The organism is Stenotrophomonas sp. 80084_Sma (assembly GCF_056481995.1).
Map to the genome: position 1 here is coordinate 3,782,631 of NZ_CM151177.1, position 57,671 is coordinate 3,840,301.

Below are 57,671 nucleotides of genomic sequence, written 5' to 3' on the forward strand. Positions count from 1 at the left end.
CTACTTCCGGCCGTGCCCCAATGCTACCGACGGGAGGGCAGCTGGGCCACGAAGTAATCAGGCCTCCCCGCCGCCGCCCATTGACGGACCGCCTTGCAAACGAACTCTTTTGCGTCCATGGCATCCACCGGGGAGGTGTCGCTGTGAACCTAGTAGTCCACCCATCCGTATTCGTCCACCGGTTCCACATCACAGGATAGGTGTAGCAGGAACTTTGCATCCTCCTGCTCGTCATCAACAGGCTCGATCCCGAGCTCTTCCCGCAACTCCTGGGCTAGCCGCTTGGCATGCGACCTGACAGTGTCAACGACGACAATCCCATGAGCCATTACGTCCTCAGCAATCAAGGACGTTGAACGCGAGGCGCTAATAACAGGGATTCTCATGCGACCGCCAGTGCTGGAGATGAGGATGGATCGTGCCGCGATCCTATCGCACCCACTGAGACACAGCAGGCAGGCGTCATCAGGGCCGTCCCGACAGGATTAATCGCCCCGAGTCGAGTCTTAGTCGACCCTGAGCCGGCGCGGCGCTATTCGGCTCTTAGCCAGCTGCTGATTTCGCCTAGGTATCCCGTGATAGCATCTTTGAAATCAGGCACAGCTGGGGAAGGCGATGTCTCAAGGAAGAATCGTAGCGTGGCTTTCTATAGCCGCAATCGCCGGAATAACGGCTTGGTATGGGATCACCGCTGTCCGAAATGACACAGTGTCCAACAGCTCAAATGCAGAGCCCCTTGGCCCACAGCACCTACCGATCTCGCCAGTAGCGAGAGAAAGTACACCCGGTGCACTTGACTCGCAGCTTTGGAGCAATGCCGACTCTCAATCGGTGGCGGCACATTTCAACACCCTGCGCTCACGTGCAGAAGTCGGCGATATGGTGGCGCAACGAGAACTGGCAAAGCTGTACCAACAGTGCTCGGTATTCAGTCTATCTCCAGCGAATATGTATTCGACCTTGGATGCATATGCGGCTGTTCGTGGCGTCCCTCAAAGCACCTACGACGGAATCAAGAAGCGCTTCTCGACCATTTGTTCCGCAGTAGATGGTGGCCAAGTAATACCGCAAGATGCATACACCAACTGGTTCGAGCGAGCTGCGAACCAAGGTGACGCGTACTCCAAGGTTGCGGTGGCGTCCAAGAACTGGGCAGCGCTAAAAGCAGATGACTATCTATCGCTAGCGCGCGACGTGATCCACTCGGGTGACCCGGAAGCCATCTTCTCCCTCGGTGATCTTCTTGCGCTCGCTCCAGATTCTGGAGATTTCGCAGAGTTCAAGCGCGCCACAACAGGACCATATGCCAATTACGCCTGGGGCATAGTGGCATGCCGATTGGGCGCAGATTGCGGCTCCGGATCCTATCGATTGGATTCGCTCTGCATCAATACAGGCATATGTGGAGCAGGAGATTTTGAAGACGCCATTAGGAACAATGTGGTTCCTGCTGGACAGCAAGAATCGCTGGACAGAGCGATAGTAGAAGTAGAGAGAGCAGTTGGGAAGAAGCCATCTTAAAAAGGACAACTTCGTGAATCGAATTTCCAGAAAGATGAAGTGGAGCACCGCCGGGCTGGTTTTCTTGGCGTTTGCCGCCATCGCTGCAACAGTATCGATCAATGCCAGCTCGTATCCGTACAACCAAGTTGTGGCAGCGCAAAACATGTCGGCCTACGAAATGGCGGAGCTACGAATCGCCGGCCTTGCCGGTTTGGCGGGCATGTACCGAGTCACGCATGGCATTGCTTCTTTGCCTGTCGGCAGCAGGATCAAGGTGACTTGGGGTGATGGGTCGGTCGAAGAAGCCGCTGTTACTTGCCTCAGTGGAATTCCCTGCGTCCAGCCTCTGCCGGGAACTCAGAAACCGCCGAGTGGCGGCGGTGGTGGTGGTGGTGGCATGGAGGACGGCGGGCCGGGTGGTGGGTTTGGTGGGCCTGATTGTTCTGTCAGGCCCCGTACCGGGACTGCATGTACTGAGGCTAACGGCATCCGCAGATGCGAGACCTTCGACGACACGATGGTGGACTGCGGATTCGGCTGATCCATAGCTCCCACCGACAGCAGTTTTGCCCCCTTGGTTCAAGGGGGCATTTTCTTGCCTGTCGCTCTTGGCGTCCCAGCTTCTCATAGGCGGCGGTGATCTGGGCGGAATAGCACATGGCGCGATCTGACACGCCCCGCCGTTCATTCGCCGTGACGCCGCAGCTTAGTGGCCGGTCACGTCGATCAGCGCGAAATGGCCAGATGCGCTGAACTGCATCGCATTGTCGGACTGGGGGATCAAAGCGGCAGCGCCGGCATAGTAGAAGCGCCCCGAACCCGCTTCACCCGTCCCATCCCCCTGCGGCCCGGTCAGGCGGGTGTCCACACCACGCTCAATCCACTGGCACGAACGAGACGAGATAACCGCGTAGCGCCGACCGGCCGGCACCTGCATATAGGCGCCCTCTGCCGCCCCGAACGGGGCAGTCGTTACGCCCATGATGCGTAGGGGCTTCGCCCAGGAGGCGAATGCCAGCTCGCCGGTGTGCTCTCGGTAGATCTCGATTCCGGTCTTGCCCGGCGTTCCAGTCACAACCGAGTCGTATACCCACACCGTACCGAAAACAAGCGACGAGCCCGTGTAGGCTGACACCCGCCAGTTGTTGCCGCCGAGATTGGTCAGAATAACGCTGAGTCCGAAGTTGTTGTTCGGACCGGTGACCGCTACCTCGGGGCTTTTGGCCTGGAAGTCACGCGTGACGTATCGCCCGGGCAGCGCTCCGCTACAGGTTCGACAAGGCCAGAGAGGCGGCCGGTATTGCAAAGAGGGAATTCCAGTTCCGAGACCTCCGCGCCAAGGCTGGTACGGACAAGGCCGATTCGGCAAAGGACATTCGCGAAGCGCAGGCGCAGTTGGGGCATTCGTCGGTCATTACAACCGAGGTCTACCTGCGGGAAAAGAGAGGATCGAAGGCAACCCCGACTCGATAGCCCCTTAGATTACGGCTGTACCCGGCGCCTGACACATTGCAGAATCGCCGGCGTTTTTACAGAATGCGGCCGCCACATCTACTGAACGGAATGAGCAAAGACGCTACCGAGGGAGTACCGCCCGAGGACCGACGAACTTCTCTACCACTATTGTTCGCCGGAAACATTCTTGGCGATCTGCAGTGGCAAGAATATTCGTTTTTGCGACATATTCTCGATGAACGACTATCTCGAGATGCATTGGGGTTACAGCATGTGGCAGGAAGCCGCTACTCAGCTCGCAGACAGCTTAGGACAGGAATTTCTAGATCGAGTGGACGCCGTCATAAGTGGCTCAGGATTTGCCGCCCTTCCACTTGCCTCCTGCTTTTCCACCAATGGCGACACGCTCAGCCAATGGAGAGCATACGCAAGCGATGGCCTCGGCTTCTCTATTGGCTTTGATGCAAGGCGGATTCTTGGGCTACCTGCAAATCCTCTCGCGGTCAGCTACAGCGAAGAGCAACAGGTCTTCGAGATCGCTCAGTACGTCAAAGTCGCTCACTTGGTGATGCAGAAAGAACCAGAGAACGATATAAAGCTGTTCGAGCTTGCGTTCCGGCTGGCAATGGATCTGAGCTCCTACAAAAACCCCGCTTTCGCCGAGGAGAGCGAGGTGCGTCTGGTCCACTTGGCCCGATATGAAGAATCGGCAAACGGCCGAAAATTGATCGATTTCCAGGGAACAGCATTCGGCGAGGAGTACGCTCCGCAGCCGATCAAATTCTTCATGAAACAAGGATCGCCAGTGGCATACATCGACTTAGACTTCATTGGACCGGATGGCGAGAACCCCATCCGCAGCGTCATAGTCGGCCCCAAGAATCAAAGCCTGACCACTTCAATTTCTGTCATGCTGGAGACGCTTGGACTGCCTGGAGTAGATGTGGTGAAGTCCAAGGCGTCTCATCGATGACGCCCTCGCCCGCGCGAATTGCGGAGCGGCCAAGATATTGCGGAGCGCTTACATATGCCGCAAACCCTTGGGAGACATGGAGCGGGCGATGGGAATCGAACCCACGTCAGTAGCTTGGGAAGCTACAGCTCTACCATTGAGCTACGCCCGCATTGCGGGTGAAAGTCTATGCGGAGCGGCCGGTGTTGCGCAATGGTGGCCGCCGCAATGGTGGCCGCCGCACCCGCCGGGCATGGCCCGGCGCTGCCGTGCAGGCATCCCAGGCACCTTGCGGTGCCCGGGATGTTGCATTCATCAGAAGCTGCCACCCACGGTGGCGAAGATCGTCGCGTCACGGGCACGCTTCTGCGCGGCCGTGGTGCTCAGGCCAACGTTGCCCTGCAGGCCGAACAGGTCCATGCGCGCACCCAGAACAGCGGTGGCGTAGTTCTTGTCGAAGTCCAGGCCCGGCACGCGGTAGCTGCCCAGTTCCGGCAGGGTCTGCAGCCACGCGCTGGCCTGCTTGGTGTCCTCGAACTCGTGGTCGTAGGTCACCTGCACGTACGGCTTGACGGTGCCGCCATCGAAGCGGGCCTGCCAGCCGACGCGGCCGACGGTCGAGTCGACGTTCTGGCGGTCGTAGCCCAGCGCGGTGGCCAGCGTGCCCGCAGCAGCGCTTTCGCTGTAACCATCGATCTTCACCTTCTGCCAGATCACCGCAGCGATCGGGCCGTGGCGGAAGCCGCCTTCGGTGCCGAACTCGTAACCGGCATTCAGTGCAGCGGTCAGGTTGCTGCCGTCCGGCGAGCCACCGTGTTCGCGGGTGGCCGGGCCCAGCTGGACCTTGCGGTTCACGTCATACGACAACCAGGTGTAGCTGACCTGGCCGTTGACCCAGACGCGGTCGCCATACCAGGCAGCGAACAGGCCGGCGGTGGTGTCCTTCTGGGTGAAGTCGCCACGGCTGTTGCCGAAGTCGGCACTCATGCGACCGAAGCCGGCGAAGCCGCCGACCACCACGCCGTTGCGTGCCCAGTCGACACCGAACAGGCCGGCCGGCGCCACGCCGTCGTACAGGTCGGCGTGGTCATAGCGCTGCAGGTCACCGCGCACGCCACCCCACCACGACAGGCCATCGGCCGGACGGGCGCCCAGGTGGTTGCTGACCTGGTCGGCACGCGAACGGCCGACGGTCTGTGCCGAGTGGCTCAGCACCTGCTGCAGGCGCGGAGCCTCCAGCACCGAGACGGCGTACTGGCCCAGCAGCTGGTGACCGGTAACGGTGGGATGCACGCCATCGGCGAACAGATAGGTCTGGTACGCATCGGGGCTGACGTAGGTGGTCGGGTTGCAGCCGATGATGCTGCCCGTGGTGTTGGCCGGGTTGATCTTGCAGGCGGTGCCGGTGACGTTGGTGAAGCCGTACATGCCCGGGTTGGCGGTCACTTCACGCAGGATGCTGAAGGTATCGAGCGGAATGAACTCGATGCCCGCCTGCTTCAGGCCGCCATACAGCGCCTTGTTGTAGCCGACCGACATGGCGGTGGCAGCCGCCGCGTTCGGGCCGCGGAACTGCGGGGTGATGCCCACGTCCGGCAGGTTCGGCACCAGCACGTACTGGGCACCGGCCTGCTTCAGGGCACCGACCAGCGCGATCTGGTCGGTAACCGCCGCACCGATGATGCCCTGCACCTGGGCCGGCGGCGCACCCGCACCGGCAGCGCCGGCGGCGGCAAACAGGTCGTTTGCGCCACCCCAGACGGTATACAGGGCGTTGCGGTCAGCCTTGCCACCGTTTGCCGCCAGGTAGCGGGCCGCCTGCGACTTCAGAGACGGGATCGCGCCGAGGGCACCGCTGCCTTCGACCGACACGCGGGCGCCGCCGACAGCGTAGTTGTCGCCGTTCTGGCCGTTGCCGTTGGGGTCCTTGTTGAGGCCGTAGTAATTGGCGACCTGCTGCGACCACACCCAGCCCGGGTTGGTGGTGAACTGGCCGGAGAGCCCCTGCGTGGCCTCGGGCAGCAGCGGGCGGAAGTAGCCGGCGTCGGTGAGGCTGTCACCGAAGAACACCGCCTTGGAGTACGGATTTTCGCCTGCCATGGCCGGCAGCGCGGCCAGTGCGATCGCAGCCGCCATGAGGGAGCGGATCGGGTGTTTGCTGAGCTGCATCTAGGAACTCCTGTGGGGTAAACAAGTTGGAATCCGGCGCACGTACGCCGGCGCACGGTCAATGGTTTCACCGCGCCGCCGTTTGCTCACGCTGCGCCGCCGCATGGATTGTCGCCTGACCACGCCGAAACCTGCTGTGCCGGAGCTGGCGCCCGGTTCAAATTACAAACGTTCCGATCCCGACGGGCTATCAGCGACAATGCAGGGATGAACATCCAGCTCAACGGCGAACCCCGCACCCTGCCCGCCTCGGCGACCCTCCACGACCTGCTTGAGGCCGAGCAGCTGCTGCAGCGCCGGGTGGCGGTGGAGGTCAACGGCGAGATCGTCAGCCGCAGCCGCCATGGCGAGCATGTCCTGGCCGAAGGCGACGTGGTGGAGATCGTGCACGCGCTGGGTGGGGGCTGAGGCCGTCCCGCGTAGTGCCGGCCGCTGGCCGGCAATCCGACGCTGTCAGGCACCCTGCATCTGCCGGCCAGCGGCCGACACTAACCCTACCCATCCACGGCCTGCACGCCATTGCGTGATCCCATCTTCAGGCGGATAAGCGATAATCGCGCCATGAACGTTCATGTCTCCCCCGATTCGCTGGTGATCGCCGGCAAGACCTATGGCTCGCGGCTGCTCACCGGCACCGGCAAGTTCAAGGATCTGGAAGAAACCCGCCTGGCCACCGAGGCTGCAGGCGCCCAGATCGTCACCGTGGCCATCCGCCGCACCAACATCGGGCAGAACCCGGGCGAGCCGAACCTGCTCGACGTGCTGCCGCCGGAGCGCTACACCATCCTGCCCAACACCGCCGGCTGCTACACCGCCGAAGACGCGGTGCGCACCTGCCGGCTGGCGCGCGAACTGCTGGACGGCCACAACCTGACCAAGCTGGAAGTGCTGGGCGACCAGAAGTCGCTGTACCCGGACGTGGTGCAGACCCTCAAGGCCGCCGAACAGCTGGTCAAGGACGGCTTCGAAGTGATGGTCTACACCTCCGACGACCCGATCCTGGCCAAGCGCCTGGAAGAGATCGGCTGCGCTGCGGTGATGCCGCTGGCCGCGCCGATCGGTTCGGGCCTGGGCATCCAGAACAAGTACAACCTGCTGCAGATCATCGAAGACGCCAAGGTGCCGATCATCGTCGACGCCGGCGTGGGCACCGCGTCGGATGCGGCGATCGCGATGGAGCTGGGCTGTGATGGCGTGCTGATGAACACCGCCATTGCCGGTGCGCGCAGCCCGGTGCTGATGGCCAGTGCGATGCGCAAGGCGGTCGAGGCCGGCCGCGAGGCCTTCCTGGCCGGGCGCATCCCACGCAAGCGCTACGCCAGCGCCTCCTCCCCGGTGGATGGGTTGATCGGCTGATGACCAATCCCTTCGACAGCGCCGGTTCCAAGGCCCCGCCCAAGCCCTTCACCGTGAGCGAGGGCCGCCGCGAGGTACGCAGCTTCGTGTTGCGCCAGGGCCGCTTCACGCCTGCCCAGCAGCGCGCGTTCGACGAACGCTGGCCGCGCTTCGGCATTGACTACAACGGCCAGCCGCGTGATCTGGACGCCACCTTCGGCCGCCCGGCGCACAAGGTGCTGGAAATCGGCTTCGGCAACGGTGCCGCGCTGCGCTTCGCCGCCCAGCATGATCCGTCGCGTGACTACATCGGCATCGAAGTGCATGCGCCCGGCGTGGGCCGGCTGCTGAACGCGCTGGCCGACGACAACGCCGACCATGTGCGCCTGTACCACCACGATGCGGTGGAAGTGCTGCAGAACGAGATTGCCGATGGCGCGCTGGATGAAGTGCGCATCTACTTCCCGGACCCGTGGCACAAGAAGCGCCACAACAAGCGCCGCCTGCTGCAGCCTGCATTTGCCGAGCTGCTGGTGCGCAAGCTGCGCCCGGGCGGCCGCCTGCACTGCGCCACCGACTGGGAAGACTACGCCGAGCAGATGTGGGACGTGCTCGACGCCACCGCTGGCCTGGTCAACCGCGCCGGCCCGCGTGGCAGCGTGCCGCGCCCGGACTGGCGGCCGCAGACGCACTTCGAGACCCGCGGCCAGAAGCTCGGCCACGGCGTCTGGGACCTGCTGTACGACCGCACCTGACGATCGCCTGAGGACACCGCGCCCCACATGGATACCGCGCTGACGCTGACCAACGACATGAAGCTCGTGCTCGGGCTGGTCGGCTTCACGATGGCGATGTTCCTGTTCGAGCGCATCCGCGCCGACGTGGTCGCGCTGGTGGTCTTGGTGGTGCTCGGTGTCACCGGGCTGATCGCGCCGGAGGAAATCTTCGGCGGCTTCTCCGGTAACGCGGTGATGAGCATCATCGCCACCACCATCCTCGGTGCGGGCCTGGACCGCACCGGGGCGCTGAACCGGCTGGCCGCCTGGCTGTTGCGACGCGGCCATGGTGTCGAGCAGCGGCTGCTGATGATGACCACGGCCATTGCCGGCCTGAATTCCTCTTTCATGCAGAACCCGTCGGTGATGGCGCTGTACCTGCCCGTTGCCTCGCGACTGGCCGCGCGCACCGGGTTGACCCTGCAGCGCCTGCTGCTGCCCATTTCGGCGGCAATCGTGATGGGTGGTGCGCTGACCATGGTCGGCAATTCACCGTTGATCCTGCTGAACGATCTGCTGGCCTCGGCCAACAACAACCTGCCTTCCGGCCTGGCCACGATCGAGCCGCTGCGCATGTTCGCGCCGCTGCCGATCGGCGTGGCGCTGCTGATCGCTTCGCTGCTGTATTTCCGCTACTACGGCGACCGCAAGCTGATCGAGGAAGAGAACCTGGTCAACGACGGGGTCACGCCCGCGCGCACCGAGAGCTACTTCGCCAAGACCTATGGCATCGAAGGCGATGTGTTCGAGCTGGTGGTCAGTGCCGAAAGCCCGCTGGTGGGCATGACCCTGGGCGAGGCCGAGAACCTGCACGATGCCCCGCTGCTGCTGGCCCTGAAAACCGGCAATGACACCCGCCTGGCGCCACCGGCGGAGATGCGCATCTGGGTCGGCAGCGTGCTCGGCGCGATGGGCCCGCGTGAGCAGATCAACGATTTCGCGCAGAACCAGTTCCTGCGCATGTCTTCGCGGCTGAAGCATCTGGGCGACCTGTTCAACCCCAGCCGCGCCGGCATTTCCGAGGCCGTGGTGCCACCGACCTCGAACGTGATCGGCAAGAGCGCGGCCGATCTGCGCCTGCGCAAGGAGCGCGGCATCAGCCTGCTGGCGATCAACCGCGACAAGCAGGTGATCCGCGAGGACGTGCGCGACGTGCAGCTGCGCGCCGGCGATATGCTGGTCTTCCACAGCATCTGGACCGACCTGGCGCAGGCCGCCCGCAGCCGTGACTTCGTGGTGGTGACCGACTACCCGACCGGCGAGCAGCGCCCGCACAAGTTCAAGATCGCGATGGCGATCTTCGCCTTGACCATCCTGATCGCGCTGACCAGCAAGCTGCCGGTGGCACTGACGCTGATGACCGGCGTGGCCGGCATGCTGCTGACCGGCGTGCTGCGCATGGACGAAGCCTACGCCTCGATCAACTGGAAAACGGTGTTCATGATGGCCGGGCTGATCCCGCTCGGCTGGGCGATGGATTCCAGTGGCGCGGCGGCATGGGTGGCCGGCCATACCATCGACAAGCTACCCACCGGTATTCCGGTGTGGGTGCTGGAGGTGGCACTGGCGCTGCTGACCACGGCGTTCTCGCTGGTGATCAGCCATGTGGGCGCCACCATCGTGATGGTGCCCATTGCGGTGAACCTTGCGCTGGCGGCGGGCGGCAACCCGACGGCGTTCGCGCTGATCGTGGCGCTGTCGGCGTCCAACAATCTGATGACGGCCTCCAACCCGGTGATTTCGATGATTACCGGCCCGGCCAACTACACCCCGCGCGAGATGTGGCGGGTCGGCGGCCCGCTGTCGCTGATCTACACCTGCGTGGTGGTGCTGATGATCAACCTGATGTTCTGAGGGTTGGGTTTTGTTGGCAGGGCTGCGCCCTGCACCCGCAGAGGCAACGGCAACGGCCGAAGCAACAGCAACAGCGGGCTATCCGTGGGATGGCGGGGTGGGTCCGGTTGCGGGGGACGCTGCAAGTACGTCCCTGTAAGCTCGGTCGCCGCATCCATGCGGCTCACGCCCCCGCAACCGGACCCACCCCGCCTTCGACAGATTGCCGCGAGCTGTCGAAACGGCATTCTGTGCTGCGGTTGGTAGATGTCGACCTTGGTCGACACGGTAGATCCACGCCATGTGTGGATGGATCTCTGGATATCTGTTGATCCGGTGGGTGCGGACCGTTGGTCCGCACACCGATAGGTCAGGCCAGGTAGATTTGCCCGTCGCGCACATCCACCGGCACGGCGCGCAGGCGGTCGCCCTTGCAGGGGCCGGCGATGCAGTCGCCGCTGTCCAGCGCGAACGAGGCGCCGTGGGCGGCGCACACCAGGTAGCCTTCGCGGCTCTTCAGGAACTGGCCCGGGGCCCAGTCCAGGCGACGGCCGGCGTGCGGGCAGATGTTCAGGAACGCGCGCACCTGCGCGCCGTCGCGGTACAGCACCAGCGATTCGGCATCGCCATCAACCACCGCTTCGACCTCGGCAAACGCGCCATCGGCAATGGCATCAAGGGCGATCAGGGCAGCGGCGGCAGTCATGGCGAAGGCTCGGACAGTAAACGCGCATTGTCGCACGCCCGCTCAGGTGACTGGCTGCAACATGAACACAAGTCATTGATTCGTAATAAGCACAGGCTATATTTAACGAGTTTTTCACTCAATGACAGTGGCACCTCCCGATACTCTGGTTTCGCTGATCCCAGCCTATCGAGCCGCCATGTTCAATCGCGCATCCGCCTTCAACCAGTTCCGCACCCTGTTCGCGCCGCGCAAGCCGCGTCACCCGCTGGTGCGTGTTGCCGTGGGCCTGCTCGGCCTGGCGATCCTGGCCGCGATGGTGTTCATCGGCGTGTTCGTCGGTGCGGCGATGATCCTGGTCGGCCTGGCGTGGAAGCTGCTGGCTTCGCGCAAGCCGGGCGTTGCCCGTCCGGTCGATCCGACCGTGGTCGAGGGTGAGTTCCGCGTGGTGCGCAAGCCGGTGCTGCCGGCCTCGCGTTGATCCACGCCCTACGCGCCCGCTGACGGCGGGCGCCATGCGTTCTAGACTGCGGGCACGCCCTTCCTGGATGCCCGCATGTCCGATGTCTCCGATGTGATCCTTGCCGTAGCCCTGCCGCGTGTGCCGGTAGCCGGTGGCGGCAGCTTCCCCGTGCACCGTATCTACTGCGTCGGCCGCAACTTCGCCGACCATGCCCGCGAAATGGGCGCAGCAGTGCCGGCGGCCGACGATCGCGGCCGTCCGATGTTCTTCAGCAAGCCGGCCGATGCGATCGTGGTCGGCCACGACGATGCCATTCCCTATCCACCGGCAACCGCCAACCTGCACCACGAAGTGGAGCTGGTGGTGGCGATTGGCCGTGACGCGCCCGTGGGCGAGCTGGCCATGGCCGACGCCGACGCGCTGGTCTACGGCTATGCCGTGGGACTGGACCTGACCCGCCGCGACCTGCAGGCCGCCGCCAAGGACAAGGGCCACCCGTGGGATGCGGCCAAGGGCTTCGATGCTTCCGCGCCGATCAGTGAAATCGTCCACGCCGAGGAAGTCGGCGACCTGGCCGCGCTGAACCTGTCGCTGGAGGTCAACGGCGAAGTGCGCCAGCAGGCGCTGCTGGACCAGATGATCTGGAACGTGCCGGAGATTCTGCATGAGCTGTCCAAGCTGTGGCAGCTGCGTGCCGGCGACCTGGTGTTCATGGGTACCCCGTCCGGAGTGGCCGCGCTGAAGCCCGGCGACCGCTTCAGTGCCCGCCTGGAAAACGTGGCCGAGCGCCACGGCGTGATCGCCGGCTGACATCACCTGCGCTACCCTGCGCGCTGTCCACTTCCCCCACCGGAGAAAAACAACAATGGGAATGCTCACCGAGTTCAAGGAATTCGCGATGCGCGGCAACGTCATCGACCTCGCCGTCGGCGTGGTGATCGGCGCGGCCTTCGGCAAGATCGTGACCGCACTGGTCGAGAAGATCATCATGCCGCCGCTGGGCATGCTGATCGGCAAGGTGGATTTCTCGCAGTTGGCGTGGACGTTGTCACCGGCCAGCATCGGTGCCGACGGCAAGGAAATCCCGGCCGTGGTGATCGGCTACGGCGACTTCATCAATACGCTGATCCAGTTCGTGATCGTGGCTTTCGCCATCTTCCTGGTGGTCAAGACGATCAACCGCCTGTCGCGCAAGCAGGAAGCCGCCCCGGCCGCACCGGCCGAGGAAGTGGTGCTGCTGCGCGAGATCCGCGACAGCCTGAAGAAGTAAGGCCGCCTACCGGTAGTGCCGGCCGCTGGCCGGCAACATCGGAACATGCGGGAGCCGGCCAGCGGCCGGCACTACCGCGACTGCACGAAAGCCCCGCCCCGGCGGGGCTTTCGCTTTGCCGGTCATGGCGGAAAACAGCGTTCGCGCCAGCCATGACCTCCCGCCCATGCGCCGGGCTGAACGACTGTTAAGCTCCAAGGCTTGGTCCCTTCCCGGAGCTGTCCATGCGTCGCCGCGTCCTTGCCATCGCATCCTCCCTCGCCCTGCTGGCCGCCCCGGCCTTCGCGGCGCCGCACACCACCACCCTGCCCCCGGCGTCGCTGTCCACCGCTGCGCAGCTTCGCGACCAGGCGCTGGCCGATGACACCGGCTGGAAAGTGGTTGAATCGCTCACCACCGAAATCGGCCCGCGCATCGCCGGCAGCGAGGCCGACGCCCGCGCCGTGGCCTGGGCCGAAGCCAAGTTCAAGGCCCTCGGCTTCGACAAGGTGTGGAAGGAACCGGTGACGTTCCCGAAGTGGGAGCGCCGCAGTGAACACGCCGCGGTGACCGGCAGGAACCCGCAGCCGCTGCAGATCACGGCGCTGGGTGGCAGCCCGGGCGGCACCGTTGAAGCCGAAGTGGTCCGCTTCGCCGACCTGGCCGCACTGCAGGCCGCACCGGCCGGTTCGCTGAAGGGCAAGATCGCGTTCGTCGATTACCAGATGCTGCCGTTCCGCGATGGCCGCGACTATGGCCGTGGTGGCGCGATCCGCAGCAAGGGCCCGTCCGAAGCGATCCGCAAGGGCGCGGTCGGTTTCCTGATGCGCTCGGCCGGTACCGACTCGCATCGCGTGCCGCACACCGGCATCACCCGCTTCGACGACGGCCTGACCCCGGTGCCGTCTGCAGCACTGTCGGTGCCCGACGCCGACCAGCTGGCCCGCCTGCTGGCACGTGGCAGCACCACGGTGAAGGTGGCGCTGGACTGCGGTTGGGATGGCACCGCCACCTCGTACAACGTGATCGGTGAGATCACCGGCCGCAGCCTGCCGAAGGAAGTGGTGGTGATCGGCGGCCACCTGGATTCCTGGGATCTGGGCACCGGCGCGGTGGATGACGGCGCGGGCGTGGGCATCACCATGGCCGCCGGCCACCTGATCGGCCAGCTGAAGCAGGCGCCGAAGCGCACCATCCGTGTGATCGCGTTCGCCAACGAGGAGCAGGGTCTCTACGGCGGCAAGGCCTACGCCGAGGCGCATGCCAAGGACGTGGCCCTGCACCAGCTGGCGGCCGAGAGTGACTTCGGTGCCGGCCGCATCTATGCCTTCAATACCGGTTCGCCGAACCCGGAAGGCTCGCGCGAAGCGACGAAGCAGATTGCCGAAGTGATGAAGCCGCTGGGCATCGAGTACCAGGCCGACAAGGGTGGCCCGGGCCCGGACGTCGGCCCGTTGGCCGCCAAGGGTGGCGCGTGGGCATGGCTGGCGCAGGACGGCTCGGACTACTTCCACCTGCACCACACCGCCGACGACACGCTGGACAAGATCGACCCGAAGGCGCTGGCGCAGAACGTGGCCGCGTACACCGTGTTCGCGTACCTGGCCGCGGAAGCCGATGGCAGCTTCGGCAGCGAGGCCAAGGCGACCACGCCGCCGAACGAGTGATGCGGTAGCGCCGGGCCGCGCCCCATGACCTGTGGGCGCCATTGCAATGAGCGCATCGCAATGCGCGCGGAACCTCCCGCTCGGCATTGAAAAGGGTTCATGCCCGGCGAGCGCAGCGGCGAGAGCGGTGCGAACCAAGGTTCGCACCCACCGGGTAAGGGCGCACCCACCGAGTAATGGCGCATCCACCGGGCGATGGTGTGGGTCAGAGCCCTCGCCGTGGCGAGGGATCTGACCCGATCCTGTCAGCCCTCCCACACGCTGGTGTTGCGCACCCCCAGCAGCTTCGGGTTGAACAGCGGATCCTTGCCCGCCTGGCGATGCTGTTCGTAGTCGCGCAGCGCCGCCAGCGCTGGCTTCTGCAGCAGCAGGATGGCGATGATGTTCAGCCAGCTCATCAGGCCGACGCCGATGTCGCCCAGCGACCACGCGATCGTTGCACTGTTCACCGCTGAGTAGCCGGTCGCGGCCAGGAACAGCAGCTGGAACCCGCCCATCACCCACGGCGCGGGACGATCACGGCACAGGTAGCTGATATTGGTCTCGGCCATGTAGTACAGCGCCAGGATGGTGGTGAACGCGAACGGCAGGATCGCCAGCGCCACGAACGAGCGGCCGAAGCCCGGCAGCGCGGACTCCACCGCGTGCTGCACGAAGCGCGGCCCGGCTTCGACGCCAGGCAGATTGCCCAGCAGCAGGCGCGCCTCATCCGGAATGCCGTTCACAGCCGGGTCGTAGACGTTGTACAGGCCCGTGGACAGGATCAGGAAGGCGGTAGCACTGCACACCACCATCGTGTCGATGTAGACCGAAAATGACTGCACCAGGCCCTGCTTGACCGGATGGGTGACTTCGGCGGCGGCGGCTGGATGCGCACCGCTGCCCATGCCGGCCTCGTTGGACAACACGCCACGGCGCACGCCCCACTGGATGGCGGTGCCGATCATTGCACCGAACGCTGCATCCACACCGAATGCACTGCGCAGCACCAGCATGATCACCTCCGGCACTTTCTCTGCATTGAGCACCATCACCAGTGCCGCCACCAGCAGATACGCCACGGCCATCAACGGCACCACCCACTCGGCAACCCGCGCGATGCGGCGCACACCGCCGATCAGGATCGCGCCCAGCACCACCAGCAGAACCGCCGTGGTGGTCATCACCGGCACGTCCCAGGCTTCGTTCACCGCACTGGTGATCGCATTGGACTGGGTGCCGGCCAGCATCGCACCGGCCAGCACGGTGACCAGCGCAAACAGCACTGCATACCAGCGCTGGCCCAGGCCCTTTTCGATGTAGTACGCGGGGCCACCGCGGTACTGGCCCTTGGCATCGCGGTCCTTGTAGATCTGTGCCAGCGTGGATTCGATGAAGGCGCTGGAGGCGCCGAGGAAGGCGACGATCCACATCCAGAAGATCGCGCCCGGGCCACCAAAGGCGATGGCCATGGCAACGCCGGCGATGTTGCCGACGCCGACGCGGCTGGACAACGACAGCGACAGGGCCTGGAACGGTGACACACCGGCTTCGGAGCGCTCGTGCCGGAACATCAGGCGCAGCATCTCCGGCAGCGCGCGCAACTGGATGAAGCGGGTACGCACGCTGAAGTACAGGCCGGCGAGCAGGCAGAGCACCACCAGGTACGGGCTCCAGACGATGCCGAGGATGGTGTTGACGATGGATTCGATGTTCATCGGCAGCCCCTCAGAAGAACATGCCCAGGGCGACCTGGGGGCTGATGATGCGGCCGGTGTTGCGCCCGGCCACGGTGAATTCGACGCCGGCGATCAGGCCCAGCGACGGGCTGAAGTGATACTCCACAGCCGGCGCCAGGCTGACGTTGCGGCTGGCCGGACGGTGCTCTTCAATCCGCTCGATCGCACCACTGCCGTTGCGTGCGAAGCCGCTCAGACGCTGGCCGGTCTCGCGGCTGGCGGCCATTTCCATCACGCCCACCCAGCGCGAATTGAAGCTGTACTCGGCGCCTACCGACAGGCCCAGTACCGAGCCGCGCGAAATGTGCCCCTGGAAGCTGTCATCGGTGCCGTACACGCTGGTGCCGGAAATGGCCGTGCGCGACGGTGCCGGCCCGGCGCTGAGCTGTGCGCGCCAGCGCACGGGGCGGTCATTGCCCAGCCACACCACCTGCTGCACGCCCAGCGCTGCGGTGGTGCGCTGCACGCCGTCACCCTGCGCGTCCAACGGATTGCCGGTGATGCGGTCGTGGCTGCCGGTACTGAAGCGCTGCACAAGCGCGACCGAGATGGCCGGCCGGGTGCCATCGGCATTCGGCGCCTGCAGCAGGTACTGCAGGCGCGCGGTGGTGTCACCGGCGCGGAAGCCGCTGCTGCGCGCACTGCCGGATTCGGAGCGCGAGGCGCTGAGATTGACCTGGCCCATCACCCGGTCACTGAAACCATAGATGATCGGCACCACCGTGGCCCAGGCGCCACTGTGCTCGGCACTGCGGCGACGATCACCGTTGTTGTCGTAGTGGTCGCGGCTGTCGACCCGCACCAGATAGGGCTCGATGTACCAGTTGCCCTGCGGCAGGCCGGCGGGATTGGGAGTGATCAGCGGTCCCGTGAAATTGACGCCATCCAGACTGCGTTCCGCGGCCTGTAGCGATGGTGCGGCAAGCGCAGCGAGTGCCAGCACCAGGCAAGTGCGACGTGTGCGGCGTTGGATTCGATGCATGGAACCACTCCTGTACGACGTTGGAAGGAACTCCACCGTGCGGCGCGGGAAACGGCCCAGCAATGAGACAAATACTAAAATCGCTTGCGTACCCATCAAGCGTGTTTGAAGCAACGTAAGCTGACGCAGATGACCCAGTTTGCTGCGCGTGCATTGTTTGCGCTCTTGCGCCGCGCAAAAGAAAACCCGGCCGCGAGGGCCGGGTCAGGAGATCAACACAGCATCAGCACGACGGGATCAGCCGTGGCGGCGGCTCGCCCACTGCGCCAGCAACACGGCCGTGGCCGAGGCCACGTTCAGGCTTTCCACCGCGCCGCTGCCGGGAATCGACAGCTGCTGGTCACACTGACTGGCCAGGCCGCGGTCCATGCCCTCGCCTTCGGCGCCCATCACGTACACCAACCGTTCCGGCAGCGACGCACGGAACACGTCGTCGCCACCATCAACGAGGGTCGCAGCCAGCCCGAAGCCGGCCGCACGCAGCTGCGCCATCGCCTGGGCGGTCTCCGGCAACTGCACCAGCGGCACCGACTCCGCACCACCTTCGGCCACGCGCGCAGCGGCACCGGACAGCGCCAGCGTGCTGCCAGCCGGCAGCAGCAGCGCCTTGACGCCGAAGTGCGCGGCCGAGCGCAGGATCGCACCGAAGTTGTGCGGATTGCCGACACCGTCCAGCCACAGCGCCAACGCCGGGCCTTCGCCCAGATCCTCCAGCCACTGCGCCAGCGGTACGACAGGCGCGCGCAGCACGTCGGCCACCAGGCCTTCGTGGTGCGTGGTAGCGGCCAGTTTGTTGAGGTCGCCCTCCTCCACCACGCGGTAGCCCACACGGTTGGCCACGCACCACTTCAACACCGGCTGCATGCGCGGAATCAGCGCGTCCACCAGGTACAGCTTGCGCAGCGCCTGCGGGCGCTTGGCGAACAGGGCCTGCACGGCGTTCCAGCCATACAGGCGCAGTTCGTCATTGCCACGCCCCGGCGGTGGCGGGGTGCCGCCCTCACGCGGTGGCAGCGGGGTGGCCCGCGGCGGTCGCGACGACGGACGGCGGGCGTTCTTCCAGGGATCATTCACTACGGGACAACTCCAGCTTGCGTTGACGCCAGAAATCGGCGTTCTTGATGCCCAGGGCATCGGGATCGAAGATCGGATCGAGGCCGAGCTTCTTCTGTCGTTCGTAATCACGCAGGGCCAGCATGGCCGGCTTCTGGATGATGAGGATGGCAATGATGTTCAGCCAGGCCATCAGGCCCACGCCGATGTCACCCAGCGCCCAGGCCAGGGTTGCATTATGGAACGCGCCGAACACCACCATGCCGATGATGCCCAGACGCAGCACCAGCACGGTCAGCGGACGCTTCTTGTTGTGGTTCACATAGCTGAGATTGGTCTCGGCCATGTAGTAGTACGCCATGATGGTGGTGAAGGCGAAGAAGAAGATGGCGATGGACACGAACGCCGAACCCCAGCCCGGCAGCACGGCTTCCACACCCGCCTGGGCGTAGCCCGCGCCTTCCGGAATGCCGGCCAGGCCCTGGAAGATCGGCGGGGCGCCGGCACCTGCCGGCGAGTACACGTTGTAGGTGCCGCTGGCCAGGATCAGGAACGCGGTGGCGGTGCACACCATCATGGTGTCGAAGTAGATGGCGAAGGCCTGCACGTAGCCCTGCTTGGCCGGGTGCGAGACCTCGGATGCGGCGGCCGCGTGCGGGCCCGAGCCCTGGCCGGCTTCGTTGGCGTAGATGCCGCGCTTGATGCCCCACTCCACCGCCAGGCCCATCATCGCGCCGAACGCGGCGTGGGTGCCGAAGGCGCTGCTGAAGATGATGCCGAACATCTCCGGCACGCGATCGTAGTTGATGATCATGATGACGATGGCGGTCAGGATGAAGGCTGCCGCCATGAACGGCACCACCACTTCGGCGAAGTTGGCGATGCGCTTGACGCCGCCGAAGATCACCACGCCCAGCAGCAGCGCCACCACGATGCCGATGCCCAGCTTCAGCGCCTGCACCGACTCCATGCCCATCGTCTGGCCATCCAGCGGACCACACAGCGCGGTGCCACGGCAGGCGTTGATGATGCTGTCGGCGATGGCATTGGCCTGCACGCCGGGCATCAGGAAGCCGGCGGCAATGATCGTGGCGATGGCGAAGGCCAGCGCGTACCACTTCAGGCCCATGGCCTTTTCGATGTAGTACGCCGGGCCACCACGGTAACGGCCTTCGGCGTCCTTGGTCTTGTAGATCTGTGCCAGCGTACATTCCACGTACGAGGTGGATGCGCCGAGGAAGCCCATCACCCACATCCAGAAGATCGCACCGGGGCCGCCGAAGGCGATGGCGGTGGCCACGCCGGCGATGTTGCCGATACCCATGCGCCCGGCCATCGACATGGCCAGGGCCTGGAAGGACGACACACCGGCGTCTGATTTCTCACCCTTGACGGTGAGGCGGCACATCTCGAGGAAGCCGCGGATCTGCATGAAGCGCGTGCGCAGGCTGAAGAACAGGCCGGCGCCCAGGCACACGAAGATCAGTGCCTTGCTCCAGATGATGCTGTTGATGAAATGTACAGTAGCTTCCACGCGCGCTCTCTCCAGTCGGCGGGTTGTAAGGACGTCCCGTCGGCTGGAAGGGACCGGTCGATTCTCCCTGATCGAAGGCCGCTGCGGTAGCGCTGTGTTGTAGAGCCGAGCCCATGCTCGGCGTGGTCATGACGGCGGCCGGGCACGGCCTCGGCTCTACCGCGGCCGGCCCGCGTGTTCAGGGCAGCTGCGTGCGCACCCGGGCGAAGCGGCGCAGGTCGTGCAGCACGCCGCGCTTGTAGACCGCGCAGCGGTCCACGCCTTCTTCCTGGAAGCCGTTCTTTTCCAGCACCCGGGCCGAGCCGAGGTTGAAATCGACCACCCCGGCCTGCAGCCTGAACAGGCGCAGCTCGTCCATCACCCAGGGTGCGAACAGGCCGACCACCCGGGTCATCAGCCCCTGGCCCCAGTAGGCCTGGCCCAGCCAGTAGCCCAGTTCCGCCATGTGCCCGCGCTCGGCACTGCCCTGCTGGGCCCCGACGCTGCCGCAGGCCTGGCCGTCGATCTCGATGGCCAGGTTCAGGGTGCCAGGGGCCAGCACGCGACCGGCGAGGAAGGCCTCGCCATCCTCGCGCGTGTACGGGTACGGGAAGCGATCGCGCAGGCCCCGCGATACCTCGGCGTCGTTGGCATGGCGCAGCAGCGATTCCAGATCATCCGGGCGCCAGGGGCGCAGTTGGAAGCCGTCGCCTCGCAGCACGGTGGTCGGATCAGGCATGACCACCCACCGACGGCGACTCCGCCTCCTGCTTCTCCAGCTCGCGCTTCACCGCTTCCGGCGAGCGGGTGTAGGGCGCCAGCCGCGCGTAGAACGCCGGCACCACGAACAGCGACAGGAACGTCGAGAGGGTCACACCGAAGATGATCACGATGCCGATGGTGCCACGGCTGGCCGAACCGGGGCCACCGGCCACCACCAGCGGAATCGCACCGACCACGGTGGCGATCGAGGTCATCAGGATCGGGCGCAGGCGCACCATCGCCGATTCGATGATCGCCTCGCGCACGGTTCTTCCGTCGTCACGCAGCTGGTTGGCGAATTCAACAATGAGGATGCCGTTCTTCGCGGCCAGGCCGACCAGCATGACGATGCCGATCTGGCTGAACAGGTTCACCGTGCCACCGCTGACCCACAACCCGACCAGCGCACCGAGCACGCCCAGCGGCACGGTCAGCATGATGGTGAGCGGGTGGATGAAGCTCTCGAACTGCGCGGCCAGCACCAGGTAGACCACCAGCAGCGCCATGGCGAAGGTCAGCAGCACCGCGCCACCGGCACTCTGGTATTCGCGCGATTCGCCCTTCCAGTTCACCTGTGCGTACTGCGGCAGCTCCTCGCGCGTGACCTGCTGCGCCCAGGCAATGGCTTCACCCAGCGGATAGCCCGGCGCCAGGCCCGCATTGATGGTGATCGAGCGCAGGCGGTTGAAGCGGTTCAGGGTGCCGGCCTCGGCCACCTCACTCAGCGTGACCAGGTTGGACAGCGGCACCAGTTCGCCGGACGTCGCGCGCACGCGGATGGCGGCCAGGTCGGCCGGGCTGGCACGGCCATCGCGACCGGCCTGCACCAGCACGTCGTACTCTTCGCCGTTGTCGACGAAGGTGGTGACGCGGCGCGAGCCCATCATGGTTTCCAGTGCCGAACCGATCGCGGTGACCGGCACGCCGAGGTCGGCCGCACGCTGGCGGTCGATGTTGACCCGCATCTGCGGCCGCGTTTCCTTGTAATCCGAGTCCGGGCCGACCAGGCCGGGGTTGTCGGCCATGCGCAGCAGGATACGGTCGCGCCACTGCGCGATCTCGGCATATTCCGGGCCGCCCAGCACGATCTGGAACGGCTGCCCGCCGCTGCGCACCAGGCCACCGCCCACCTGCGTACGCACGCGCACGCCGCGGATGGTGTCCAGTTCCTTCTGCAGTTCGTTGGCCACTTCCGGCGTGCCTTCGCTGCGCTGGCGCCACGGCTGCAGGAAGATGCTGACGCGGCCGGTGTGCATTTCCTCGCTGGCACCCCAACCACCGGGCACGCGTGGATTGGCGCGCACGATCGGTTTGTCCGGGCCAACATGCGGTGCCAGCATCGATTCCACCTGCTGCACCTGCTGCACGGTGTAGTCGTAGCCGGCGCCTTCCGGGCCATCGATCATGATCTGGAACGAACCGCGGTCTTCGGCCGGCGCCAGTTCCGACGGCAGCAGCTTGAGCAGGCCCCAGCTGGCGGCCAGTGCGGCCACCATCACCAGCAGGTAGATCCAGGTGCGGTCCACGTGGTGGTCGAGCACCCGCCCATAGGCCCCGGCCAGGCGTTCCAGGTTGCGGTTGATGAAGCCATGCAGGCCACGCGGTGCCTGCCCGGTATGCGGCTTGAGCAATTTGGAGGCCATCATCGGCGTCAGCGTCAGCGCCACAAAGGCGGACAACGCCACCGCCGCCGCCAGCGCCACTGCCAGTTCGCGGAACAGGCGCCCGGTATTGCCTTCCAGGAACCCGACCGGCAGGAACACCGCCACCAGCACCGCGGTGGTGGCGATCACTGCGAAGGCGACCTGCGCAGTACCGCGCTTGGACGCCACCAGCGGGGGTTCGCCCAGGTCGATGCGGCGCTGCACGTTCTCCACCACCACGATCGCATCGTCCACCACCAGGCCGATGCACAGCACCAGCGCAAGCAGGGTCAGCAGGTTGATCGAGAAGTCGAACGCGTACAGTGCGATGAACGCTGCGACCAGGCAGACCGGCACCGTCACCGCCGGAATCAACGCAGCGCGGAAGCTGCCGAGGAACAGCCAGATCACTGCCAGCACCAGGATCATCGCCTCCACCAGCGTGGCGTAGACGCGGTCCACCGCGGCTTCGATGAAGGTGGTGTTGTCGAAGGCAACGAAGATCTGCGTGCCCTTGGGCAGGGTCAGCGCGACCCGTTCGGCTTCAGCGCGCGCAGTACGCGCCACGTCCAGCGAGTTGGCGGTGGAGGTCTTGACGATGCCCAGGCCGATGCCCGGCTCGCCGTTGCTGCGGTAGTACGCGCGGCGCTCGGCCGAGGCCAGCTCGATCTTCGCCACATCGCCCATGCGCACCACGTAACCATCGCGACCCTTGCCCAGCGGGATGGTCGCGAAGTCTTCGGGCTTGATGTAGTTGCGCTCCACGCGCAGGGTGAAATCGCGGTCGGTCGACTCGATGCGGCCGGCCGGCAGTTCCACGTTCTCGTTGCGCAGCGCGGTTTCCACGTCGCCGGTGGTCAGTCCGCGCGCCGCCAGCTGGTCACGGTCCAGCCAGATCCGCATCGCATAGCGCTGGCGGCCGCCGATGCGGACCTGGGCCACGCCATCGAGACTGGAGAAACGATCGACCACGTAGCGGTCGGCGTAGTCGCTCAGCTCCAGCGTGTCCATGGTCGAGGAGACCATGTTGAACCAGATGATCGGGTCGGCATCGCTCTCGACCTTGGCGATCTCCGGCGGACGCGCTTCCTCCGGCATGCGGTCGGCGACGCGGCTGACCGCATCGCGCACATCGTTGGCCGCCGCTTCGATATCGCGGTTGGAGGTGAATTCGATGCTGACCTGCGAGCGGCCGTTGGTGCTGCGCGCGTTGATCGTATCGATGCCTTCGATGCCGGCCAGCGCATCTTCCAGCACCTGGGTAATGCGGCTTTCGATGACCGCGGCCGAAGCGCCGGTGTAATCCACCGATACCGAAACGATCGGCGGATCGATGGCGGGCAGTTCGCGCAGGGTCAGGCGGGTGAAGGACATCACGCCCAGCACCAGCAGCAACAGGCTCATCACCACGGCGAACACCGGTCGCTGGATGGAGATGTCGGACAGCTTCATCCGCCGTGGCCCTCGGCCGCGACCGGCGCCGGTGCATCAGCCGGCTTGGCACCCGTGGCCGGTGCCGCGTCCTTGGCTGCGACCTTCAGGCCCGGGCGCAGCTTGCCGGTGCCATCGACCACGATGCGCTGGCCCGCTTCCAGGCCCTGCCTGATCTCGACCACGCCGGCACGGCGCGCGCCGGTGACCACATCCACGCGTTCGACACTGTCGTCGGCGGTGATGCGGTACACGAAGGTATCGCGACCGACCTGGACCACGGCGATTTCCGGAATCACCAGCGCCGGGCGCTCGGGGTGGAACAGGCGCACGTCCAGCAGCATGCCCGGGCGCAGGGCATGGTCGCCGTTGGCGAAGTCGGCACGTACGGTCACCGCACGGGTAGCCGGATCGATGCGTGCGTCGACGGTGCTGACCACGCCCTCGAAGGTACGGCCTGGCCACGCCACGCTGGTGGCACTGACCTTGTCACCGACGCCGAGCGCGGCCAGTTCCACTTCCGGCACCTGGAAATCGATGTGCATGTGTTCGATGTCGTCGAGCGTGGCGATCACCGTGGTCGGCGTCAGCAACGTGCCCGGGCTGACCTGGCGGATGCCGAGCACACCGGCGAACGGTGCACGCACGCGGCGGTCACCGATGTCCGACTGCATCTGCGCCACACGCGCCTCGGCGGCATCGCGGATCGACTTCTGCGTATCCAGCGTGGCGCTGGACACCAGCCGCTGCGTGGCCAGCTCGCGCTGGCGCCTGTACAGCTGGTCGGCCTCATGGAAGGTGGCCTGCGCCTGCACCAGCGCGGCCTCCTGGGCCTGCCCGCGCAGGGTCACGATCGGCGCACCGGCGGCAACATGCTGGCCGCTTTCGAAGTGCACCTTCTCGACGATCTCGCTGACCTTGGCCGTGACGCTGATCGATTCGCGCGCCTTGGCCGTACCCAGTGCCTGCAGCGTGTCGTTCCACTGCGTGGACTGCACGACCTGCGCGGTGACCGGCACCGCTTCTCCCTGCCGACGGGCGGCGGCCTCCTGTTTGCCCGCGCACCCGGCCAGCACGGCCAGGCTGAGGCCAAGGGCCAGGGTCGAAGCGATGCGAGCCAACATGAACGGTCCTGAGTGATCCACGGCCGCCGAGTGTAGGCAAGCGCCCACAGAAGCGATATGTGCCAAGCGTTTACTGGCGTGGAACCGGCGTCGCGATAGCGCCGTGAACCCGTTCCGTGCAAGGCTGACCGCAGCGGTGTCGGCATGTGTCGAGGTGTATCCAGCCGTGCACCGCAGGCGTTGCCATCGTAGAGTCGAAGCTGCCCGGCAGAGGGCGTCGGGCGGGGGCGGATCCTGGCGGGGATCCGGCCCCGGTTTTTTTTTACACCCGGCGGATCAATACCGGTAGTTCACCTTCATCCACAGGCTGCGGCCCGGCTCGTTGATGCGCACCGGGTCAGCCGGAAAACCGAAGTCGGCGCTGCCGGCCAGATTCAGGTGCTCGCTGTAGGCACGGTCGAACAGGTTGTCGACGCCCGCGCTGAGCTGCAGCTGCGAACTGAAGCGGTAAGCAGCGTTGAGCGCGAAGGTGGCGAAGCCGGCACTCGGCCCCAGGTCCTGCGCGACCACATTGCCTTGGCCATTTGCGACACGATGCTGGTGGGTCACCGCGCGCAGCAGCGCACCGGCACTCCAGCGCTGGCCTTCCCAGTTCGCGCTCAGGCGTGCTTCCAGTGGTGGCATCTGCGGCAGCGGGCGATGCTGGTCGCGGTTCTCGCCCCAGGCATAGGCCAGCGTGCCGCCCAGCTTCCACTGCTCGGCCACGCTCACTTCCAGGCCCGCCTCGGCACCGGCAATGCGGGCATCGACGTTGCGGGCCTGGCTCATGCCCATCATGCCGCTGCCGTGGTAGGTGAACAGGATGTAGTCCTGGATCTGCCCGGCGTACGCCGACACCCACGCCTGCACACGGGGCCCCTTGTATTGCATGCCCACATCAAGCTGGGTGGTGCGCTCGGGCTGCACGCCGGTGAACGCGTTCACCGCACCGGCCGGGCCGTGGTTGGGCGAGAACAGCTCCCAGTAGTCGGGCATGCGTTCACTGTGGCCGAGGCCGGCGTACCAGGTCAGGCCATCGGCCAGGTCCTGCTCGTAGCGCAGGAAGCCGCTGCCAAGCCATTCCTTGCGCTGCAGGCCAGCGGTCGGGTTCGGCCGGTTGCCCATCATCCCGCGCACCGACTGCCGCTCATCGCGGACGCTGGCGCGGTCGATGCGCAGGCCGCTGATCCAGCGCTGGTCGGTGCCCGCACCCAGGGTCAACTCGGTGAACACGCCATAGCGGCGGAGGTTGGCATCGGTTTCCCAGGCGGCCTGGCGGTAGGTGTCGCGGCCCATGCCCATGCGGCCACGATGGCGGCTGTCTTCGCCATCCATACCCGCCACCAGCTGCACATCCTGCCAGCGCCACTCGGAACTGACCCGGCCGCCCTGGGTACGGCGATCCACGTTCGACGCCATCGGCATCGGCATCATGCTGTTCGGGTTCGGCGTGCGCAGCGTGTAGTTGTCCATCACGTGATCGGCCTCGTTGTAGTACACATTGGCCTGCAGCGTGTCCCATGCCCCCGGCAGGTTGCGCTTCTCGAAACGCGCCGCGTAACTGGTGCGTTCGAACGCGGCACCGTCCATGCCACGGCCCGCGTAACGCGCGATCGCATCACCGGCACCGGCGGAAATTTCCAGCAGCGTGTCGGCATCCGGCGTCCAGCCGATGGCTACGTCACCGTTCCACTTGCGCCACTTCGACGGCACCACGTCACCGTGGCCGTCCTTGTAGTCATCGGCTTCGGAACGGTTGCCGCTGGCGCGTACGTAGCCTGTCGGGTTACCCAAGGTCAGGTCCAGCACCTGGTCGTTGCGGTTGCGCGAACCGACCAGCGCACTGGCATCGGCACGCAGGCCCGGCTCCTCGAAGCGCGGCGTATCGCGCTCGAAACGCACGGTGCCGGCCGACGCGCCCGCCCCCCAGCGCACGCTCTGCGGGCCCTTGATGATGGTCAGCCGGTCGAAGCTTTCCGGCGCGATGTAGGACAGCGGATTGTCCATGCGCGACGGGCAGGCACCGATAAGGTTGCCATCGTTGCTGAGGATGTTCAGGCGCGAACCGAACATGCCGCGCAGCACCGGGTCGCCGTTGGTGCCGCCGTTGCGGATGGCGGAGAAGCCGGGGACGGTCTTCAGGTAATCGGCACCGTCGCTGGCCGGCACCGGCTGCCGCGGCAGGCGCGGGTCGGTCACCCAGTGCAGCGGGGACGACGGTGCGGCGGCGGTGACCACCATCGTGTCGAGGGTACGTGCCTCTTCGGCAGGCGCAGCGTGGGCCAGTGACGCGGCCACGGCCAGGCCAAGGGCAACCGGCAGGCGCGCGCAGGCGCCCGCGGGGCGGGAAGTCATTTTCATCGGAACAGCTCCAAAGTACGCACGCGCGCACGGCGCCCGGTCAGGCGTCGTGCGGCAGATTCGATAGGGATATCAGCGGACGAAGGAGAGGCGCGGCGGCCCGCGCGCGGCATGCGCCGGCCAACGCAGCGCCGGCAGCACCTGCTGCGACCACGGGAACACCAGCCGCGGCCGCCACAGCAGCGGCAACAGCAGCACCAGCACCGCCAGCCACGGCAGCAGGCGCATGGCCAGCACACAGTATTCGCAGGCTTCGCCGTGCATGGCGTGGGGGTCGGGCGGGCGGCTGGGCGCGGCCGGCGCGGCGCCGTGCTGATCGTGCCCGGCCATGGCCATGCCGTGCATGTCATGGCCCATGGCGGCGTGGTCCATGCCTGCCATCGCGGCATGCTCCATCGGCTGCGCCTGCAGCGCGCGGCTGACCAGCGGCGCAAGCACCATCAACAGCGTCGCCAGGACGGCGAGCTGGAGCAGGAGGCGCTGCGGGCGGGACAGGCGGGTCACCCCGCTAGTGTAGAGCCGGGTCCAGGGTTGCCCGTGCGACGAACCGTCGCAGGAGGGGTTTTCGGCAGGGCTGCGCCCTGCACCCGCAGAGGCCACGGCAGGTGCCGAAGCAACAGCAGAAGCTGGTTTCCTGAGGGATGGCGGGGTGGGTCCAGTTGCGGGGGACGCCGTAAATCCGTCCATGGAGGCTCGGTCGCGCCATCCATGGCGCTCACGCCCCCGCAACCGGACCCACCCCGCCTTCGACAGATTTCTGCGATCTGCAGTAGATCCACGCCATGCGTGGATGAATCTCCATCGGAATCGAATATTTCGAATTGGAATCGAAATGCATCCACGCATGGCGTGGATCTACCGTGTCGACCAAGGTCGACACCTACCAACAGCCGCCGGAATCTGTCAGAGGTGGGGCGGTGTGGGCAGGCAGGACCGTTGGCGCCATGGATGGCGCCATCGAGCCCCCATGGATGGGTTTACGGCGTGTCCTGCCTGCCCACACCGCCCCGCCATCCCACAGGAAACCCGCATTTGATGTTGATGTTGCTTCTGAGGTTGCCGGCCAGCGGCCGGCACTACCGCGGGTGCAGGGCTGCACGCCCTGCTCGACCCACCTCACACCGTGATGGTCTGGGTCAGTGACTCCCACGTCGGTGGCACCGGCCACGCCGCCGCCTGGTTGCCATCCAGCACCCTGCGCAGATCACGCGGATCGATCTGCGGTGCCAGCACGTGCACCAGCTCCAGCGCGTAATCACGCAGCACGCGATCGCGAGGCAGCACCGCCCAGGCAATGCACTCAGTGATCGGCTCCGGGGCCGGCCACGACCTCAGGTCTTCGTCGTTGGAACTGACCGCCATCTCCGCCAGCAGGCCCACGCCCAGACCGGTACGCACGTAGGTCTTGATCAGGTCGGCATCGAGCGCGGTCAGCGCCAGATCCGGCACCAGGCCGTTCGCAGCGAAGGCGCGCTGCAACGAGGAATTCGGCCGGGTCGAGGATTCGTAGCTGATCAATGGCTGCCGGGCCAGCGCGGCCAGGTCTGGGGCGCGGCCGGCGCGGTCCAGCGGGTGGCCCTTGGGTACCACCACCAGACGTCGCCAGCGGAACAGCGGCACCGCGATGCCATCAGTGGGCTCACCGCCAGCGGTGCTGATGATCGCAATATCGGCATCCCCCTGGTTCAGGCGGTCCAGCGCGTCGGCTTCACCGGCCTGCTGCAGATGCACGCTCACCTGGGGATAGGCCTGCTTGATCGCTGCCACCGCCGGCGGCAGCACGAAGCGCGCCTGGGTGTGGGTGGTGGTCAGGATCAGCTGGCCCTGGCTCTCGCGGCGCTGGTTGGCCGCGTAGGTGCGGATGTTGTTGGCCTCGGCCAGCACCGCACGAGCGCGGGCGATGACCTCGGTGCCGGCCGGGGTGACCGACTCCAGGCTGCGGCCCTTGCGCACGAACAACAGGAAACCCAGCTCGTCCTCCAGCTGCTTGAGCTGCTTGGACAGGCCGGGCTGGGTGGCGTGCACGCGCGAGGCGGCCAGCGTGATGTTCAGCTCGGCGTCGGCGATGGCAACCAGGTAGCGCAGCTGGGTCAGCGTCATGGGAGGCAGGCGGCGTGGGGCGGAGGTCCACTCTAGGGTCAATTGCCGTCACCAGCTTATAACCAAAGGTTGTTTAAGAAAGGTATCTGGTCATTTCCGGGCGTCATATGCCGGCGCTACGGTCAGCCGGCAGCCGCTGGCCTGAACAGCCAGCCCTCCCCTTCGCCCGCCGAAGCCCGGCGCGGCCCCGTTTCTTCCGGAGCGCTTCCATGGCCCTGTACGACTCCATCCTCGATACCGTCGGCAACACCCCCATCGTCAGGCTGCAGCGCCTGGCGCCCGCGCAGGTCAGCGTCTACGCCAAGGTCGAGTCGTTCAACCCGGGCGGTTCAGTGAAGGACCGTCTGGCGCTGGCGATCATCCTCGACGCCGAGGCACGCGGCCTGCTCAAGCCGGGCGACACCATTGTCGAAGCCACTTCAGGCAACACTGGCGTGGCACTGGCGATGGTCGCCGCCGCGCGCGGCTACAAGTTCGTGGCCACCATGGTCGAGACCTTCTCGGTGGAGCGCCGCAAGCTGATGCGCGCTTACGGTGCCAAGGTGATCCTGACCCCGGCCGCCGAGCGCGGCAGCGGCATGGTGCGCAAGGCGGCCGAGCTGGCCGAGCAGCACGGCTGGTTCCTGGCCAGCCAGTTCGCCAACCCGGCCAACCCGGCCTACCACCGCAACACCACCGCCGCCGAGATCCTGCGCGACTTCGCCGGCAAGCGGCTGGACTACTTCGTCAGCGGCTGGGGCACGGGCGGCACGCTTACCGGCGTGGGCGAAGTGCTGAAGGTCGCGCGCCCGCAGACCCGCATCATCGCCACCGAACCGGCCGGTGCCGCGCTGCTGAAGGGCGATGACTGGAAGCCGCACAAGATCCAGGGCTGGACCCCGGACTTCGTGCCGGACGTGCTCAACCGCGATGTGGTGGACGAACTGGTCTCGGTCGAAGATGACCGCGCGATCGCCACCGCGCGTCGCCTGGCTGCGGAGGAAGGCATCTTCGTCGGCATCTCCGCCGGCGCCACCGTGGCCAGCGCGCTGGACGTGGCCGCTCGCGCTGAACCGGGCTCGGTGATCCTGGCAATGCTGCCCGATACCGGCGAGCGCTATTTCTCCACACCGCTGTTCGCCGATGTGAATGAGGGTTCCGACGACGACTGGCTGGCCGGCCTGCCGTGATGCATCGGGTCGGATCCCTTTCCTGCAGGGAAAGGGCTCTGACCCGGTTTGCCAGAACCATGGATCGCAGGGGTCAGAGCCTTTTCCGTGCGGAAAAAAGCTCTGAGCCCTTTCTGCTTCAGCCTGCGTGAAGGCGTCGCCCGCCATCGTGCGTGAAGGCCGTCGGATCGCAGCGCGTGAGACGGTCATGACGCAGTATCGATGCCCTGTCCCCTACCGTGGGAACAGCCGGCGCAGATGCTGCGCGGAACACCTCACAGGCAGGAGACGGACGCATGAAGATCGAAGTTTGGCAGGGCGACATCACGACCCTGGCGGTGGATGCGATCGTCAACGCGGCCAATGAAACACTGCTCGGTGGCGGCGGTGTCGACGGTGCGATCCATCGTGCCGCGGGCCCTGCGCTGCTGGCCGAGTGCGAGCAGTTGCCGGAACTGCGCGCGGGCGTGCGCTGCCCGACCGGCGAAGTGCGCGCCACCGACGCTTATGCATTGCCGGCGCGGCATGTACTGCACACGGTGGGCCCGGTCTGGCATGACGGTCAGCGTGACGAACCGGCGCTGCTGGCCAACTGCTACTGGAAATCGCTGCAACTGGCCGAATCGTTGGGCGTGCAGTCGATCGCATTCCCGGCGATCAGCTGCGGTGTGTATGGCTATCCGCTGTACCAGGCCGCGCAGATCGCGGTGACCGAAACACTGGCGTGGCAGCGCAGCCATGCACAGCCGATGCGCATCGTGCTGGTGGCGTTCAATACTGCCACGGCAAAGGCCTACCAGCAGGCATTGAGCGCCGCGGGACAAAGCACGGACAACGAACCGCGTGGATCGATGCTGCCGCCTCTGGGTGATGCGGGCTTCGCCGCTGCGCACTGAACCCCAGCGCTTCCGGTAAAAGGAAAGGCCGGGCATTGCCCGGCCTTTCCCGTTGCGACCTTGAGGTCATCCACGCTACGTGTGGATCACCTCAACGGCTGGCTGATTCCACCGCAGCAGCGGCGTCATCGGCCACGGCAGCAGCTGCATCCGCAGCGGCGCGTGCGGCCGAGGCGGCAGCACCGTCGGCGCTGGCACCTTCGACCTGCACGCGCACTTCCACCAGGCCCGCACCGTTGTTCAGGCTGGACACGTCGACGGTGTAGTGACCGGCCGGCAGCGTCTCTTCCAGGCGTGCATTGGTGCCATTGCCACCGTCGTCGTCGGTCAGCTCAACGTCGCCGCCGACCACGCGCAGCACGGTATCGACCTGGCTGGAAATCGCGTCCAGGCGCACATCGGCCGGACGATCCAGGGTCAGCAGGAAGCGGCGGCGGCCTTCGTTATCGAGCATGGTGTACGCGCTGCCCGACTTCGGCAGTGCCGTGCCATCGCGATCCACCAGGTTGCCTGGCAGTTCAATGCGGGTGGCCGACAGGGTGAACATGCCATTGACGCCGTCGCCGAGGCCGCGTGCAGTCAGGGTGTACTTGCCCGGCTTCAGCGAGAGGTTCAGGCGCGAGTTGGTGCTGTCGCCGCCGTCATCGTTCTCGGCATCCACGCCCTGGCCGGACAGCTTCAGCACCGGATCGAAGACATCCGAGACCAGGCGGATCTCGTACAGGCCTGCCTTCTCCACCTGCAGGGTGTAGTCCTGCGAGTTGCTGGCCAGCATGTCGACGATCTCACCACTGCCCACCAGCGGCTTGCCGTCGTACGGCTTCAGCTTCTCGGCGCGCAGGCGGTACGGGCCAAAGGCGCTGGGACCGTTGGCGTTGACCGCCACCTGGTAGGTGCCGCCACCGTTGGCACGGAAGGCCAGCGAGACATCGCCTTCGCGTTCGTAACCGGTATTGCTGGTGGACACCAGGCTGCCGTTGTTGAATACGGCAATCGAGCCGGTCAGTGCGCCGGTGAGCTTCAGGCCGACCAGTTCCCTGTCTTCCAGCTTGATCTGGTACAGCTGGTGATGGCTGCCGTCGTTGAAGTTGATGCCGCTGCGCGAGGTGATCTCGCCGGACACCGGCTTGTCGAAATCGAGCGACGCGGCCTTGCCTGCGTCACCACCGCCACCGATGCGGTTGCAACCGCCGGCGATCAGGACCGTGGCGACGGCCAGTGTGATTACTGCCAAACGCATGTTTTTTCTCCTTGGCCTTCCATGTATGTCCCGCACACCGGCCCGGTGCGTGGGGGCGGAAAAGATACCCGCAAAAGCAAACGCCGGCGTGATGCCGGCGTTGCCCTGTTCATCCTGCGATGGGACGGATCAACCGTTCCACTTGCCCAGCGCGGCCAGGCCGTTGTCCTTGGCGCGCTCGTACACGGTCTTCTGGGCGGCAGCGTAGTTGCCCTTCATGTCCTTGGCCCACAGCTTCAGCGCGGCCTGCTGCATGGCGCGGCCGTAGGAGAAGCTCAGCGGCCACGGCAGGTTGCCCAGCTGGTTCATCGCGTTCAGATGCTCGGTGGACTGCTCGTCGCTCTGGCCACCGGACAGGAACACCACGCCCGGCAGGATGGCCGGCACAGTGCTCTTCAGGCACATCACGGTCGACTCGGCCACTTCCTCGACGTCGGCCTGCTCATCGCAGCCCTTGCCGGAGATGACCATCGAGGCCTTCAGGATGGTGCCTTCCAGCAGCACGTTCTGCTGGTACAGGGCATCGAACAGCGAACGCAGGGTGGCTTCGGTGACTTCGTAGCAGGTCTCGATGTCGTGGTCGCCGTCCATGATCACTTCCGGCTCGACCATCGGCACCAGGCCGCATTCCTGGCACAGGGCGGCATAGCGGGCCAGCGCGTGGGCGTTGGACTCGATGCAGGTGCCCGACGGAATGCTCTCGCCGATGTTGATCACCGCGCGCCACTTGGCGAAGCGCGCACCCAGCTTGTAGTACTCCTGCAGGCGCTCGCGCAGGCCGTCCAGGCCTTCGGTCACCAGCTCGCCCGGGCAGCCGGCCAGCGGGTGCGCACCCTTGTCCACCTTGATGCCCGGAATCATGCCGTGGTCGGCCATGTACTTGGCGAACGGCACGCCGTCCCTGGTCGACTGACGGATGGTTTCGTCAAACAGGATGGCGCCGGAAATGTGCTCGTTGAGCTTCGGCGTGGTCAGCAGCAGTTCGCGGTAGGCACGACGGTTCTCCTCGGTGTTCTCGATACCGACGCCTGCGAAACGCTTGGCGATGGTAGCGGTGGATTCGTCGATCGCGATGATGCCCTTGCCCGGGGCAACCATGGCCTGGGCGGTTTCAGCCAGCTGTTCGATGCTCATGTACTTCCTGTGGCGGGTGCGGGAAAAACGTAAGTATAGCCCCGCCGCCCGTTGCACCGACGTGCAGGGCAGTCTGGAAACGATTCCAATGTCCGCACCGGACAGACGATGTCCTGTTGCGCCGGGTCACGACCCCTTCAGGGATCTGACCCCGGGTCGGACCCGCGCAGCGGCTCCGACCCGGGGCCGCCTGGGTTTACAGATCGCCCAGGCCGCTGGCGCGGCCGTCTTCGCCCACTTCCAGCAGGCGCAGGGTGTTGGTCGCGCCCAGGGTTTCCATGTGCTCACCGCTGGTGAACACGACGCGGTCACCGGCCTGCAGCAGTTCGGCTTCCACCAGCAGGCGGATGCTGCCGCGTGCGGCTTCACGCGGGGTCAGGCCACGGCTGTCGAAGTTGATCGGGTAGACATCGCGCATCAGCGCCATCTGGCGGCGCGCACCGTCGTGGCGGGTGACCGCGAACACCGGCGCCTTGGCGCGGAAACGCGACAGGTAGCGGGCGGTGCCACCGGATTCGGTCATCGCCACGATCGCGCGCACGCCCACGTGCTGCGACAGGAACATGGTGGCCATGGCAATGGCCTGGTCGGCACGTTCCAGGTTGCGCGGCGAAGCGTTGAAGTCGGTCTCGGTCTGGAACTGGCGCTCTGCACCCAGGCAGATGCGCGCCATCGCTTCCACGGCCTTGACCGGGTAGGCACCGGCAGCAGTTTCGGCCGACAGCATCACCGCGTCGGTACCGTCGATGACCGAGTTGGCCACGTCCAGCACTTCGGCGCGGGTCGGAATCGGGCTTTCGACCATCGACTGCAGCATCTGCGTAGCGGTGATGACCACCTTGTTCTGCGCCAGCGAGGCCTTGATGATCTTCTTCTGCAGGCCCGGCAGTTCGGCATCGCCGATTTCCACGCCAAGGTCGCCACGGGCCACCATCACCACGTCGCTGGCCTCGACGATCTCTTCCAGGTTCTCGATCGCCTCGGTGCGCTCGATCTTCGACACCAGCGCGGCATCGCAGCCGTGCGAGCGGGCGATCTCACGCGCGTCGTTCATGTCCTGCGCATTGCGGCAGAACGACACGGCAATGAAGTCGACACCGATCTTGGCGACGATGCCGATCAGTTCCTTGTCGCGCTCGGTCAGCGCGCCCAGCGACAAGCCACCGCCCTGCTTGTTCAGGCCCTTGCGGTCGGACAGCACACCGTCGTTCAGTACGGTGTTGATGATGCGTTCGCCCTGCACTTCCACCACCTGCAGCTGCATCAGGCCGTCGTCGAGCAGCAGCACATCGCCCGGACCCACGTCCTGCGGCAGGCCGAGGTAACTCACGCCCACCTGGGTGGCGTCACCCGGGCCGGCGCTGGTGCTGGCGATCAGGTCGAAGCGGTTGCCCGCCTTCAGCTGTACCTTGCCTTCGGCGAAGCGCTCGATACGGATCTTCGGGCCCGGCAGGTCGGCCAGGATGCCGACTTCCACGCCCACGCGGGCCGCGGCAGCGCGCACTTCGGCAGCACGCTTGGCCTGGCCGGAGGGATCGCCATGGCTGAAGTTCAGGCGCACCACGTTGACGCCGGCGCGGAACAGATCCTCCAGCACGCCCGGCGGATCAGTGGCCGGACCGAGGGTGGCAAGGATCTTGGTGCGACGCTGACGCTCGAACATGGTGGATGGGCCTCTCCCGTTAAAGAACGGAAATTAGCACATCCTTCACGCCGCATGTATACGGTTACAGCCTTGTGCTGCCTGACTTCGCGGGTCATCGAACGGACATCGGCCGGACATACGCTGGCGCAGGGTGGTGGTGGCGCCGGGCGTGGCCCGGCGCTACCGATCAACGGCGCATCACGCCAGCAGCGTTTCCAGCTGCGCCGGTTCACGGGCCAGCTGCCCGGCACCGGCTTCGGTGAGTTCGGCCTCATCGCCAAAGCCCCACAACACACCGACGCTGCGCAGGCCATGGTGACGCGCGCCTTCAATGTCCATGCGGCGGTCGCCGATCATCCAGCACTGCGCGGGCTGCACCTGCAGCCGACGCAGCGCCTCACCGACCAGTTCCGGCTTGTGGCTACGCGAGCCATCGAGGGTTGAACCGACGATCTCCTCGAACAGCCCACCGAACGGCAGGTGGGCAAGGATGCGGCGCGCGTGCGGCTCGTTCTTGGCAGTGACCACCGCCAGGCGATGGCCACGACCATGCAGCGTGCGAAGGGTGTCTTCCACCTGCGGGTACACCGTGTGCTCGCGCCAGCCCTCGACGTCGAAGCGCTCACGGTAGTAGCCCACCGCCTGTTCCACCCGCGCCGGTTCACCGAACAGCGGCGCGAAGGTGGTGCGCAGCGACGGACCGATCCAGCCCAGCAGGGTCTCCTGCGGTGGCACCGGATGGTCCATCTTCTGCAGCGCATAGGCGATGCAGGCGGTGATACCCACCTGCGAATCGATCAGCGTACCGTCCAGGTCGAAGAACAGGACATCCTTGCTGCGATCGGCACTCATGCGCCGCGCGCGTCGAGTGCGGCCACCGCCGGCAGGGTCTTGCCTTCCAGGAATTCCAGGAACGCACCGCCACCGGTGGAGATGTAGCTGACCTGCTGGGCGATATCGAACTTGTCGACCGCGGCCAGGGTGTCGCCGCCACCGGCGATGGAGAACGCCGGCGAACTGGCGATGGCACGGGCCAGCGCTTCGGTGCCCTTGCTGAAGGCCTCGAATTCGAACACACCGACCGGACCGTTCCAGACCACGGTACCGGCCTTCCCGATCAGCTGCGCGTACTGCGCCGCGGTCTGCGGGCCGATGTCCAGGATCAGGTCGTCTTCGGCAACGGCGTCGACCGCCTTCACTTCGGCAACCGCGTCCGGCATGAACTGCTTGGCGGTGACCACGTCCACCGGCAGCGGGATATCGGCGCCACGCGCCTTGGCATCGGCCACGATCTTCTTCGCGGTGTCCAGCAGGTCCGGCTCGTACAGCGACTTGCCGACGTTGTAGCCGGCGGCAGCGATGAAGGTGTTGGCGATGCCACCACCGACGATCAGCTGATCGACCTTGCCGACCAGGTTGGCCAGCAGTTCCAGCTTGGTGCTGACCTTGCTGCCGGCGACGATGGCCAGCAGCGGCTTGGCCGGTGCATCCAGCGCCTGCGCCAGCGCGTCCAGTTCGGCCATCAGCAGCGGGCCACCGGCAGCGACCGGGGCGAAGCGGATGACGCCATGGGTCGAGGCCTGCGCACGGTGCGCAGTGCCGAAGGCATCCATCACGAACACATCGCACAGGGCGGCGTACTTCTTCGACAGGGCTTCATCGTCCTTGCCCTCGCCGACGTTCATGCGGCAGTTTTCCAGCAGCACCAGCTGGCCCGGCTGCACGTCGACACCGTCGACCCAGTCGCGCACCAGCGGAACCTCGCGACCGAGCAGCTCGGACAGGCGCTGGGCCACCGGCGCCAGCGAATCGGCTTCGCTCCACACACCTTCCTTCGGGCGCCCCAGGTGTGAGGTGACCATCACCGCCGCGCCCTGCTCCAGCGCGCGCTTGAGCGTCGGCAGCGAAGCGGTGATGCGCTGTTCGGAGGTGATGCGGCCATTCTCGATCGGCACGTTCAGATCCTGGCGGATCAGCACGCGCTTGCCGGAGAGGTCGAGGTCGGTCATGCGGACGATGGACATGGGCAACTCTTTGGCTCAGGGACGGGATGCCGGGCTACGGCAGACGGCCATTGTATCGGGTGCGGGTGGTGGGAGGGCCGATGCCTGCGGCAGGCAGAGGCGCACAGCAACTGCAACAGCTACGGCAACGGCCAAAGCGCTGGCGCTTCGTGATGCTGGGGCTGGGCCGGGGTAGTGTGGGCTGGCAGGGGACGCCGTGAATCCGTCCCTGGAGGCTTAGCCGCGCCATCCATGGCGCGGATACCCCTGCCAGCCCACACTACCCCGGCCTCGAAAGGTTCATGAGGCGGAGCGGATGGCAAAGGCACAAGCAGTGTGTGGTGTCGGATGAAGAACGAAGAGGTCAGATCCGTTTTCCTGCGGAAAACGGATCTGACCCCGATGGCCGTCGAGCGAAGCGACCCGCTTCCGCTCTTGCTCTTCTTCTTTCTCTTCCGTGGGTGGACGCACACGGAAACTGTCAGAGGCCGGGCGGGGTGGGTTCGCGGGGGTGTCAGCCGCATGGATGCGGCTGCCAAGCCTACAAGGACGTACTTGCGGCGTCCCCCGCGAACCCACCCCGCCCGGCCAAGCGCGGCTTTTGCTTTTGCTTTGCACGACAAACCCCACCCACGAGGGGCTGCGCCGTTCGCCGGAACCTACGCCGAAGGCGCCGGCTTCTGCCGAAGCAGGCTGACCGCCAGGCCGCCAACAACCAACACACCCAGCCCCAGCAACGCCCACAGCAGCCACGACTTCCAGTCGTGCTGCGGCTTCAGTGCCGACTCACCGGCCAGCGGCTCCGGGCTGCCCTCCAGGCGCGCCAGCGTCGGCTGCCACGACGGATCATTGCGCTGCCGCAGCTCCTCGATCAGCACACCGATCGGCGCCTCCATCCGGCGCGCAGTCGAGCTGCCCACCGCCAGCGCATACGGCGCCGCGCCCTGGCTCAGGAACACCAGCACTTCCGGCTGATAACCCAGACGCAGGGTTGGAGCCGTTGCCGTTTCAGCCGGATTCGCTACCAGCTTCCAGTAACGATCCCGATGCACGCCGCCCAGCGGCTGCGCGGCCGATTGCTGACGCTGGCCCTGCGCGCCCTGCTGCAGCTGATAGGCAATCCACGGTGCACTACGGCGCTGCCATTCCGCGCTCTCGTCATCGCGGCTGAACAATGTCCACTGCACCAGGCTGTTGTCGGTGCTGGCCACGTCAGCGCGCGCCGCCGGGAAGCGGCCATCCATCTCGAAGGTGTATTCGCCCTTGCGCTTCGAGGTCGGTTCCAGCGACAACCACTCCCACGGCAGTGTGGCCGGTGCCGGTGGCAGCTCGGCCAGTACGCTGCGCAACGTTGGCAGACGGGCATCGCCCTGCGCCAGCACACGCAGATAGCGCGCTTCACCATCCACCTGCAGACGGCGCTGCAGCAGGCGCTTGCCGGCGCGCTGCAGATCCACCAGCGGAATGTCGCGGCCAATCGCACGCCAGTGCTGCAGGTCGTCGCTGACGTCCAGCTGCACCTGTGCCTGCAACGGCTGGCCACTGTCCGCCCAATCCAGCACCAGTGCCGCCAATGGTTGCTGGCCGAGCACGCTGGCATCGATCAGCCAACCGCCCTGCCCGTTCGCTACCGCACCACCACCCACACGCGCCTCGACCCGGCGTACGCGGCCATCGGTATCGCGCTCGGTCAGCAACTGCAGGTCGTTGCGCTGCGCTTCGGCCAGCGGCGGCAACGCGAACCACGGCAGCTCACGCTGCACCGGCGGCTTTGCCAGCGGCTGGTCCGGCGCCAGCAATGCCGACGGCAACGATTGGCCGGCGGCATTGAACACCTGCACATCGCCCAGGTCCGCACTACCGGCGCGACGGTAGATCGCCGGTTCCAGCACGACACGGTAGGCACCCGATTGTGCGCTGGACAACGTCAGCGGCCACTGCTCGGCGTACTGGGTACGGTAATCGGCGGCCTGTGCGGTGACGGCGGCCAGCATGCCGAACATCGCCGGCAGCAGCGCCCTGCTCCACGTCTTCATTGTTTTTCCTCCACGGTCGGCGCCGCGCTCGGCGGTGCCGGTGCCAGATAACCCACGACCGTGCACAGCAGGCCGTAGGCGATGAACGATGCGATGCCCAGCAGGTTGCCCAGGTGCTGGCGATCGACGATGACCAGCTTGGCCAGCACCACGCCCATCAGCACCGCACCGACCATCCACAACACGCGCTGGCCGCGGCGCGAGCCCCACACCCAGGCAATCACGCCGAGCACGCTCCACAGCACGGTCAGGCTGGTCTGCGCCAGGCTGAAGCGCATCATCGACGCGTTCCACGACAGGCCGCCCCACTGATGCACGCCATGCAGCACAACGCTGGTCAACGCGACGAAGGTTGCCAATGACAGCAGCGGCATGCGGATACCCAACAGCGCCTGCGGCGCCTGATCGCTGTACAGCCAACGCGCCAGCAGCAGCAGGCTCAGCCACTGCCCGATCTCCGCCGGATTCAACACCGGCAGCCACAGCAGCGGCGCGGCATCGCCCGGCAGCAGCTGGCCGGACAGCCAGCCGATCGACAACAGGCCGAACAGCACGCACTGCAGCGGCTGGCGCACGCGATCGAACGCTTCACCCAGCGGCCAGCGCAGCGCATTCCAGCGCCACAGCGACAGCGCCGCCATCAGCAGCCACGGCAGGGTCACCAGCAGCGTCGTCCAGCCCTGTGCCAGATCGGCCTCGCCACCGCCCCACAGAGCCAGCAGCGAAAGCAGCGACGGCCACAGCAGCCACCACAGGAACTGCGCGATGCGTGCCACGGTATTGCCGCCTTGGCGCAGGCACAGCAGCGTGCGCACGCCCAGCACCGCGAACACTGCCCAGGCCAGCGCGCCGTAGCCGGCGAACGGCTGATGGTGCGCGTCGCTCTGTATCAGCGCCAGTGGGAAGCCCAGCGCCAGCATCGCGAGTGCGGTCACCCCCAGCGCACGCGCCGGCTGGCGCCGCTGTACTTCGGCGGCCAGCCATGCGGTAACGGCAGCCAGCACCAGCAGTGCATCCACTTCGGTGCGGTACGGGAAGAACCGGGTGATCTCGTGCACCAGGCCACCCAGCCACCACAGCAGGCCCCACAGGTAGTAGACCAGGGCAATCTCGTGGCGCTGCCAGCGCTGGTAGCTCCAGGCCGACGCGAAGCCGGCAACGGCCAGCAGCAGTGCACCGATCGCGGTCGGGTTGAGCAGGAAGCGCAGGTCCTCATGCCAGTGATCGCCACCGGCCACGAAAGCGAACGCTGCGCCCATCTGCAACAACGCACCGGACACCTGCGGCAGCCAACGTTTCTGGCGCAGGCCCAGCCAGGCCAGGCCTGCACCTTCCAGCGCGAACACCGCGCCGGTGGCACGCGCCGACAAGGCCAGCGGCACCGCCAGCGTGGCGAAGCCCACCGCCAGCACCGCATGCGACTGCGCCAGCACGGTGTACGACGCGCGCGCAATCAGTGCCCGCGCCAGTACGGCGTAGATCGCCGCCAGACCCAGTGCGCACAGCGCCAGCGTCATCGGCTGCTCGTGCAGCATGCCGGCCTGCAGCGAGAAGGCGACCAAGGGAGTACCGAACACCAGGCTGCCGTCGACCAGGTCACGCCGCCCGGCGGGCTGCCGGCGTGCGTACAGCAGCGGGATCAGCAGGTAGAAGGCGAAGAACAGCAGCAGGAACGGCTCGGTGCTGCTGAACTTGTCCGGCGCGTACTGCAGCACGCCCCAGAACGTACCGATACCGAAGGTGAAGGCGAAGCCCAGCAGGTTCAGCGCGCGCCACGGCCGGAACCAGGCAATGGCGAAGATGCCGGCGTTGAGCAGCGCGTAGTAGCTGAACAACCCCACGTGGTTGCCGCTGCCGGTGGACAGCCACAGCGGTGCCATGAAGCCTGCGAGGATGCCCAGCACCGCCAGCGTGCGCGAGTTCTGCACCACCGCCAGCACGCACAGCCCGGCCACCAGCGCGATCGAACTGGCGAAGGCAAACCCGGGGTTGAGCAGCTCGAACCGCTTGAACGCGGCGAAGATGGTCAGCAGCAGCACGCCGATGGCACCGCCCTGCAGCGCCAGTGCGAACAAGCGCCGGCGCTCGCGCTGATGCCAACCGAACGCCAGCAGGCCCAGCGCACCCACGGTGACACCGGCCAGGCGCAGCTCGATCGGCAGCACCAGCCAGCCCTGGTCACTGACGTACTTCAACAGCGCGGCAACACCGGCCAGCAGCACCAGCATGCCGATCTTGACCGGCACGTTGCCCTCGGTGAACCAGCGCTTGACCGCTCCGATGCCGCGCTCGATGAAGTTCGGCAGCGTCGGTTCGGAAGGCAACGGCGGCTGCACTGGCACGGGTGGCACCGGCGGTGGCGTGACCGGGCGCGGCGCCTCCACTGCCGCAGGCACCGGTTCGTGCACCGGCGGCGGCATTGGCTGGGGGGAGGCGGCGCGGCAGCCGCCACCGGCCGCAGGAACGGCGGATCGGCGCCAGCCGCAGGCATGGGCGCAGCCCGTTCCGGCGCAGGCTCGGCTGCAGCCGGGCGGGCGGCCGGCGCGGCGGCCAAGGCACCTTCCAGCGCGGCCACTCGGCGGCGCAGGCCGGCAATCATCACCAGCGCCACCACCAGCAGCAGCGGGATGGCCAGCAGAACCAGTACCACCAGGGCTATCAATGCTTCCATTGCATGCTTCCATTGCAATCCCGCGCCCCAGCGGCAGCGGTCGACCGCCCCATGCTACGACAGGGCTGGCCCCATAAACGACGAACCCCGGCCAGGCCGGGGTCCGTGCGCGATCTTGGCCGGCCTTACTTGGCGGCGACGACCTTGGCCATTTCCAGGCACTTGTTCGAGTAGCCCCACTCGTTGTCGTACCAGGTGACCAGCTTGACGAAGGTGCCGTCCAGGGCGATGCCGGCTTCGGCGTCGAACACCGAGGTGCAGGTCTCGCCGCGGAAATCGGTGGCCACGACCTTGTCTTCGGTGTAGCCCAGGATGCCCTTCAGCGGGCCTTCGCTCTGTGCCTTCACTTCCGCGCAGATCTCGGCGTAGGTGGCTTCCTTTTCCAGCTCGACGGTCAGGTCGACCACCGACACGTCCGAGGTCGGGACACGGAAGCTCATGCCGGTCAGCTTCTTGTTCAGTTCCGGGATGACCACGCCGACGGCCTTGGCCGCACCGGTGGACGACGGAATGATGTTCTCCAGGATGCCGCGGCCACCACGCCAATCCTTGTTGGACGGGCCATCGACGGTCTTCTGGGTAGCGGTAGCCGCATGCACGGTGGTCATCAGGCCACGCTTGATGCCCCACTTGTCGTTGATGACCTTGGCCAGCGGGGCCAGGCAGTTGGTGGTGCACGACGCGTTGGAGACGATTGCCTGGCCGGCGTAGGTCTTGTCGTTCACGCCGTAGACGAACATCGGCGTGTCGTCCTTCGACGGGGCCGACATGATGACCTTCTTGGCGCCGGCATCGATGTGCTTCTGCGCGGTTTCCTTGGTCAGGAACAGGCCGGTGGATTCGATCACCACGTCCACGTCCACTTCGTTCCACTTCAGGTTGGCCGGGTCGCGTTCCTGGGTCAGGCGGATCTTCTTGCCGTTGACCAGCAGGTCGTTGCCCTGCACCGCCACGTCAGCCTTGAAACGGCCGTGCACGGAGTCGTACTTGAGCATGTACGCCAGATAGTCCGGCTCCAGCAGATCGTTGATGGCCACGATTTCGATGTCGTCGCCGAAGTTCAGCACCGCCGAGCGCAGGACGTTACGCCCGATGCGACCGAAACCGTTGATACCAACCTTGATTGCCATGTTCTCAAGCTCCTGCGGCCGCGACGGGTGCGGCGGGATGGATAGGGCCCACAAGTCTAGCAAACCGGGGCTGGCCACCGCCGGCCAGCCCCGGCAGGCAGCAGGCCGGCGGACAGGATTTGATCCGGATCAAAGCGTTAGCGCGATGTGAGGCCGAGACTGGCTGCATCCACCCAGCAATGAGATCACCCCCATGCGCAAGACCTCCCCCCTGATCGTGGCCAGCCTGGCCGCCGCCCTGTCCCTCGCCGCCGCCCCGGCCATGGCCCAGTCCAAGGGCGACTGGACCCTCTCCGCCGGCGTGCACCAGGTGGCCCCGAAGTCGAACAACGGCTGGCTGGCCAACCACACCCTGAAGGTCGACGTCGACAACGACGTCAAGCCGACCATCACCGGTGAGTACTTCATCGCTGACAACCTGGGCATCGAAGTGCTGGCCGCGCTGCCGTTCAAGCACGACATCAACATCAACGGCCTGGGCCGCGTGGGCAGCACCAAGCAGCTGCCGCCGGTGGTGACCGTGCAGTACCACTTCAACAGCAAGGGCAAGGTGTCGCCGTTCATCGGTGCGGGCGTGAACTACACGACCTTCTTCAGCGAAGACACCACCGGTGCGCTGAAGGACAGCCGCCTGAAGCTGCAGGATTCGTGGGGCCTGGCCGCGCATGCGGGCGTGGACTTCGCGATCGGCGAGAAGGGCGCACTGCGCGTGGACATGCGCTGGATCGACATCGACAGCAAGGTGAAGTTGAATGGCGAGAAGATCGGCACGGTCAACATCGATCCGCTGGTCTACGGCGCTTCGTACGTCTTCAAGTTCTAAAGCGGTGTGTTGAGCGCGGGGGCTTCGCCCCCGCTCCCCCGCTACACGCAAAACCCTCGCAGCATGTTGCCCCGGTGATTGCCGGGGCTTTTTTTGTTTGCGCGAAAAGCACCGGCATCTGGAATTGGGCGGAGAGGGTGGGGTGATCGGGACACGCCGTAAATACGTCCCTGTAGGCTCGATCGCCGCATCCATGCGGCGAACGGTCCCGATCACCCCACCCTCTCCACCCTTCCCATCTGCGCGCGCGTGCCAGCTCAAGCAAAGGCAAGAGCAGAAGCAGAACCTGAACATCCGAGGCGTAGTGGTTGCCTGTAATTGCAGGAGGCCGATTTTGATCCTGCATTTGTTTTTGATGTTGCCTTTGACGTTTGCATCCGCCTCCGCGGCCATGTTTGGAGGGGAGCGCAGCGGGAGGGGCGGCGGGACCGTTGGTGCCATGGATGGCGCCATCGAGCCCCCATGGTGAAGTGACCCCCGGGAGTTGGACACCAGATCCAACCCCGAGGGATACATGAACAAATACGACGCGCGTTTCAAACTGCAGGTCGCCAAAGAGGCCTGCAAGACCTCCACATCGGTCAAAGCCATTGCCCGTCGCCACGGCCTGGAGTTCTCCACGGTCAGGCGCTGGGTGGCGACCTATCGGCTGCATGGTAGGCGGGGATTTCATCGCCAGGCCCGGTCCTATGACCTCCCGTTCAAACTGGCTGTCCTGGAGAAGATGAGCCAGGACGGCTTGTCCGGGCGGGAGGCCACCACCTACTTTCAAATTGGCGATGAAAAAGACCCGTTCGTCCAAGCCACCTGAGGATATGAGCCGCGATGAGCTGCTCAAGGAAGTCGCCTATCTGCGTGCGGAGACCGACTACCTAAAAAAACTCGATGCCTTGATCCGGGAAGAGCAGGCGGCGCAGGACGCAAAGCGCAAGCCGTCCAAGGATTGAGGCAGGTTCATACGCTGTCGCTTCTGCTCGAAGCAGCTGAGCTGTCACGCAGTACGTTCTATTACCAGAACCATGTCCTGGCCCATCCGGATCAGGATGAGGCAGCCCTGTGCGAGCGCATCCGTGCAATCTACGATCAAAGCCAAGGGCGCTATGGCTATCGCACGGTGACGCTGGAATTAGCCAATCAGGGTCATCGGACCAATCACAAGCGGGTTCAGCGCCTGATGGGGGAGATGGGACTGAAATCGCGGGTGCGTGTGAAGCGCTACCAGGCCTTCAAGGGGGCGGCCAATGTTGTGGTTGGCAATGACCTCAATCGCCAGTTCCATGCCGAGCGGCCCAACCAGAAGTGGGTGACTGACGTGACCGAGTTCAAGGTGCAGGGCATGAAGCTGTACCTGTCGCCGATCATGGACCTCTACAACGGCGAAATCGTGGCTTATCAGATCAAGCGTCGGCCCGTATTTGATCTGGTGGGTCAAATGCTGGAGGAGGCCATCAAGAAGCTTTCCCCGGATGAGCGCCCGATGATCCACTCCGACCAGGGCTGGCAGTACCAGCATGAAAACTACCGGCATATGCTGGAAAAGCACTCGTTGAAGCAAAGCATGTCCCGGCGCGGCAACTGCCTGGACAATGCGGCGATGGAGAGCTTCTTTGGAACGCTGAAGTCGGAGTTCTTCTACCTGAACAGCTTTGACAGCCTCGAGAGTCTGGAGGCTGGGCTGGTGGAATACATCCAGTACTACAACGAAGAGCGCATCAAACTGAAACTGAAAGGTCTGAGCCCGATAAAGTACCGGGAGCAGGCCCAATCGGCCGCCTGACCCTGTCCAAGTCTCGGGGGTCACTTCATGGATGGGTTTACGGCGTGTCCCGCCGCCCCTCCCGCTGCGCTCCCACTTCGGAACAGGAACGCGCCGCTCTTCAATCCACCTGCCCCCGCTAGAATGTGCGCATGAAAGCCCTGCACTCCTTCTTCCTCGCCGCCGCCCTGGCGCCGGCCCTGCTGTCCGTCTCCGCCCCCGCCCATGCCTGGGGCGCGCAAGGCCACCGTCTGGTCGCCGAAGTCGCCGACGCCCGCCTCAACCCCACCGCCCGCGCCGAAGTGGACCGCCTGCTGGCCACCGAACCGGATGCCACGCTGGCCAGCATCGCGCCGTGGGCCGACCAGCTGCGCGCCAAAGACCCGGGCCTGGGCCGTCGCTCGGCCGGCTGGCACTACGTCAACATCGCCGAAGACAACTGCCACTACGAAGCACCGAAGCACTGCAAGAACGGCAACTGCATCGTCGAGGCCCTGAAGGCACAGAGCGCCATCCTCGGCGACCGAAGCCTGACCGACGGCGAGCGCCTGCAGGCGCTGAAGTTCGTCGTGCACCTGGTCGGCGACATCCATCAGCCGATGCATGCCGGTTACGCCCACGACAAGGGCGGCAACGACTTCCAGCTGCAGTTCGGCAACCGCGGTACCAACCTGCACTCGCTGTGGGACAGCGGCATGCTCAACACCCGCAAGCTGGACGACGCCGGCTATCTCCCGCTGCTGCAGAGCCAGCGCGCGCCGAAGCTGGCGCGCCAGTCCAACCCGCAGCGCGACCCGCAGACGTGGGCCGAAGCCAGCTGCCGCATCTCCATGCAAGCTGGCGTTTATCCGGCCTCGCGTAAAATCGGTGACGAATACACCGAGCGCTACCGGCCGCTGGCCGAAGCGCAGCTGCGACTGGCCGGTGAGAACCTGGCGCAGTTGCTGAACCGCGTGCTCGGCACGCGCTGAGGAGCGTTCCAATGTCAGTCCAGGTGCAGTCGTTCTTCCACCGTGACAGCAATACCTTCAGCTATCTGGTCAGTGATCCGGCCAGCGGCGAGGCAGCGCTGATCGACCCGGTCCTGGACTACGACCCGGATACCGATGCCAGCAGTGAAGCGCCGCTGCATGCCGCGTTGCAGGCCATCGAACAACAGGGCCTGCAGCTGCGCTGGCTGCTGGAAACCCATGCCCACGCCGACCATGTGTCAGCTGGGCGCCGCCTGAAGGAGCGCTTCCCGCAGGCCACGCTGGCCATCGGCGAAGGCATCCGCGCGGTGCAGGCCACCTTCGCACCGCGCTACGGCCTGCAGCTTCCTGCGGCCGATGACATCTTCGATCACCTGTTCAGCGATGGCGAAACCTTTGCTCTGGGCGAACTGCGCTGTCAGGTGATCGCCGTGCCCGGCCATACCAGCGACAGCATCGCCTACCTGATCGACGATGCGCTGTTCACCGGTGACTCGCTGTTCATGCCCGACGGCGGTACCGCCCGCTGCGACTTCCCGGGTGGCGATGCCGCGCAGTTGTACCGTTCAATCCAGCGCCTGCTGGCGCTGCCCGATGCGACGCGCGTGTTCGTCTGCCACGACTACGGTCCGGGTGGTCGTGCATTCGCCAACGAAACCACCATCGGCGAACAGCGCGCACACAACATCCACGTGCATGACGGCGTGGCCGAGGCGGTGTTCGTCAGCGTGCGCCAGGCACGCGATGCGACGCTGGAAGAACCCAAGCTGATGCAGCCCGCGGTGAAGGCCAACATCCAGGGCGGGGCCTGACCCACGCCGCTGCGCTCGCCGGGCATGGCCCGGCGCTGCCCCGGTCATCGCAAGCGGTCATTTTCCCTGCGTACGCACCACGTGCTGTCCCTTCACGATCTCGAAGGTGAAGGCATACTGCAGGGTGACCGCCACCGGCTCGATGCGCTCGGCGCCGCGACAGTCGCCACGGTCGGCAGGCACCTTGCCAGCCGCGAAGTGGCAGACCGCTGCGGACGAGTACTTCCACATCGCCACGGCTTCCTGCGCCGCCTGCAGCAGGGGCGCATTCTCGCCTGCAGCACCTGCCGCGCACTCCGGGCGATCGTTCAGCGGCACGCTGCGTTCGACACTGCCCTGTGCATCAACCACCACCTGCAGGCAGATGGTGGTCGGTGCCAGCTCCGCACGCGGGTCACGATCACCGACCTCCGGATCCGGCGCCGCGTACAACTGCGGCATCCGGTAGCCCTCGCTCGCGCCCAGCGAATAGGCCTGCAGCTGCCCACTGCCGCCACCGGTCTGCGGCTGCAGGCGCTGATGGCCGACATTCTCGCTGCGGGTATCAACGGTGGTCAGGCGATCCTGGGTCGCGCACCCTGCCAACAGCGCCGCCATCATCAACAGCGGCGCGGACTTCACTGGGAGTCCTCGGTGTTGTCCATGGCATAGGTGATCGGAATCTTCACAGCCCCTGCAACGGGCTTTCCGTTCTTTATCGCCGGACGATAGGTCCAGCTCCGCGCAGCGGCGATCGACACCGCATCGAACACACCCGGATTGCTTGCACTGAGCACCTGGACGTCAGTCGGATGGCCGTTGGCATCCACGTCCACGCGCAGGTTCACCACGCCCACCTGGCGCTGTTCGATGGCGGACTTCGGATAGGACGGTGGCGGCATCTTGTCGACCTCTATCTCCCGATCCATGGCGGCCCCTGTCTGGCCGTCTGCGGCTGCACCGCCCTGGCTGGCCCACGCCACCGCTCCCATTCCCAGACACAACCCGACCACCAGAACTTGCCCCGACACCCACGGCAATGCCTTCCGCTTGGACTGCTTCAACATGGCGATACGCTCCTTCAACACGGGTTGGCTGCGCCAATGGCAGACCGCTGGCGCAACCGGATGGACCAGCTGCGCCTTCAGCAGCGTGCTGGCGTAGAGACCGCGCAGCGCAGGCTGCGGGGCAATGGTGCGGGCATCGCAGGCCAGTTCCTGGTCCCGCAGGAAGCGGCGTGCAGCCCATGGCAGAAGCGGATGGAACCAGAACACCGCGCGTGCCATCAGCAGCGCCCCATTGGCCCAGTGATCGCCATTGCGACGGTGGCTGCGCTCGTGCTGCAGGATCAGGCCCTGCTCCTGTGCGGTGAACTGCTGGTCGAAGTCCGGGCCTACCACGATGCGCGGACGCCACAGGCCGACCAGCGCGGGCAGGCCCGGGTCGGCGCTGGCCTGCCAGCTGCCATCGGCGCGTGCACACAGTTGGCCCATGCCACGTTCAAAGCGCCGCTGCGCACGTAGATCGCGTAGCAGACAAAGGACCGCCCCCAGCATCCATGCCAGCAGCAACAGCCCGGCCCACGGCAACGACTGCCCTGCCATGCCTTCGACGGCGCCGGGTACCACTTTCAGCGGCAGCGTCGGCACATGCTCCAGAAGTGCCACCTGTGGCAGCGGCAGCAGCAGGGCCAGCAGCAGCAGCGGCAGCAGCCACCAGCTGCGGTAGGCCAGCCCAGCGCCCCCCAACCGCACGAGCAGCGGTCGCAGCACCGCCAGCAGGACCACGCCCACTGCCAGCCACAGGCTGGCCTGCCACAGTCCGTCGAGCAGCTCAGTCATGGTCCAGCTCCTGGATCAGCTTCTTCAGTTCGGCGATGTCCTGCGCACTCAGCTGGCCCCGTTCGCTGAAGTGCGCGACCAGCGGCGCCACACGCCCTTCGAAGACACGGCCGATGAAGTCCTGGCTCTGCGCCTCCACCCACGCCTGTCGCTGCAGCAGCGGCCGGTACAGGTAGCGCCGTCCATCGCGCTCGGCGGCGATCGCCCCCTTGGTCAGCAGGCGGTTGAGCAGGGTCTTGATGGTCGGCTCGGCCCAGTCACGATGGGCCAGCGCGGCCACCACGTCATCGGCGCTACGCGGTGCCTGCTGCCACAGCACCTCCATCACGACGGCTTCGGCTTCGCTGATCGGGGTCATGGTTTACATCCGTAATCGACGATTTGATTACGCGCGTAATCGAACCTCATGTCAAGCCCCTCGACTCCAGGTTCATCCCGGCTGCGCCAGCATCGGTTCCTCCCGCCCCTGGCCCCGGATGAAAGCGCTGCCCAAGAAGGATTTCCCGGTCGAGCAGGCCCGCCGCTTCCTCGAACCCGGCCCGATCGTGCTGGTCAGCACGGCGTGGCGCGGCCAGCGCAACCTGATGACGATGGGCTGGCACATGGTGATGGGCTTCTCGCCCTCGCTGGTCGCCACCTACCTGTGGCACGAGAACCACAGCCATGCACTGGCGCGCGGCAGCGGCGAGTGCGTGATCAACGTGCCGGGGGTGGAACTGCTCGATACCGTGGTGGACATCGGCAACTGCAGCGGCCGCGAGGTCGACAAGTTCGCCCGTTTCGAGCTTGATGCGCTGCCGGCGCGCGAGGTCGGTGCACCGCTGGTCGGGCAATGCCATTCGTGCTTCGAATGCCGCCTCTACGACGATAGCCAAGTGGAATCGAGCAACCTGTTCATCTGGGAAATCGTGCGGGCCCATGTTGCACCACGCCCAAAGCTGCCGCGCACGGTGCATTACCGGGGCGATGGGCAGTTCATGGTGTGTGGCGCTGAAGTCTCGCGTCGACGGCGGTTCAAGCCCGACATGCTGTAATGCCCGCACTCCCCCACACGCAGGACCACCGCGCATGACCGAACACCTCACCGACCTGGACGCCGCCGTCGACTGGTTGTTTGCGCGCGTGGACGGGCCGCTGCGGATCGGGGCACCGCTGGCACTGGGCAAGCCGCATCGGCTGCTCAATGCCCTTTACGCACGCGTCGAGCACGATCCGTCGCGGCCACTGCAGCTGTATACCGCGCTGTCGCTGAACCCGCCGAAGGCGCGCGGCAACGGCCTGGAAGCGCGCTTCATGGCGCCGTTTGCGCAGCGCCATTTCGGCGACGATTTCCCGCGCTTGGCCTATGCCGATGCGATCGCGCGCGACGCGTTGCCGGCACATGTGCAGGTGGAAGAGTTCTACATGCAGTCCGGCGCCCTGCTCGGCTCGCGGCAGGCGCAGTCCAGCTATACCAGCCTGAACTACACCCACGCTGCCGATGCGGTGGCGCAGCGCGCGCCGCAGGTGATCGTGCAGAAGGTGGCGATGCGGCCGAACGACCGCCGGCTCTCGCTGTCGTGCAACAACGACATCACCCAGGACACGCTGGATGCGATGACCGCTCGCGGGCTGCCTCGCCCGCTGCTGATCGCCGAGATCGATCCGCAGCTGCCCTATATGGGCGGCTCGGCGACGGTCGATGTGTCGTTCTTCGATCTGGTGATCACCCCGCCGCCGCCGTATCCGGCGCTGTTCGGGCTGCCGCGGCAGCCGGTCGGCGATGCCGACTACGCGATCGGCCTGTACGCCAGCACGCTGGTGCGCGACGGCGGCACCCTGCAGATCGGCATCGGCACGCTGGCCGACGCGCTCAGCCATGCGCTGGTGCTGCGCCACACCGACAACGCGCGCTACCGCCGCGTGCTGCATGCGCTGGATCCACACCTGGCCAGCCACCCGCTGGTGCAGGAGATCGGCGGACTGGATCCGTTCGAGGTGGGCCTGTACGGCTGCAGCGAGATGCTCAACGAAGGCTTCCGCCGGCTGGTGCAGACCGGGGTGATCAAGCGCAAGGTGCACGACGACCTGGCGCTGATGCAGCGCATCGAGAACGGCAGCACGCTGTCCATCGACCACGCCACCCTGGCCGCCGAGGGCGAGTACCTGCACGGCGCGTTCTACCTGGGCTCGCCGGAGTTCTACGAGTGGCTGCGCACGCTGCCGGAAGACGAACGCCGTGCGATCGGCATGCGCCGCATCAGCGAAATCAACCAGCTGTATGGCGGCAACGAGACGCTGGAGCGCCTGCAACGCCGCCATGCGCGCTTCTTCAACTCCTGCATGATGGCCACTGCACTGGGCGCGGCCGTGTCGGATGCGCTGGACGACGGACGTGTGGTGTCCGGCGTGGGTGGCCAGTACAACTTCGTGGCGATGGCACATGCCCTGCCGGAAGCGCGCAGCGTCTTGATGTTCCGCGCGGCGCGCGATGACAAGGGCCAGCGCGAATCCAACGTGCGCTGGAACTACGGGCACACCACCATCCCGCGCCACCTGCGCGACATCTACCTCAACGAATACGGCATCGCCGATCTGCGCGGCCTGACCGACGAGGACTGCGTGCATGCGATGACGGCGATCACCGAAGCCCCGTTCCAGAGCGGCCTGCTGCAGCAGGCACAGGCCTCGCGCAAGCTGCTGGCAGCCACGCAACCGGATCCGGAGCGCCAGCAGCGCAACACGCCGCAGGCACTGGCCGCTGCACTGGCACCGTTCCGCGCCGACGGCAGCCTGCCGGACTATCCGCTGGGCAGCGACTTCAACGAGATCGAGCAGGTGCTGGTGAAGGCGCTGGGTTGGCTGAAGGCCAACACGCAGACCCGCGGCGACAAGCTGCGTACCGTCTGGGCAGCGCTGCGGCAACCGGCCGGCGATGGCGATGCGGTGTACCTGCAGCGCATGGGCCTGCAGGCCCCGAAGGATTTCGCCGAACGTCTGGACGCGCGCCTCCTGCGGCTGGCACTGGCGCGCACCGCCTGAGAAAAGGGGACGGAGGGGATTAAGTCGCATGTGCACAAACGACTTAATCCCCTCCGTCCCCTTTTTCCTGCGGCAAAGAAAAGGCCGGCGTGCGCCGGCCTTTCCTCATTACGTCGCGAAGCTGCTTACAGCGCCTTGGCCGCTTCCACCACGTGGGCAGTGGTGATGCCGAAGTGCTTGTACAGCTGGTCGGCCGGGGCCGAGGCACCGAAGGTGTCGATACCGATCACGGCACCGTCCAGGCCGACGAACTGGCGCCAGAAACCGGTGACGCCGGCTTCCACCGCCACGCGCTTGCGCACGGCGTTCGGCAGCACCGATTCACGGTAGGCCGCATCCTGGCGCAGGAACACGTCGGTGGACGGCATCGAGACCACGCGGGTCTTGAGGCCGGCCGCGTCCAGCTGGGCCTTGGCTTCGGTGGCCAGCGAGACTTCCGAACCGGTGGCGATCAGGATCACGTCCGGGGTACCAGCAGCATCGGCCAGCACGTAGCCACCGCGCTCGATCTGGGCGATCTGCTCGGCGTTGCGCGGCTGGTGCGGCAGGTTCTGGCGGCTGAAGACCAGGCAGCTCGGGCCGTCCTGGCGGGTGATCGCAGCCTTCCAGCTCACCGCCGACTCGACCGCATCGCACGGACGCCACACGTCGTTGTTCGGGATGTAGCGCAGCGAGGCCAGGTGCTCCACCGGCTGGTGGGTCGGACCGTCTTCGCCCAGGCCGATCGAGTCGTGGGTGTAGACGTGGATGGCGTGGGCCGGGATCAGCGCGCTCATGCGCACGCCGTTGCGGGCGTAGTCGCTGAACACCAGGAAGGTGGCGTCGAACGGAATGAAGCCACCGTGCAGGGCCAGGCCGTTGGCAATGGCGGTCATGCCGAACTCGCGCACGCCGTAGTACACGTAGTTGGCGTTGGCGTCGTCGCTGGCAACCGATTTGCTGCCCTTCCACAGGGTCAGGTTGGAGTGCGCCAGGTCAGCCGAGCCGCCGACGATTTCCGGCAGCAGCGGGGCGTAGGCTTCGATGGCCAGCTGCGACGCCTTGCGCGAGGCGATCGTCGGGCCTTCGGCGGCCACCTGGGCGATGTAGGCATCGGCCTTGGCAACGAAGTCGGCCGGCAGTTCGCCATGCGAGCGGCGGGTCAGTTCGGCTGCTTCAGCCGGGTACTGGCTGGCGTACTTGTCGAACAGCTGTTCCCATTCGGCCTGGCGCAGCGTGCCGGCGCCGTTGGCGCGCCAGCCGTCGTAGATCGCCTGCGGGATCTCGAACGGGCCGTATTCCCAGCCCAGCTGCTTGCGGGTGGCTTCCAGTTCGTCCTTGCCCAGCGGTGCGCCGTGGCTGGATTCCTTGCCCGCCTTGTTCGGCGAACCAAAGCCAATGGTGGTGCGGCAGCAGATCAGGGTCGGCTTGTCGCTCTGCGACAGCGCGGCCTCGATGCCGGCCTTGATGCTCTCCGGGTCATGGCCATCGACATCGCGCACCACGTTCCAGCCATAGGCCTCGAAACGCTCCGGGGTGTTGTCGGTGAACCAGCCCTCGACGTTGCCGTCGATGGAGATGTGGTTGTTGTCCCAGAAGCAGACCAGCTTGTGCAGGCCCCAGGTACCGGCCAGCGAAGCGGCTTCATGCGACACGCCTTCCATCAGGCAGCCATCGCCCATGAACACCCAGGTGCGGTGGTCGACCACTTCCAGCTCCGGGCGGTTGAAGCGCTGTGCCAGCAGCTTCTCGGCCAGGGCGAAGCCCACGGCATTGGCGAAACCCTGGCCCAGCGGGCCGGTGGTGGTTTCCACGCCCGGGGTCTCGTGGCGCTCGGGGTGACCGGCGGTGTGGCTACCCAGCTGGCGGAACAGCTTCAGCTGCTCGATCGGCAGGTCGTAACCACTCAGGTGCAGCAGCGCGTACTGCAGCATCGAACCGTGGCCGTTGGACAGCACGAAACGGTCGCGGTTGAACCAGTGCGGGTTGCTCGGGTTATGGCGGAGATAGTCGTTCCAGAGGACTTCGGCGATGTCGGCCATGCCCATGGGCATGCCGGGGTGGCCGGACTTTGCGGTTTCAACCGCATCGGCGGCAAGGAAGCGGATGGCGTTGGCCAACTGGCGACGGGTAGGCTGCGTCATGGTTCTGTCGGAATCGGGAGGCGGCCGCGGACGTGCGGGCGGCCTATTGTCCCATAGTCGCCGGGCGGGGGGTCGGTTCACCTTGCCCGGTCGTGCCGGCCGCTGGCCGGCAGTTGCGCAGAATTCAATGAAGATCATGAAGTTGCCGGCCAGCGGCCGGCACTACCCCGCCCCCGGAGTTCGGGGGCTGCGCCATAGGCGCCGGGGTGTGGAGGCCGGTAAGGGGGGCCCGCGATTCGCATCGCGAAACGTGGGAGCGGCAGCGCGCATGCGATGACGCGTACCCGGCCAGCGGCCGGCACTACCCGCCCCCGGAGTTCGGGGGCTGCGCCATAGGCGCCGGGGTGTGGAGGCCGGTAAGGGGGGCCCGCGATTCGCATCGCGAAACGTGGGAGCGGCAGCGCGCATGCGATGACGCGTACCCGGCCAGCGGCCGGCACTACCCGTCCCCGGAGTCCCGGGACGGGAATCCGGACTCAGTCCTGCTGCGGGCCCAGCGCCGGGCCATCGTGCGACTCACCCTTGGCCACCAGGGTGGTAAGGGCCAGGTCGCCGGTCACGTTCAGCGCGGTACGGCACATGTCCAGGAAGTGGTTCACGCCCAGGATCAGGCCGATGCCCAGCGGGTTCACGCCCACCATCGCGCAGATCATCGCCACCACCGGCAGCGAGCCTGACGGCACGCCGGCCGTGCCGATGCCACCGAGGATGCAGACCGCCATCACCATGATCTGCTGGCCGATGCTCAGGTCCACGCCGAAGAACTGGGCCAGGAAGATCACCGTCACGCCCTCGAACAGCGCGGTGCCGTTCTGGTTGGCGGTGGCGCCCACGGTCAGCACGAAGCGCGACACGCGCTGCGGCAGGCCCATCTGGTCGGCCACGCGCAGCGCGGTCGGCAGGGTGGCGTTGCTGGAGGCGGTGGAGAACGCCATCACCGTCGCTTCCTGGGTATCGCGGAAGAACGACAGCGGCGAACGACCGGACAGCCATACGGCCGTGCCGTAGCTCACCACCATGTGCAGGCCGAGTGCCAGCACCACCACGCCCACGTAGGCGCCGAGGCGGATGATCAGCTCGAAGCCGAACAGCGCGGCCAGGTTGAACATGAAGCAGGCCACCGCATACGGGGCCAGGCGGATGACCAGGTTGATCAGGGTCATCGAAATTTCGAACACGCCTTCGATGGCGCGGCGCAGCGGCGCGACCTTCTCGTTGTCGGTCAGCACCATGCCGATGCCGAACATCAGCGCGAAGAACATCAGCGACAGGATCGCGCCGTTGTCAGACGCGGCCTGCAGCACGTTGCTCGGCACGATCGACAGCAGCATGTCCATGCCCTTCGGCGTGCCATGGATGCCCGCGACAATCTCCTTGCTGCGCTCGGCGTTCTCCGACAGCATCATCGCAGCGACCTGCGGGTCGACGCCGACACCCGGCTTGAGCAGGTTCACCAGCACCAGCCCGATGCCCACGGCAATGCCGGACAGCAGCACGGTATAGGCCAGGGTCTTCCAACCGATGCGGCCAAGGGCGCGGATGTCGCCCATCTCCGACACACCCATGATCAGCGCCGAGAAGATCAGCGGCACGATCAGCATGAAGATCAGGTTGAGGAACAGGCCCGAAGCCGGGGTGGTGATGTAGTCCATTACCCACTTGGCACCGGCCTGCAGACCATCGACGCTGCCGCCCAGGGCGTGCACGATCAGTCCCAGGATCAGGCCGATCGCAAAGCCGATGCCCATCTTCCAATGCAGGGGCAACTTCTTCTTGTCGGCAGCAGCTGCTGTCATGCGCGGGTTTCCTCGAAAAATGAATGCACTCTAACAAAGCGCGCAAGCGGCGCCGGTTCAGGTTCGCCGCGGCGGATACAGCGGCGCCAGGCCAGTGTCAGCGGTGCCGGCAGCCGCCGACCAGTGCGGTCCGTCACGGAAGGCCTCGCGCAAGCGCGCACGCAGCGACGCCAGGTCGCCCTGCCCACCCCAGCGCGCCTGCTGCAGGTCCTGCAGCACCTGTCGCTGTCCGGGGTCAGCCAGGCGGTCGATGACCTGCTCGATACGTTCGACACCGGCCATCGCACACAGCTGCGCTTCCACCTGATCAAACCCTTCACCATCCAGCGCGCGGCGCAGTTCGGCCACGCCGGCACGTCCAGTCGCCACAGCCGGCACAGCGCCCTTGGCCGCCACGCGCGGGCGACGGCCTCGCTGCCAGCCCCACAACAGCGTCAACAGCCACAGCAACGCCAGGCCGATGGCGGCGCCCATCCACGGCCATGGCCGCTCGGACAAACCACTGGCGCGCGGATCGGTCGCCGCGATACGGCTGTCCTGGCCATCGCCATCCGGCAGCGCCGCATCGGTGTCGATCGGCGGCAGCGGTGCAGGTGGCGCACTGCCAGCCCCGCTACCGGCCACCACGTCCAGCGTCAGGTCCGGCAGCTTCGCTTCCTGTGCCTTGCCATTGCGCACGTCCCACCACGGCAGGCGCGGCCCCGGCACCACCAGCGAACCCGGCTGGCGCGGCACGATCGAATAGCGGCGGGTGATCTTCAGCCGCGGCGTACTGCCATTGAAGGTCTCTTCGTACTGCGCAGGTTCTGCGAACACCTGCGCCGCGTTGCCGACGTCGGGCACCGGCAGATCGGTGAACTGCGCGCGGGTAGCGCCTTCGGCAATCGCCTCCACCACCACGTTGGCCGCCTCGCCGGTACGGGCGCTGGTCGGTGCACTGGTGTAGCGCAGCTGCAGGCCCTGCAGCGGCAGCCATGGCTGCGGCGCCTGTGCCGGTTGCGCCTGCACCTGCAACGTGCGATCGGCGCCGGTGGCATTCATGCGCCCGTCGCCGCCGCCGAAGAAATCGTCGAAGAAGCCACCGGCACTGCGCCCGCTGAAGCGCGCACCGGCCAGCCGAAGTGCACCGCTGCGCTCGGGGATCAGCAGGAAGCGCCGCTCGACCACGTTGTAGCGGCGGCCGCTGACCTGTCGCACATCGGTGCGGTCATCGCCCACCCGCTGCAACGACGCGCCGGCCGGTGTATCCAGCACCAGTTCGCCGGAGGCCAGCTGCGAGGCGAAATACAACCGCACCACCACGCCTACGCTCTGCTGCACATACGGTGTCTCGTCATCGACAGCGGTTTCGATGAACGCCACCGCATTGCTGTCGGGACCGGCCACGGCAGCGGCATCCACCTGCAGGGTCAACGGTGCGGTGCGTACGCTGCCCACCTGCAGGCCCGGCACCACCAGTGCACCGCTACGCCGTGGCGTGAGTGCCACGCCATACAGATTGCGCTGCTGCATGCTGCCATTGCTCCACGCTACCTGGCGGCTGCTGGTCTGCCCGCTGAGGTCGAAGTCGGTGCGCAACGGTGTGAAGTCAGGGGCGCCCTGGTCGCTCTCGACATTGAGCGTGACCGTGTCGCCCATCGCGATGCGGTCGCGGTCCAGCCACGCACGCGGCTGCGCCCAGGCCAGCAGCGGCAGCCACAGCAGCAGTGCCGCCAGTACCTGTCGGGGCCAGTGCCCGTGCATGTTGATCGCCCGCGTCATCGCCCTTCCCTCTTCCTGCGTTCGTTTTCCAGCTGGAACTTGGCCCGCAGCAATGCGCCCGGATCATCCGGCACGCGTCGCATCCACGCCTCCACCGCCTGCTGCTCCTCGCGTTGGCGTGGGGTGGTGCCG

General features: G+C 66.2%; 45 protein-coding genes, 1 tRNA gene and 3 pseudogenes (1 of these 49 only partly in view). 20 read left to right on the plus strand and 29 right to left on the minus strand.

The annotated features are described in order from the left end of the window. The first annotated feature begins 708 nt into the window (after positions 1–708). Positions 709–1,521 carry a hypothetical protein gene (locus ACZK3W_RS17495; protein WP_197616782.1) on the plus strand — a complete coding sequence of 271 codons (813 nt, stop codon included), beginning with the start codon at positions 709–711 and terminating at the stop codon, positions 1,519–1,521. A gap of 13 nt (positions 1,522–1,534) precedes the next feature. Continuing rightward, the gene (locus ACZK3W_RS17500) at positions 1,535–2,044 is read left to right on the plus strand and encodes a hypothetical protein (protein WP_152906417.1); all 510 of its coding nucleotides are present in this window, start codon (positions 1,535–1,537) and stop codon (positions 2,042–2,044) included. Positions 2,045–2,209: 165 nt separating this feature from the next. Here ACZK3W_RS17500 and ACZK3W_RS17505 read toward each other — a convergent pair whose 3' ends face one another. Beyond that, positions 2,210–2,809: a hypothetical protein gene (locus ACZK3W_RS17505; protein WP_164080991.1), complete on the minus strand. Its 600-nt coding sequence runs from the start codon at positions 2,807–2,809 to the stop codon at positions 2,210–2,212. On the opposite strand from ACZK3W_RS17505, the pseudogene ACZK3W_RS17510 reads away from it, so the two are divergent. Next, a pseudogene (locus ACZK3W_RS17510) lies at positions 2,761–2,976 on the plus strand (tyrosine-type recombinase/integrase); the annotation flags it as partial. The gene ACZK3W_RS17505 and the pseudogene ACZK3W_RS17510 overlap by 49 nt on opposite strands. Positions 2,977–3,193: 217 nt before the next feature. Continuing rightward, positions 3,194–3,931: a DUF2971 domain-containing protein gene (locus tag ACZK3W_RS17515; protein WP_197616780.1), complete on the plus strand. Its 738-nt coding sequence runs from the start codon at positions 3,194–3,196 to the stop codon at positions 3,929–3,931. A gap of 77 nt (positions 3,932–4,008) precedes the next feature. On the opposite strand, the gene ACZK3W_RS17520 is transcribed toward ACZK3W_RS17515, so the two are convergent. Then, a tRNA-Gly gene (locus ACZK3W_RS17520) sits at positions 4,009–4,082 on the minus strand. Positions 4,083–4,225: 143 nt separating this feature from the next. After that, positions 4,226–6,079, minus strand: a complete 1,854-nt coding sequence (locus tag ACZK3W_RS17525) for an autotransporter domain-containing esterase (RefSeq protein WP_049401606.1) — start codon at positions 6,077–6,079, stop codon at positions 4,226–4,228. Between the two features lie 207 nt (positions 6,080–6,286). On the opposite strand from ACZK3W_RS17525, the gene thiS reads away from it, so the two are divergent. The 4 genes from thiS to ACZK3W_RS17545 all read left to right on the plus strand — a co-directional run bounded on the left by thiS (position 6,287) and on the right by ACZK3W_RS17545 (position 10,044). Beyond that, positions 6,287–6,487 (plus strand): sulfur carrier protein ThiS, encoded by a 201-nt coding sequence (thiS, locus tag ACZK3W_RS17530; protein ID WP_008265079.1) that lies wholly within the window; start codon positions 6,287–6,289, stop codon positions 6,485–6,487. Between the two features lie 153 nt (positions 6,488–6,640). Further along, entirely contained in the window at positions 6,641–7,435 is a 795-nt protein-coding gene (locus ACZK3W_RS17535) for a thiazole synthase (protein ID WP_010481470.1), read from the plus strand. Beyond that, the gene (trmB, locus tag ACZK3W_RS17540; RefSeq protein WP_010481468.1) at positions 7,435–8,169 is read left to right on the plus strand and encodes a tRNA (guanosine(46)-N7)-methyltransferase TrmB; all 735 of its coding nucleotides are present in this window, start codon (positions 7,435–7,437) and stop codon (positions 8,167–8,169) included. The genes ACZK3W_RS17535 and trmB overlap by 1 nt, the downstream gene beginning before the upstream one ends. 27 nt (positions 8,170–8,196) lie before the next feature. Beyond that, positions 8,197–10,044 (plus strand): SLC13 family permease, encoded by a 1,848-nt coding sequence (locus ACZK3W_RS17545; RefSeq protein ID WP_010481466.1) that lies wholly within the window; start codon positions 8,197–8,199, stop codon positions 10,042–10,044. A 349-nt stretch (positions 10,045–10,393) separates the two neighbouring features. Here ACZK3W_RS17545 and ACZK3W_RS17550 read toward each other — a convergent pair whose 3' ends face one another. Further along, positions 10,394–10,729 carry a Rieske (2Fe-2S) protein gene (locus ACZK3W_RS17550; RefSeq protein WP_125892722.1) on the minus strand — a complete coding sequence of 112 codons (336 nt, stop codon included), beginning with the start codon at positions 10,727–10,729 and terminating at the stop codon, positions 10,394–10,396. A 178-nt stretch (positions 10,730–10,907) separates the two neighbouring features. On the opposite strand from ACZK3W_RS17550, the gene ACZK3W_RS17555 reads away from it, so the two are divergent. The 4 genes from ACZK3W_RS17555 to ACZK3W_RS17570 all read left to right on the plus strand — a co-directional run bounded on the left by ACZK3W_RS17555 (position 10,908) and on the right by ACZK3W_RS17570 (position 14,087). Then, a complete protein-coding gene (locus ACZK3W_RS17555) occupies positions 10,908–11,189 on the plus strand; it encodes a hypothetical protein (protein ID WP_182266609.1) in 282 nt (93 codons plus the stop codon). A gap of 75 nt (positions 11,190–11,264) precedes the next feature. Continuing rightward, complete coding sequence (locus tag ACZK3W_RS17560) at positions 11,265–11,981, plus strand: fumarylacetoacetate hydrolase family protein (RefSeq protein WP_197616778.1); 717 nt, start codon at positions 11,265–11,267, stop codon at positions 11,979–11,981. Between the two features lie 55 nt (positions 11,982–12,036). Beyond that, entirely contained in the window at positions 12,037–12,441 is a 405-nt protein-coding gene (mscL, locus tag ACZK3W_RS17565) for a large-conductance mechanosensitive channel protein MscL (protein WP_032130206.1), read from the plus strand. 224 nt (positions 12,442–12,665) lie between these two features. After that, on the plus strand, positions 12,666–14,087 hold the full coding sequence (locus ACZK3W_RS17570) for a M28 family peptidase (protein WP_032130207.1): 1,422 nt from the start codon (positions 12,666–12,668) through the stop codon (positions 14,085–14,087). A 245-nt stretch (positions 14,088–14,332) separates the two neighbouring features. Here ACZK3W_RS17570 and ACZK3W_RS17575 read toward each other — a convergent pair whose 3' ends face one another. The 10 genes from ACZK3W_RS17575 to ACZK3W_RS17620 form a co-directional block, all read right to left on the minus strand. Continuing rightward, positions 14,333–15,784: an alanine/glycine:cation symporter family protein gene (locus ACZK3W_RS17575; protein ID WP_049399972.1), complete on the minus strand. Its 1,452-nt coding sequence runs from the start codon at positions 15,782–15,784 to the stop codon at positions 14,333–14,335. A 10-nt stretch (positions 15,785–15,794) separates the two neighbouring features. Continuing rightward, positions 15,795–16,787: a hypothetical protein gene (locus ACZK3W_RS17580; RefSeq protein WP_125892714.1), complete on the minus strand. Its 993-nt coding sequence runs from the start codon at positions 16,785–16,787 to the stop codon at positions 15,795–15,797. Positions 16,788–17,024: 237 nt separating this feature from the next. Next, a complete protein-coding gene (locus tag ACZK3W_RS17585) occupies positions 17,025–17,861 on the minus strand; it encodes a TrmH family RNA methyltransferase (protein WP_125892712.1) in 837 nt (278 codons plus the stop codon). Continuing rightward, positions 17,854–19,374 (minus strand): amino acid carrier protein, encoded by a 1,521-nt coding sequence (locus ACZK3W_RS17590; protein WP_197617294.1) that lies wholly within the window; start codon positions 19,372–19,374, stop codon positions 17,854–17,856. Before ACZK3W_RS17590 ends, ACZK3W_RS17585 begins: the two co-directional genes overlap by 8 nt. A gap of 178 nt (positions 19,375–19,552) precedes the next feature. Then, positions 19,553–20,092 carry a GNAT family N-acetyltransferase gene (locus ACZK3W_RS17595; RefSeq protein WP_107432154.1) on the minus strand — a complete coding sequence of 180 codons (540 nt, stop codon included), beginning with the start codon at positions 20,090–20,092 and terminating at the stop codon, positions 19,553–19,555. After that, positions 20,085–23,210 (minus strand): efflux RND transporter permease subunit, encoded by a 3,126-nt coding sequence (locus tag ACZK3W_RS17600; RefSeq protein WP_049425136.1) that lies wholly within the window; start codon positions 23,208–23,210, stop codon positions 20,085–20,087. The genes ACZK3W_RS17595 and ACZK3W_RS17600 overlap by 8 nt, the downstream gene beginning before the upstream one ends. Then, the gene (locus ACZK3W_RS17605) at positions 23,207–24,313 is read right to left on the minus strand and encodes an efflux RND transporter periplasmic adaptor subunit (RefSeq protein ID WP_071228524.1); all 1,107 of its coding nucleotides are present in this window, start codon (positions 24,311–24,313) and stop codon (positions 23,207–23,209) included. The genes ACZK3W_RS17600 and ACZK3W_RS17605 overlap by 4 nt, the downstream gene beginning before the upstream one ends. A gap of 276 nt (positions 24,314–24,589) precedes the next feature. Then, positions 24,590–26,653: a TonB-dependent copper receptor gene (locus ACZK3W_RS17610; RefSeq protein ID WP_197617292.1), complete on the minus strand. Its 2,064-nt coding sequence runs from the start codon at positions 26,651–26,653 to the stop codon at positions 24,590–24,592. A gap of 72 nt (positions 26,654–26,725) precedes the next feature. After that, complete coding sequence (locus ACZK3W_RS17615) at positions 26,726–27,157, minus strand: DUF2946 domain-containing protein (protein ID WP_180838154.1); 432 nt, start codon at positions 27,155–27,157, stop codon at positions 26,726–26,728. A gap of 612 nt (positions 27,158–27,769) precedes the next feature. Further along, positions 27,770–28,753 carry a LysR family transcriptional regulator gene (locus tag ACZK3W_RS17620; protein WP_043403003.1) on the minus strand — a complete coding sequence of 328 codons (984 nt, stop codon included), beginning with the start codon at positions 28,751–28,753 and terminating at the stop codon, positions 27,770–27,772. A 209-nt stretch (positions 28,754–28,962) separates the two neighbouring features. Between ACZK3W_RS17620 and cysK the strand changes: the two genes are divergently transcribed. Further along, positions 28,963–29,922 carry a cysteine synthase A gene (gene cysK, locus ACZK3W_RS17625; RefSeq protein WP_032127874.1) on the plus strand — a complete coding sequence of 320 codons (960 nt, stop codon included), beginning with the start codon at positions 28,963–28,965 and terminating at the stop codon, positions 29,920–29,922. Positions 29,923–30,197: 275 nt separating this feature from the next. Then, the gene (locus tag ACZK3W_RS17630) at positions 30,198–30,797 is read left to right on the plus strand and encodes an O-acetyl-ADP-ribose deacetylase (RefSeq protein WP_197617369.1); all 600 of its coding nucleotides are present in this window, start codon (positions 30,198–30,200) and stop codon (positions 30,795–30,797) included. A gap of 91 nt (positions 30,798–30,888) precedes the next feature. Here the strand turns inward: ACZK3W_RS17630 and ACZK3W_RS17635 are convergent, their stop codons facing one another. From ACZK3W_RS17635 to gap, 8 genes and pseudogenes are all read right to left on the minus strand, one after another. Next, entirely contained in the window at positions 30,889–32,037 is a 1,149-nt protein-coding gene (locus tag ACZK3W_RS17635) for an ABC transporter substrate-binding protein (RefSeq protein ID WP_197617371.1), read from the minus strand. 129 nt (positions 32,038–32,166) lie between these two features. Continuing rightward, positions 32,167–33,171 carry a class I fructose-bisphosphate aldolase gene (locus tag ACZK3W_RS17640; RefSeq protein WP_197617373.1) on the minus strand — a complete coding sequence of 335 codons (1,005 nt, stop codon included), beginning with the start codon at positions 33,169–33,171 and terminating at the stop codon, positions 32,167–32,169. Between the two features lie 196 nt (positions 33,172–33,367). Next, on the minus strand, positions 33,368–34,834 hold the full coding sequence (gene pyk, locus ACZK3W_RS17645; RefSeq protein WP_125892698.1) for a pyruvate kinase: 1,467 nt from the start codon (positions 34,832–34,834) through the stop codon (positions 33,368–33,370). 180 nt (positions 34,835–35,014) lie between these two features. Further along, complete coding sequence (locus ACZK3W_RS17650; protein WP_197617375.1) at positions 35,015–35,668, minus strand: HAD hydrolase-like protein; 654 nt, start codon at positions 35,666–35,668, stop codon at positions 35,015–35,017. Next, positions 35,665–36,840, minus strand: coding sequence for a phosphoglycerate kinase (locus ACZK3W_RS17655; protein ID WP_032127869.1), 1,176 nt, complete (start codon positions 36,838–36,840; stop codon positions 35,665–35,667). The genes ACZK3W_RS17650 and ACZK3W_RS17655 overlap by 4 nt, the downstream gene beginning before the upstream one ends. Positions 36,841–37,478: 638 nt before the next feature. Then, complete coding sequence (locus ACZK3W_RS17660; protein ID WP_197617426.1) at positions 37,479–38,855, minus strand: DUF3999 family protein; 1,377 nt, start codon at positions 38,853–38,855, stop codon at positions 37,479–37,481. Next, positions 38,852–41,526 (minus strand): annotated as a pseudogene (locus ACZK3W_RS17665) (DUF2339 domain-containing protein). Before ACZK3W_RS17665 ends, ACZK3W_RS17660 begins: the two are co-directional and overlap by 4 nt. A 125-nt stretch (positions 41,527–41,651) precedes the next feature. After that, positions 41,652–42,656: a type I glyceraldehyde-3-phosphate dehydrogenase gene (gene gap, locus ACZK3W_RS17670; protein ID WP_032127866.1), complete on the minus strand. Its 1,005-nt coding sequence runs from the start codon at positions 42,654–42,656 to the stop codon at positions 41,652–41,654. A gap of 193 nt (positions 42,657–42,849) precedes the next feature. On the opposite strand from gap, the gene ACZK3W_RS17675 reads away from it, so the two are divergent. The 4 genes and pseudogenes from ACZK3W_RS17675 to ACZK3W_RS17690 all read left to right on the plus strand — a co-directional run bounded on the left by ACZK3W_RS17675 (position 42,850) and on the right by ACZK3W_RS17690 (position 47,018). After that, a complete protein-coding gene (locus tag ACZK3W_RS17675; RefSeq protein WP_019338734.1) occupies positions 42,850–43,479 on the plus strand; it encodes an OmpW/AlkL family protein in 630 nt (209 codons plus the stop codon). A 514-nt stretch (positions 43,480–43,993) separates the two neighbouring features. Continuing rightward, a pseudogene (locus tag ACZK3W_RS17680) lies at positions 43,994–45,256 on the plus strand (IS3 family transposase). Between the two features lie 131 nt (positions 45,257–45,387). Further along, positions 45,388–46,206 (plus strand): S1/P1 nuclease, encoded by an 819-nt coding sequence (locus ACZK3W_RS17685; RefSeq protein ID WP_197616825.1) that lies wholly within the window; start codon positions 45,388–45,390, stop codon positions 46,204–46,206. 11 nt (positions 46,207–46,217) lie between these two features. Beyond that, complete coding sequence (locus ACZK3W_RS17690; RefSeq protein ID WP_197616823.1) at positions 46,218–47,018, plus strand: MBL fold metallo-hydrolase; 801 nt, start codon at positions 46,218–46,220, stop codon at positions 47,016–47,018. A gap of 57 nt (positions 47,019–47,075) precedes the next feature. Here ACZK3W_RS17690 and ACZK3W_RS17695 read toward each other — a convergent pair whose 3' ends face one another. Genes ACZK3W_RS17695 through ACZK3W_RS17705 form a run of 3 tightly spaced genes read right to left on the minus strand, consistent with a single transcriptional unit; the run spans position 47,076 to position 49,196 of the window. Next, entirely contained in the window at positions 47,076–47,639 is a 564-nt protein-coding gene (locus ACZK3W_RS17695) for a hypothetical protein (protein WP_197616821.1), read from the minus strand. Beyond that, positions 47,636–48,838: a TonB family protein gene (locus tag ACZK3W_RS17700; RefSeq protein WP_197616819.1), complete on the minus strand. Its 1,203-nt coding sequence runs from the start codon at positions 48,836–48,838 to the stop codon at positions 47,636–47,638. Before ACZK3W_RS17700 ends, ACZK3W_RS17695 begins: the two co-directional genes overlap by 4 nt. Then, entirely contained in the window at positions 48,831–49,196 is a 366-nt protein-coding gene (locus ACZK3W_RS17705; protein ID WP_010484077.1) for a BlaI/MecI/CopY family transcriptional regulator, read from the minus strand. Before ACZK3W_RS17705 ends, ACZK3W_RS17700 begins: the two co-directional genes overlap by 8 nt. 118 nt (positions 49,197–49,314) lie before the next feature. On the opposite strand from ACZK3W_RS17705, the gene ACZK3W_RS17710 reads away from it, so the two are divergent. Beyond that, positions 49,315–49,872 carry a flavin reductase gene (locus ACZK3W_RS17710; protein WP_197616817.1) on the plus strand — a complete coding sequence of 186 codons (558 nt, stop codon included), beginning with the start codon at positions 49,315–49,317 and terminating at the stop codon, positions 49,870–49,872. Between the two features lie 34 nt (positions 49,873–49,906). Continuing rightward, positions 49,907–51,859: an acetyl-CoA hydrolase/transferase C-terminal domain-containing protein gene (locus ACZK3W_RS17715; protein ID WP_478450132.1), complete on the plus strand. Its 1,953-nt coding sequence runs from the start codon at positions 49,907–49,909 to the stop codon at positions 51,857–51,859. Positions 51,860–51,984: 125 nt separating this feature from the next. Here ACZK3W_RS17715 and tkt read toward each other — a convergent pair whose 3' ends face one another. The 4 genes from tkt to ACZK3W_RS17735 all read right to left on the minus strand — a co-directional run. Continuing rightward, positions 51,985–53,982, minus strand: coding sequence for a transketolase (gene tkt, locus ACZK3W_RS17720; protein ID WP_071229620.1), 1,998 nt, complete (start codon positions 53,980–53,982; stop codon positions 51,985–51,987). A 476-nt stretch (positions 53,983–54,458) separates the two neighbouring features. After that, positions 54,459–55,778: a dicarboxylate/amino acid:cation symporter gene (locus tag ACZK3W_RS17725; protein WP_032127858.1), complete on the minus strand. Its 1,320-nt coding sequence runs from the start codon at positions 55,776–55,778 to the stop codon at positions 54,459–54,461. A 57-nt stretch (positions 55,779–55,835) separates the two neighbouring features. Continuing rightward, positions 55,836–57,539, minus strand: a complete 1,704-nt coding sequence (locus ACZK3W_RS17730; protein WP_197616973.1) for a BatD family protein — start codon at positions 57,537–57,539, stop codon at positions 55,836–55,838. After that, positions 57,536–57,671: the 3' end of a tetratricopeptide repeat protein gene (locus ACZK3W_RS17735; protein ID WP_197616971.1), read on the minus strand. The gene runs 1,703 nt beyond the window's last position; the window shows 136 of its 1,839 coding nt (coding positions 1,704–1,839); its start codon lies off the right edge, out of view — the gene reads right to left on this strand; its stop codon occupies positions 57,536–57,538. Before ACZK3W_RS17735 ends, ACZK3W_RS17730 begins: the two co-directional genes overlap by 4 nt.

Coding starts and splice junctions, on each gene's coding strand:
- ACZK3W_RS17515 (WP_197616780.1), top strand. CDS start 3,194: ATGAACGACTATCTCGAGATGCATTGGGGTTACAGCATGTGGCAGGAA.
- ACZK3W_RS17525 (WP_049401606.1), bottom strand. CDS start 6,079: ATGCAGCTCAGCAAACACCCGATCCGCTCCCTCATGGCGGCTGCGATC.
- thiS (WP_008265079.1), top strand. CDS start 6,287: ATGAACATCCAGCTCAACGGCGAACCCCGCACCCTGCCCGCCTCGGCG.
- ACZK3W_RS17535 (WP_010481470.1), top strand. CDS start 6,641: ATGAACGTTCATGTCTCCCCCGATTCGCTGGTGATCGCCGGCAAGACC.
- trmB (WP_010481468.1), top strand. CDS start 7,435: ATGACCAATCCCTTCGACAGCGCCGGTTCCAAGGCCCCGCCCAAGCCC.
- ACZK3W_RS17545 (WP_010481466.1), top strand. CDS start 8,197: ATGGATACCGCGCTGACGCTGACCAACGACATGAAGCTCGTGCTCGGG.
- ACZK3W_RS17550 (WP_125892722.1), bottom strand. CDS start 10,729: ATGACTGCCGCCGCTGCCCTGATCGCCCTTGATGCCATTGCCGATGGC.
- ACZK3W_RS17555 (WP_182266609.1), top strand. CDS start 10,908: ATGTTCAATCGCGCATCCGCCTTCAACCAGTTCCGCACCCTGTTCGCG.
- ACZK3W_RS17560 (WP_197616778.1), top strand. CDS start 11,265: ATGTCCGATGTCTCCGATGTGATCCTTGCCGTAGCCCTGCCGCGTGTG.
- mscL (WP_032130206.1), top strand. CDS start 12,037: ATGGGAATGCTCACCGAGTTCAAGGAATTCGCGATGCGCGGCAACGTC.
- ACZK3W_RS17570 (WP_032130207.1), top strand. CDS start 12,666: ATGCGTCGCCGCGTCCTTGCCATCGCATCCTCCCTCGCCCTGCTGGCC.
- ACZK3W_RS17575 (WP_049399972.1), bottom strand. CDS start 15,784: ATGAACATCGAATCCATCGTCAACACCATCCTCGGCATCGTCTGGAGC.
- ACZK3W_RS17580 (WP_125892714.1), bottom strand. CDS start 16,787: ATGCATCGAATCCAACGCCGCACACGTCGCACTTGCCTGGTGCTGGCA.
- ACZK3W_RS17595 (WP_107432154.1), bottom strand. CDS start 20,092: ATGCCTGATCCGACCACCGTGCTGCGAGGCGACGGCTTCCAACTGCGC.
- ACZK3W_RS17600 (WP_049425136.1), bottom strand. CDS start 23,210: ATGAAGCTGTCCGACATCTCCATCCAGCGACCGGTGTTCGCCGTGGTG.
- ACZK3W_RS17605 (WP_071228524.1), bottom strand. CDS start 24,313: ATGTTGGCTCGCATCGCTTCGACCCTGGCCCTTGGCCTCAGCCTGGCC.
- ACZK3W_RS17610 (WP_197617292.1), bottom strand. CDS start 26,653: ATGAAAATGACTTCCCGCCCCGCGGGCGCCTGCGCGCGCCTGCCGGTT.
- ACZK3W_RS17620 (WP_043403003.1), bottom strand. CDS start 28,753: ATGACGCTGACCCAGCTGCGCTACCTGGTTGCCATCGCCGACGCCGAG.
- cysK (WP_032127874.1), top strand. CDS start 28,963: ATGGCCCTGTACGACTCCATCCTCGATACCGTCGGCAACACCCCCATC.
- ACZK3W_RS17630 (WP_197617369.1), top strand. CDS start 30,198: ATGAAGATCGAAGTTTGGCAGGGCGACATCACGACCCTGGCGGTGGAT.
- ACZK3W_RS17635 (WP_197617371.1), bottom strand. CDS start 32,037: ATGCGTTTGGCAGTAATCACACTGGCCGTCGCCACGGTCCTGATCGCC.
- ACZK3W_RS17640 (WP_197617373.1), bottom strand. CDS start 33,171: ATGAGCATCGAACAGCTGGCTGAAACCGCCCAGGCCATGGTTGCCCCG.
- pyk (WP_125892698.1), bottom strand. CDS start 34,834: ATGTTCGAGCGTCAGCGTCGCACCAAGATCCTTGCCACCCTCGGTCCG.
- ACZK3W_RS17650 (WP_197617375.1), bottom strand. CDS start 35,668: ATGAGTGCCGATCGCAGCAAGGATGTCCTGTTCTTCGACCTGGACGGT.
- ACZK3W_RS17655 (WP_032127869.1), bottom strand. CDS start 36,840: ATGTCCATCGTCCGCATGACCGACCTCGACCTCTCCGGCAAGCGCGTG.
- ACZK3W_RS17660 (WP_197617426.1), bottom strand. CDS start 38,855: ATGAAGACGTGGAGCAGGGCGCTGCTGCCGGCGATGTTCGGCATGCTG.
- gap (WP_032127866.1), bottom strand. CDS start 42,656: ATGGCAATCAAGGTTGGTATCAACGGTTTCGGTCGCATCGGGCGTAAC.
- ACZK3W_RS17675 (WP_019338734.1), top strand. CDS start 42,850: ATGCGCAAGACCTCCCCCCTGATCGTGGCCAGCCTGGCCGCCGCCCTG.
- ACZK3W_RS17685 (WP_197616825.1), top strand. CDS start 45,388: ATGAAAGCCCTGCACTCCTTCTTCCTCGCCGCCGCCCTGGCGCCGGCC.
- ACZK3W_RS17690 (WP_197616823.1), top strand. CDS start 46,218: ATGTCAGTCCAGGTGCAGTCGTTCTTCCACCGTGACAGCAATACCTTC.
- ACZK3W_RS17700 (WP_197616819.1), bottom strand. CDS start 48,838: ATGACTGAGCTGCTCGACGGACTGTGGCAGGCCAGCCTGTGGCTGGCA.
- ACZK3W_RS17705 (WP_010484077.1), bottom strand. CDS start 49,196: ATGACCCCGATCAGCGAAGCCGAAGCCGTCGTGATGGAGGTGCTGTGG.
- ACZK3W_RS17710 (WP_197616817.1), top strand. CDS start 49,315: ATGAAAGCGCTGCCCAAGAAGGATTTCCCGGTCGAGCAGGCCCGCCGC.
- ACZK3W_RS17715 (WP_478450132.1), top strand. CDS start 49,907: ATGACCGAACACCTCACCGACCTGGACGCCGCCGTCGACTGGTTGTTT.
- tkt (WP_071229620.1), bottom strand. CDS start 53,982: ATGACGCAGCCTACCCGTCGCCAGTTGGCCAACGCCATCCGCTTCCTT.
- ACZK3W_RS17725 (WP_032127858.1), bottom strand. CDS start 55,778: ATGACAGCAGCTGCTGCCGACAAGAAGAAGTTGCCCCTGCATTGGAAG.
- ACZK3W_RS17730 (WP_197616973.1), bottom strand. CDS start 57,539: ATGACGCGGGCGATCAACATGCACGGGCACTGGCCCCGACAGGTACTG.